Genomic DNA, 57,152 nt, shown 5'->3' on the forward strand with positions numbered 1-57,152 from the left:
GCTGCTGGCGGCCAACAGGCATCACGCGGGCACAGTGACCACGGGAGACCGCCGCCCGGCGCATCAGACCTGGGTCTACGGCAGGGCGGGAAGACCCTGTCGCCGCTGCGGGACCCGCATCAGCCGTGGCGAGATGGGGACAGGACCGCAGGAGCGGCTCATCATGTGGTGCGGCGGCTGTCAGCCGGGCTAGGCAGCCACCATGTCCTTGACTTCGGGGAAGACGGTGTCGGAAATCGATCCTGGGACCGAGTCGGGAACCGCGATGCGCTCGTGCTCGGGCGCATCGGCCAGCACGGGAGCGGCCTGAAGCTCCGCCAGCGCGAACTGATCGGAGACCTCACGCAGGACCTGCGAGAGCGGAACCCCGAGCGCGCCGCAGATCGACGCGAGCAGCTCGGAGGACGCCTCTTTCTGGCCCCGCTCCACCTCGGACAGGTAGCCGAGTGAGACGCGCGCCAGCGTGGACACCTCTCGGAGTGTGCGTCCCTGCCGCACGCGCAACCGCCTCAGCACGTCTCCGAGCAGCTGACGCAGCAAAATCATCTGTCGCTCCCTCCCCGGAGTGGATGGCTTCACCACGCTCCGCGCGATCGAGTCGTGCCGCCCGTCTTTCTTCTTCGCTTCGTACATACTCCTCGCCGTCATTGCCGGGCGTCTCCGCCCCTGGCCCGCCGCTCGTGACTCATCAGGCCCGCCTGCCGGGCGCTCGCTGCTTGCAGTTGGCTCACGGACCTCACTCACAGCTCCACCGTACCCGCATCGACCGACACCGCGTCAGACCGTGCTTCGCATGTTCGCTGGGGACGTAACACGGTAATCATCCGGAATGTTCCCCTTTGTTGTCCTTAAGCACACTTGCTAGTAGATCAATAGCCTCGTCCATCGTCTCTACCCTGATACGTTCACGCGACCCCTTAAGGCTCAACCGTCGGCCCCACACCTGTCCGCCCGGTCCGCTCACCGCCGCGAAGACCGTGCCGACCGGCTGGCCGTCCTGCGGCTCCGGCCCGGCCACTCCCGTGACCGCCACCCCGTACGTGGCCTCGCACAAGCGCGCCACCCCGGCCGCCATCGCCGCGGCGACCTCCGGATGCACCGCCCCCTCGCGGCGCAGCAGGTCCCCCGGCACGCCCAGCAGCCGTTGCTTCAGGTCGGTGGCATAGGAGATCACCCCGCCCTTGAAGACCCGGGACGACCCCGGCACCAGCGTGAACGTCGCCCCGATGAGCCCGCCGGTGAGCGACTCGGCCACGGCGACAGTGGCCTCCTGGCTCGCCAGCGACTCCAGCACCTGCGTGACCTCGGCCATGATCCTCACTCCCCGCGCGCACGCCTCGCCATCCCGCGCAGCCTGATCGCGCGGATGACGTAATCGACCCCCGTCGCCACCGTGACCACGAGCGCCGCCCCCATCACCGTCTCCCGCAGCGCCTCCGGCACCCACGGCACCAGGTAGAGCGCGATGGCGGCGATCTGCAGGACGGTCTTGACCTTCCCGCCGTAGCTCGCCGGGATGACCGCCAGCCTGATCAGCACCAGCCGGAGCAGCGTGATGCCCAGCTCGCGGCCGAGGATCACGATCGTGACCCACCACGGCAGCTCGCCCAGCAGCGACAGGCACACCAGCGCGGCCCCGGTCAGCGCCTTGTCGGCGATCGGGTCGGCGATCTTGCCGAAGTCGGTGATGAGGCCGTAGCGCCTGGCCAGCTCACCGTCGAGATGATCGGTGAACGACGCCACCGCGAAGACCGCCAGCGCGGCCAGCCGCCAGCCCATGCCCGGCAGGAACAGGCAGACGACGAAGAACGGGACGAGCGCCAGCCGCAGGACCGTGAGGACGTTGGCGATGTTCCACGGACTCACCGCGCGGCGCTCGTCTCTGGTCATGGACCGGCGGCCTTGATCCGAGCGATGAGGTCGACGCCCTCGGCGTCGACGACCATGGCGCGGACGAGCTCGCCCGGCACCAGGCCGATGCCCTGGACGGTGACCGATCCGTCGACCTCGGGACCCTGGTGGGCGGCCCGGCCCTCGTAGCCGCCGTCGCCGAGGTCCTCGTCGATGAGCACGTCGACCTCGGTGCCGATCCGGTCTTCGGCGCGCTGCGCCGTCAGCTCCTCGGCCAGCTCGGTGAGCACCCGCACGCGCTCGTCGACGACCTCCTGGGCCAGCTTGCCGTCGAAGCCCGCGGCTTCGGTGCCGTCTTCGTCGGAATAGCCGAACACGCCGATGACGTCGAGCCTGGCTGCCTCCAGGAAGGAGACGAGCTCGCCGAACTCCTCCTCGGTCTCGCCGGGGAAGCCGACGATGAAGTTGGAGCGCACTCCCGCCTCCGGCGCCCGCTCGCGGATGCTCTCCAGCAGGCCGAGGAAGCGCTCGGGATCGCCGAAGCGGCGCATCCGCCGCAGCACCCCGCCGCTGGCGTGCTGGAAGGACAGGTCGAAGTAGGCGGCGACGCCGTCGGTGCCGGCGATCACGTCGATCAGCCCCGGCCGCAGCTCGGCCGGCTGGAGGTAGCTCGCCCGCACCCGGGAGACGCCCTCGACGGCCGCCAGCCTCGGCAGCAGCTTCTCCAGCGCCCGCAGGTCGCCCAGATCCTTGCCGTAGGACGTGGAGTTCTCGCTCACCAGCACGAGCTCGCGCACGCCGCGGTGGGACAGCCAGTCGGCCTCGGCCACCAGCTCGTCGGGGTGGCGGGACACATAGGCGCCGCGGAAGGCAGGGATGGCGCAGAACGTGCAGCGCCGGTCGCAGCCCGAGGCGAGCTTGAGCGAGGCCACCGGGCTCTCGTCGAGCCGCTTGCGCAGCACCCGCGGGCCGCTCGCGGGCGCCAGCCCGTCGGGCAGGTCGCCGTGGCCGGGGATGGCGCCGCGGGGGGCGGCGGCCCGGTCGACCGGCGTGATGGGCAGCAGGAGGCGGCGGTCACGCGGCGTGTGCGGCGTGAGCGCGCGCCCGGCGAGCACGTCGTCGAGACGCCCGCCGATGTCGGTGTAGTCGTCGAAGGAGATGACCGCGCTGGCCTCGGGCAGCGCGTCGGCGAGCTCGTTGCCGTAGCGCTCGGCCATGCAGCCCGCGGCGACCACCTTGGCCCCCGAGTCGGCGGCGGCCAGCAGGGTGTCGATCGAGTCCTTCTTCGCCGACTCGATGAAGCCGCACGTGTTGACCACGACGACATCCGGGTCGTCGTCGTCGAGCTGCCAACCGGCAGCCTCGAGTCGCGCGGCCAGCTCCTCGGAGTCGACCTCGTTGCGGGCGCAGCCCAGCGTGATCAGCGATGCGGTTCGGCGGGATGACATGGTGACACTACGGTATCGGCAGTTGGCCACCACACGATGCAGGGGTTACCGAGCTGGTGGTTTCCCCGGGCCGAACGACCGGCGCACCTTCTCCCCCCGCTCCCCCACAGCTCCCAGGTTCTTGCCGTTGACCTGCACCGACACGGCTCCGGCGTCACCCACCTCGAAGTCGATCCGGCTCTGCGCCCGCCAGGTGGCGCTGCTGCCCGCCTTGAGGCTGCCGTCGAACAGCCGGCGTCCCTTGGCGTCGCGCACCGTCATGCGGGCCCGCCGCTTCGCCTCGACCGTGACCTCGACCGTGTTCTTGCCCGCCATGGCCACGGCGGACGGCCCCTCGGTGAACGGCGAGTTCGGCGGCACGGTGGCCGCCGGCCGCTCCCCGCGGGCGGTGCGGACCTGGTCGGACGCGCCGCCCAGGACCTTGACCACGCCGAACACGACCACCACGGACAGCGCGACCGCCAGCGCCGGGGCCCAGCCCGGCCCCCGCCGCTCGGACATCTTGATGATGCGGTCGGCCTGGAACACCGCCGCCGCCCGCACCGGCTGCGGCGCACCGCCGTGCAGCTGGTCGTAGGCGTGCACCACGGCCTCGGGATCGAGCCCCACGGCAGCCGCGATGGTCTTGACGTGCCCCCTGATGTAGAAATCGCTTCCGGACTCGGCGAACTCGTCACGCTCGAGCGCGTTGATGATCGCCTCTCGAATACGCGTGATCTTGCTCAGCTGCTCGACAGTCAACCCCGAAGACTGCCGAGCCGCCGCCAATATGGCTCCGATGCTCTGCTCCTGCACGACAACCGCCTCCCCACGACGGAGCGTAGTTGCTCCTATTCAAGCAGTAAGTGGCAGGGAAGTGGCCATTGGGGTCATTCGCCACGCAGGTCGGCTAGCAATCCGGGCAGATCATCTGGTTTCACCAGCACCTCGCGAGCCTTGGAACCCTCGCTGGGACCGACCACTTCGCGGCTCTCCAGCAGGTCCATCAGCCGCCCGGCCTTCGCGAAGCCGACGCGCAGCTTGCGCTGCAGCATCGAGGTCGAGCCGAACTGGGTGGTGACGATCAGCTCGGCGGCCTGGATGAGCAGGTCGAGGTCGTCGCCGATGTCCTCGTCGATCTCCTTCTTGGCGCCGGCCGCGACGGTCACGTCATTGCGGTACTCCACCTGCATCTGCTGCTTGCAGTGGTTGACGATCTCGGCGATCTCCTTCTCGGAGACGAACGCGTTCTGGATCCGGATCGGCTTGCTGGCCCCCATCGGCAGGAACAACGCGTCACCCTGGCCGACCAGCTTGTCGGCGCCCGGCTGGTCGAGGATGACCCGCGAGTCGGTCAGCGAGGACACCGCGAACGCCAGCCGGGACGGCACGTTGGCCTTGATCAGGCCGGTGACGACGTCCACGCTCGGCCGCTGGGTGGCGATGACCAGGTGGATGCCCGCCGCGCGGGCGAGCTGGGTGATGCGGACGATGGAGTCCTCCACGTCGCGCGGCGCCACCATCATCAGGTCGGCCAGCTCGTCCACGATCACCAGCAGGTACGGATAGGGCTGGTAGACGCGTTCGCTGCCGGGCTGCGGGACGAGCTTGCCCGCCCGCACCGCCTTGTTGAACTCGTCGATGTGGCGGAACCCGCTGGCCGCCAGGTCGTCGTAGCGGCGGTCCATCTCGCCCACCACCCATTCGAGGGCCTCGGCGGCCTTCTTCGGGTTGGTGATGATCGGGGTGATCAGGTGGGGGATGCCCTCGTACACGCTCAGCTCGACCCGCTTGGGGTCGACGAGCACCATGCGCACCTCGTCGGGGGTGGCGCGCATGAGGATCGAGGTGATCAGCCCGTTGACGCAGACGGACTTGCCCGCGCCCGTGGCGCCGGCGATGAGCAGGTGGGGCATCTTGGCCAGGTTGGCCACGATCGTGCGGCCCTCGACGTCCTTGCCCAGCCCGACGATCATCGGGTGGTGGTCGGCCTGCGCCACCTGGGCGCGGAGCACGTCGCCGAGCGCGACCAGGTCCTTGTCGGCGTTCGGGATCTCCACCCCGATCGCCGACTTGCCGGGGATCGGGGACAGGATCCGAACATCGGCCGATTTAACGGCATAGGCGATGTTCTTGGTCAGCGCGGTGACCTTCTCCACCTTCACCGCGGGCCCCAGCTCGATCTCGTAGCGGGTCACGGTCGGCCCGCGGGTGAACCCGATCACCTGGGCGTCGATGGTGAACTGCTCCAGCACGCTGGTCAGCGCGTTCACCACGACCGTGTTGGCCTTGGTCTGCGGCTTGGGCGCGGTGCCCTGCTTGAGATGCTGCAGGTCAGGCAGTTGGTACGGGCCCGCCTGCGGAGAGAGCACGAGCTGCTCGACCTTGCGCGGCGCCGGGGTGGGCTGCGGCGGCTCCGGCTGCTTGACCGGCGCCGGCGGCGGCTCCTCCTCGTCCATGAGCCCCGGGACGATCTCCGGCGAGTGGTCCTCGCGCTTCTCCTTCTCCGACAGGACGGGCGTGTCGTACGGTTTGACCGACTCCTCGCCCTCGGCGGCGGGCTTCTTCGGCCGCCCGCGCTTCTTCGGCTGCGGCGCGGGCCTGCCCTCCGGCGTCTGGCGCTCGAAGAGCATGTGGCGCAGCTCGGCCAGCCGCTCCGGGATGCGGTGGACGGGCGTGGCCGTGATCACCAGCACGCCGAACCCCGACAGGATCAGCAGCAGCGGGATCGTGATCCACGGCGGCAGGATGCTCATCGGCGGCGCCGACACGATGAACCCGATCATGCCGCCCGCCTGCGACACCTTCTCCATCGTGTTGTTCGCGTCGCCCGCGGGGTAAGGGGTGCCGTTGGCGACGTGGATCACCCCGAGGACGCCGACGAGCAGCGCGCTCCACCCGATCACCATCCGGCCGGTGTCGGCGTTCTGGTCGGGGTGGCGCAGGTAACGCCAGGCCAGCAGGCCGAACAGCAGCGGCAGCGCCCACGCCAGCGAGCCGAACACGGCGTGCACGACAGTGTGGACGACCTCCGAGACGCCGCTCCTGGTGTCGCGCCAGGTCATCGCCGCCAGCACGATGGCGCCGGCGAGGACCGCCAGGCCGACGCCGTCGCGGCGGTGGACCGGGTCGAGCTCTCTGGCGTTCTTGCCCAGGGCGCGGGCGGTGCTGCCGATGCCGTTGGCGAGCAGCATCCACAGGCCGACGACCAGCTTGCCGATCATGGTGAAGACCCAGCTGATCGGGTCCTGGTGGGTCATCGGGGGTTTACGGGCCGGCCCCGCCCCCTTCGCCCTGGGCCGCCCCGTGGACGCGGCGCCCCGTTTCGCGGGGGTCGAGCGAGACGAGGGCGACCGCTTCGCCGGACCCTTCGATGCGCTTTTCGGCGTACGGGTGGCCATGTTGCCAAAGGTACGTCGGATACCCCCGAGAAAGCACCGGGACGCGCCGGGCCACCGCCGGATCGTGTCGAAAGACTTCCCCGGCGCCAGCCGGCTGGTGACCAACCTCGGCCTTCTTCCCAAGTGGAGGGAGCGCGGGCTCCCGGTCTGCCACCCTGAGAGTGACCGAACTGCCACATCGAGTGATGTTCTAGGACGCACAGTGGAGACGACCCGGGTGTCGAGCACCTCCTTCGACGGCACTCCCCATGCCCCGGCGGCGGCGCGACGGTTCGTCCGCCAGGTGCTCGGCGAGTGGAGCCTGAGCCATCTGGCGGAGGACGCCGTGCTGCTGACCAGCGAACTCGTCACCAACGCGGTGGTGCACGCCGGCACCGGCGTCGAGCTGACCTGCCGGTTGGACGCCGAGGCGGTGCCGCCCAAACTCGAGATCGAGGTCGACGACCAGCAGCCCGGCCGGACCGTCCTGGACGTGCCGCCTCCCGCCGAGGAGATGGCCACCTCCGGGCGTGGCCTGGCGCTGGCGGGCATGCTCGCCGACGCCTGGGGCGTCACGTACACCAGGAGCGCGAAGCGGGTCTGGGTGCGGATGGAGCTCGCCGACGCCCAGGAGCCGTGCCCGCCCTCGATCCCGGCGCCGCGCGAGCCCGTGGACGCGCTGCGGGTGGCGGTGCTGGTCGCCGACGCGGGCGGGCGGGTGATCTCGTGGAACGCCGACGCCGAGGCCCTGCTCGGCTGGACGGCGCGGCAGGCGGCGGGCCGGCCGCTGGAGGACCTGGTCGACTGGGACGGTCACGGCCCCGACGCGCCGGCCCTGTCCGACGCGCTCGCGCTGGGCCGCTGGCGCGGGGAGTCGCGGATGCGCCACCGCGACGGGCGGCTGGTCCCCGTCTACGTCTCCCACCTGCGCACCGGGGGCAGGCCGGAGCACCGGAGGGCGATCTGGATGGTGGTGGGCGGCGACCACGGGTTCGTGCTGGCCTCGCCGCCGTCACCCGCCAGGCGGGAGGCCGGCCGGCGTATCAAGGACCTGCTCGACCGCGACCGCCCGTTCGCCGAGCTGCTCGACACGATCGCGCGGATCGTCCAGCTTTCCAGCGCCGGCGACGCCGCGTACGTGCTGCTGCGCGCCGACTCCGGCAACAGGTTCGGGGTGGCGGCGGGGGCGGGTGAGGCGGCGGGGCTGGTGGGCGTGGTCGCGGCGGGCGTGTTCGCCCCCGACCGGCGCGCGCCGGCGGTGGTGGACGACCTGCTCACCGCCGACGTCGAGCTGGCCCAGCGGCTGCGGGCCAGGTCGCTGGCGTGCGCGCCGCTGGTGGTGGCGGGCGAGGTGATCGGCCACCTGGCGGTGACCGCCGCCGAGCCGGGGCGGTTCGACCAGGACCTGGCCGCGAGCCTGCGGCACATCGCCGACCAGGTGGCCGGCACCGTGCAGCGGGAGCGGCTGGCCGAGCAGGACCGGGCGCACCGGGGTCGGCTGTCGTTCCTCGCCGAGGCGGGCGAGCTGCTCGCGGGCGTGCACGACGAGGAGCTGCTCGCGGCGCTGGCCGCGCAGCTCGTGGTGCCCAAGATCGCCACCTGGGCGGCGGTCTACCTGACCGACCTGGCGGGCATGACGCGGCTGGCGCACGTGTGGCACCGGGAGGAGCGGCACAACGCCGAGCTGCGCACGTCGCTGCCCGCCCTCCCGCGCACGCCGCTGAGCGAGGTCACCTGGCCGGTCGGCCGCGGGAACGTGCTGTCGTTCCCGCTGCTGACCCAGGGCAGGGCCCACGGCGCGCTGGTGATCGGCCGGAGCGAGCCGACGCTGCCGCTGGAGCTGGCCGAGCTGCTGGCCGACCTGTGCCGCCTGATCGCGCTCAACCTGCACACCGCGATGCTCTACACCCGCCAGGCCACCACCTCCAAGGCGCTGCAGCGCAACCTGCTGCCGGTGCGGATGGCGCCGATGCCCGGCCTGGAGTCCGCGGTCGTGTACGAGCCGGCCGAGGAGGGCGCGCACGTCGGCGGCGACTTCTACGACCTGTTCACCGTGGCCGACCACTGGTGCTTCGCCCTCGGCGACGTCTGCGGCAGCGGGCCGGAGGCGGCCGCCGTCACCGGGCTCGCCAGGCACGCCGTGCGGCTGCTCGCGAAGGAGAACTACACCGTGGCCGACATCCTGGACCGGCTCAACCGGACGCTGCTGGAGGAGGACGAGGAGGGCCGGTTTCTCAGCCTGCTGTGCGGGGAGCTGACGCCGCTAACGCGGGGCGGGGCGCGGTGCACGATCGCCTCGGCCGGGCACGTGCCGCCGCTGCTGCTGCACACCGACGGCGAGGTGGAGCAGGTGGCCTCGCCGCAGCTGCTGCTCGGCGTCGAGCACGGCGTGCGGTTCTTCGTGGAGTCGTTCGAGCTCGCGCCCGAGGAGGTGCTGCTGTGCGTCACCGACGGGGTGACCGAGCGGCGCGACGGCAAGCGGCTGCTCGACGACGACGACGGGCTGTCCAGGCTGCTGTCGGGCTGCACCGGGCTGAGCGCCCACGCCGTCGCCGAGCGGGTGCGGCAGGCGGTCCACTCCTTCGCCGGCGCCCCGTCGAGGGACGACGTGGCGCTGCTGGTGCTGCGGGCTACGCCGGCTCTCCCCTGATCAACCCGGGAAGCGGTAGGTGGTGGTGGAGGCGCGGACCTCGCCGGGGCGCAGCACGGTCGAGGGGAACGCCGGCTGGTTGGGCGAGTCGGGGAAGTGCTGCGTCTCCAGGCAGAACCCGGCGTGCGGGCCGTACGGGGTGGCGTCGCCGTCGAGCATGCCGCCCGCGTAGAACTGGACGCCGGGCTCGGTGGTGGTGACCTCCATGGTGCGGCCGCTGCCCGGCTCGGTCACGGTGATGTCGCCGTTCAGGACGAAGCAGTGGTCGTAGGCGCCGTCGAAGCGCTCGCCGATCGCGTGGGGGGTGGTGAAGTCGAACACGGTGCCCTTGACCGGGGCCGCCTCGCCGGTGGGGATCTTGTCGCCGTCGACGGGCAGGTAGTGGTCGGCCGCCATGCGGACCACGTGGCCGAGCACGTCGCCGCCGCCGGCCAGGTTGAAGTAGGAGTGGTTGGTCAGGTTGACCACGGTGGGCGCGTCGGTCTCGGTGGTGTAGTCGATGCGCAGCGCGTCGCCGTCGAGCGTGTAGGTGACGGAGGCGGTGAGCGTGCCGGGGTAGCCCTGGTCGCCGTCGGGGCTGACGAGCGCGAGCGTGATGGCCGAGCCGGTGACGTCGCGGATCGTCCAGACCTTGCTGTCGAAGCCCTCGGTGCCGCCGTGGAGGCTGTTGGGCCCGTTGTTGACGGGCAGGTGGTACTCGACGCCGTCGAGCGTGAAGCGGCCGCCCGCGATGCGGTTGCCGTAGCGGCCGACCACGGCGCCGAAGTAGCGGCTGCGGGTCAGGTAGTCGTCCAGGGTCGGCAGGCCGAGCACCACGTTGACGCCGTCGACCTCAAGCGTTTGCAGGATGGCCCCGTACGAGAGCACCGCCGCGCGCAGGCGCCCCGAGGTCAGTTCGTGGCGCTCGACGCGCTCCCCCGAGGGCAGCGTTCCGAAGTTCATGTGTGGGCCTCTCCCGTAGATTCGCGGACGATCAGGCTCGTCTCCAGCACGGTGACGCCGCTGGTGGCCTCGGAGTCGACCGAGCCGAGCAGCAGATCGACGGCGATGCGGCCGGCGGCGGCGGTGGGCATCGCGATGGTGGTCAGCTTGGGGCGGCTCAGGCGGCCAGGCACGATGTCGTCGACGCCGATCACGCTGATCTCCCCGGGCACGTCGACCCCCCGCTCGGCCAGTCCTTCGATCAAGCCTATGGCGACCAGGTCGTTGTAGGCGAGCACCCCGGTGGCGCCGGAGGCGATCACGTCGGTGACGGCGGCCAGGCCGCCGAGCTCGGTGGGCGGGTTGGGGCCGAGGAAGGTGACGTCGGCCTCGCTCATGGCGGCGGCGGCCGCCTGCATCTCCTTGCTGGTCCACGAGCCGCTGGGCCCGGTCACCAGGGCGAGCCTGCGGTGGCCGAGGCCGGTGAGGTGCTCGACGGCGAGCCTGACCCCGCGGCCGACGTCCATGAGCACCGTCGGCATGCCTTTGACCCTGCGGTTCACCACGACGAACGGCACCTCTTCGCGCAGCCGCTCGATCGTCTTGTTGGTCAGCCGGGGGCTGCACAGCAGCACGCCGTCGACCTGCTTGGTGAGGGTCTGGATCAGCTCCTCCTCGACCTGCGGGTCCTCGTCGGTGTCGGCCACGAACACGTGGTAGTCGCGGAGCCTGGCCTGCGCCTGGGCCGCTTTGATGAGCGGCGGGAAGAACGGGTTGGCGATGTCGGCCACGATCAGGCCGATGTTGTGGGTGCGCCCCGTGGTCAGCGCGCGGGCGGCCCGGTTGGGCCGGTAGCCGAGATCCTCGGCGACGGCGAGCACGCGGGTGCGCGTGACCGGGTTGACCAGATGGGGGGCGGAGAAGGCGCGCGACACCGTGGAGACGTGTACGCCTGATGCCTCCGCCACGTCACGAATGGTCACCGCCACGCTGGGCCTCCGAGCATGCCAAGTACATTAATGCAAGCGCTTGTATCGCTGTCAACGGGCCTCTTTCGTGAGGGCCGAGCGCCGAAAACTCATGCTACCGCGCATGAGGCCAGCGGCGACACCGCAGGCTGAGACGAGTCGGCTTGACGTTCTGCCGACGGCACCTCAATACTTTTTGCAACCGGTTGCGGTAATGACCCCTGCGGAAGGGTGAACGAGCGATGACACGAACACTGGTGACGGGCAGCGCCGGAAGGCTGGGGCGAAGCCTGGTCACCTCGCTGGCGCAGGCGGGTCACGAAGTGATCGGCGTCGACGTCACCGCCGGCACCCCGGACGACGCGGCGGCCACCCTCCCGGCCGACCTCACCGACCTGGGCGAGGCGTACGACGTGATGGCGCGGTTCCGGCCCGACGTCGTGGTCCACCTGGCGGCCATCGCGACCCCGTTCAGCCGTACCGAGGGCGTGATCTTCCGCACCAACACGCAGCTGGCGTTCAACGTATGCGAGGCGGCGAGCAACGCGGGCGTGGGCCGGGTGGTGGTGGCCAGCAGTCCCACGGTGATCGGTTACGGGTCGCCGTCCGGCTGGGCGCCGAGCTATCTGCCGATCGACGAGGACCACCCGACGTCGCCGTGGAACGCCTACAACCTGTCCAAAGTAGTCGCCGAGCAGACGATGGCGTCGTTCGCGCGCAGCTCGCGGACGCGGTTCGCGGCGGTGCGGCCGTGTTTCGTGGTGGCGCCCGAGGAGTGGGCGGGCGCGCCCACCCAGTCGGGCCACACGATCCTGGAGCGCCTGGATCTGCCGGAGATCGCCGGTGTCTCGCTGTTCAACTACATCGACGCCAGGGACGCCTCCGACATGATCGCCACCCTCATCGAGCGGCTGCCCGGCCTGCCCAGCGGCGAGGTGTTCTTCGCCGGCGCGGCCGACGCGCTGGCCCGCCGCCCCCTCGCGGAGCTGCTCCCCGCCGTGATGCCCGGCACGAGCGAGCACGCGCCCGCGCTCACCGACACTCTTCCCGCGTTCACCTCGGCCAAGGCCGAGCGCATGCTCGGCTGGACCGCCAAGCGCAGCTGGCGCACCGAACTGGAGATCTGATGAACCTCAGCGGAGTCCTCTTCTTCCCCGTCACCCCCTTCACCCTGTCAGGCAAGCTCGCCGAGGAGGTGCTGGCCGAGCACATCGGACGGGGGCTCGACCATGGACCCGGCGGAGTGTTCGCGGCGTGCGGCACCGGCGAGTTCTCCTCCCTGTCGGAGGCCGAGCACGCCGCCGTCGTCCGGGTCGCCGTCGAGACGGCGGCCGGCCGGGCGCCGGTGTTCGCCGGCGCGGGCGGGCCGCTCGGCGCCGCGCTCGCGCAGGCCGGAGCGGCGCGCGAGGCGGGCGCGGACGGCTTGCTGCTGATGCCGCCCTACCTGGCCAAGGGCACCTCGGACGGGTTCGTGGCGTACGTGCGGGAGATCGCGGCGATCCTGCCGGTGATCATCTACCAGCGCGGCTCGGTGGTGCTCACCCCCGAGCAGGTGGTCGAGCTGGCGCGGGTGCCCGGCGTGGTCGGGCTGAAGGACGGCCTGGGCGACATCGACCTCATCCAGCGCTCGATGCTGGCCGTGCGCAAGGAGGTGGGCGACGGCTTCACGTTCTTCAACGGCCTGCCGACGGCCGAGCTGACCATGGGCGCCTACCGGGGCCTCGGCGTCGAGCTGTACTCCTCGGCGGTCTTCGCCTTCGCGCCCGACATCGCGACCGCGTACCTGAACGGCGAGCACCGGCTGCTGACCGAGTTCTACGAGCCGCTCGTCCGGCTGCGCTCGAAGGTGCCCGGGTACGCGGTCGCGCTGGTCAAGGCCGGGGTGCGGCTGGGCGGCCTGGACGTGGGGCCGGTCCGGCCGCCGCTGGTCGACGCCGCGCCCGAGGACGTGGCGGAGCTGGAGTCGCTGATCAAGCACGGACGCTCGCTGATCGGCACGCCGTGATCCGCGACCTCACGGTCACCCCGCGCACGGTCGCGCTGCGCCGTCCATGGGGGCCCGACGTGCCCGCCAACCACGTCCTGGTCGTCGAGGTGACGCTCGCCGACGGGCGGGTGGGCACCGGGTTCTCCTGGACGCCGCAGATCGGCGCGCACGCGGTGCGGGCGCTGCTGGAACACGACATCCGCGACGCGCTGATCGGCCTGGACCCGCACCCCGAGGTGGTGTGGGACCGGCTCTGGCGGCACCTGCGCGAGGCCGGGCCCGGCGGGATCACCACGATCGCGCTGGCCGGGGTCGACCTGGCGCTGTGGGACCTGCGCTGCGGCGAGCGCGGCCTGGTGGACGTGCTGGGCCGGCGCAGGGAGTCCGTCCCGGTGTACGGGAGCGGGGTGAACCTGCACTACCCGCTGGACGAGCTGGTGGCGCAGGCGGGCCGGTGGAAGGCCGCCGGCTACCCCGCCGTCAAGATCAAAGTGGGCCGGCCGGACGTGCGCGAGGACGTGGCGCGGGTGGCCGCCGTCCGCGAGGTGATCGGCCCGGACACGCTGCTGATGGTGGACGCCAACCAGCGCTGGGACCTGCACACCGCCCGGCGCGCCGCCGACGCGCTGGCCCCGTACGGCCTGCACTGGCTGGAGGAGCCGCTGCCGGCCGACGACGTGGCGGCGCACGTGGAGCTGCGCCGGTCGGCGCACGTGCCGATCGCGGTCGGCGAGAACGTCTACACGGTCTACGGCTTCCGCGACCTGCTGGCCGCCGGGGCCTGCGACGTCGTGCAGCCGAACGTGGTGAGGGTCGGCGGCATCACCCCGTTCCTGCGCATCGCCGAGCTGGCCCGCGCCTTCGACGTGCCGGTCTACCCGCACCTGCTGCCGGACCTGTCGGGGCAGCTGGCGCTCTCGCTGCCGCTGCCGTCCATGGCCGAGGACGTCGAGGACGCCTCGTTCGCCGCGCTGGGGCTGCTCGCCGAGCCGTACCCTGTCCGGGTGGACGGCGCGGAGCTGCGCGCCGGCGAGCACCGGGGCCTCGGCCTCCGCTGGAGGTGACATGCGTGTCGTGCTCGCCGGAGCCCAGGGCTTCGGCTCCAACTATCTCGACCGGCTGCGCCGGCTGACCGGGCTGGTCGAGCTGGCCGGGGTCTGCGACGTGCGGCCGGTCCCGCCGGAGAGCCTGGCGGGTCTCGGCTCCCCCGAGGTCTCCGCCGACCTGCCCGGCCTGATCGAGCGGACCGGCGCCCGGATCGCGATCCTGGCCACGCCCATCCCGACGCACGCCGAGCTGGCGCTGGCCGCGCTGGAGGCGGGCGCGCACGTCCTGGTGGAGAAGCCGACGGCGGCCACGCTGGCGGACTTCGACCGGATGGAGCGGGCCGCCGCCAAGGCGGGGCTGGCCTGCCAGGTCGGGTTCCAGAGCCTCGGTTCCGCGGCGGTGCCCGCGGTGCGCGAGCTGATCGCGGGCGGCGCGATCGGCCGCGTCACCGGCATCGGCGTGGGCGGCTCGTGGCCGCGCCCCGCCGCGTACTTCACCCGCAGCCCGTGGGCGGGCAGGCGGGTGCTCGACGGCGTGGACGTGGTGGACGGCGCGCTGACGAACCCGTTCGCGCACGCGCTGGCCACCGCGCTGGCGGTGGCCGGGGCCGACGAGCGCGGCGCGGTGGCCTCGGTGGAGACCGAGCTCTTCCACGCCAACGGGATCGAGTCCGACGACACCTCCGCCGTCCGCGTCACGCTCGCCGGCGGCACCCCGCTGGTGGCCGCGGTCACGCTCTGCGCGGCCGAGCGTGACGAGCCGTACGTGCTCGTCCACGGCGAGAAGGGGCGGATCCGGTTCGTCTACACGATGGACGAGGTGCAGGTGGACGACGGGCCCGTGCGGCGCTTCGACCGTACCGACCTGCTGGTCAACCTCGTCGAGCACGTGCGGTCCGGCGTCCCGCTGCTGGTGCCGATCCAGCGCACGGGCGGGTTCATGGAGGTGATGGAGGCGATCAGGGTCGCGCCCGACCCGCTGCCGATCGCCGACGACCACCAGGACCTGTCCGGCGAGGGCCGGGTGCTGCCGGGCATCGCGTCCGTCGTCGACAGGTGCGCCTCGGAGCTGGCGCTCTTCTCCGAGCTGGGCCTGAGCTGGGCGACGCCGCTCGTGGTGGGCGGCTCTCCCGTCGCCGAGTACGTGACCAGCCCCGACCTGCCGCTGACCGCGGCGCCCCGCCCCTACCTGCACCCGGTGCGCACGCTCGGCGGCACCGTGGTGACCGAGATCCGTCCGGCCGACCACCCGCACCACCTCGGGGCCGGGCTCGCGGTGACGGACCTGGGCGGCCGCAATTTCTGGGGCGGGCGCACCTACGTCCGCGACCAGGGGCCGGCCTGGCTCGACGACCACGGCGTCCAGCGGCACCTGGCCTTCACCGAGCGCGACGCCGCCGGTTTCACCGAGACGCTCTCGTGGCTGCGGCCGGGGGAAGACGCCCTGGTTCGCGAGGAACGCACCGTACGGGCCCGTCCAGCGGCGCGTGGGTGGGTCCTGGATTTCGGCTTCACCCTGCACAACCTGACCGGGGCGCCGCTGACGGTGCGCAGCTCGGCCACGAAGGGGCGGGCGGGCGCCGGCTACGGCGGGTTCTTCTGGCGCGCGCCGGCGGGCTCGCCCGGGTTGCGCGTGTTCACGGCGGCGGCCGAGGGCGAGGAGCGGGTGCACGGCTCGCGGGCGCCGTGGCTGGCGCTGTCGTCGGAGGCGTGGACGCTGCTGTTCGCGCAGGACGCCGACCCGTGGTTCGTGCGGGTGGCCGAGTATCCGGGCGTCGGCACCGCGCTGGCCTGGGACACCCCGCTGTCGTTCGACGCCCGGCTCGACAGGAAGGTGTCGGTCGTGGTCGTGGACGGGCGCCTGTCGCGCGAGGAGGCGGCCGAGCTGGCCACGGGCCGCTGACCCGCGGGCCCGGCGCGGTGCCACGCCGGGCCCGCGCCGCCGTGCCGTGTCGTGCCTTCAGCGGGACTCGGGGCGCAGTCCGGCGGCCAGCCAGGTGAAGGCGTGCTCCTGCATCGGGACGTCGAAGGCGTGCGGGGCGTCGAAGAACCTGCCCTCGTAGCCGCCGCCGGGGTAGCGGCGGGCGATGGCCTCGTGGGCGCGGCGCATCCCCCGCCCGGGGAACAGCTGGTCGTCGCGCGCGTACAGCGCCAGCAGCGGTCGCGGCGCTCCGGACGCGACCAGCGCGGGCCAGTCGCAGACCCGGGACAGGCCGGGCGGGAAGAGCATCCAGGTGTGCGCGGCCACGTACCCGTCGAGCAGGTCGGCGTAGGACGACGTCATCGCGGCGACCACGACCGCGCGCACGCCCGGGTCGAAGGCGCCCAGCAGGGCGGCCCGCAGGCCGCCGCCCGACAGGCCGGCGCAGCCGACAGGCCCGATGTCCGGCCTGCCGCGCAGGTACGCCGCCGCGGCCAGGTCCTCGCCCGCCACCACGCCCGCGAACGAGGTGCCCAGCAGCCTGCAGTACTTCTCCAGGACGTGCTCGTGGTGGCCCGCCGCCACGTCGTAGCGGTCGGCCTCCGACAGCCCGGCGTCCGGGGCCAGGGCCGTCACCCGGTCCGGCATGTCCGTGAGCGGGAACCGGCGGCTCCCCCACCCGGTCACGTCGTGCGCCAGCACCGCGAAGCCGCGCCTGGCCAGCTCGGAGGCGAACGCCCGGCCGCCGTACAGCTCGCCGCGCAGCCGCCGCACCTCGGGGGCAGGCGGCTCGGGGCCGTCGGCGATCTTCTCCTTGCCCGCCCACTTCATGCCCGCGTGGCAGTGCAGGGCCACCACGCCGGGCAGCGCGCCCCGGTGGCCGTGCGGCCTGAGCAGGTAGGCCCGGGTGCGCGGGCCGTAGCCGACGTCCCAGGACAGCTCCTCGCCGTCCAGCCCGTCCGCCGTCCAGGTGCGCTCCACCCGTACGTCTCCCGCCGTCAGGTCGAGCGTGCCGATGGCTTCGCGCGCGGCGGCCCGCAGCTCCGGCCCGGCGGGCGCGTCCGGGAACAGCTCCCACTGCCTCCCGGCCACGTCGGCGAGCCCCGAGAACTCCCCTAGATGCCGCATCTCGTACGGATCAGGCGCCGGCGAGGCGGGTGCCGTCGGCGGTGAGGTGGACGGGGCGGCCGGTGGCGGCTGAACGGTTGGCCGCGACGCCCACCAGGACGCTGCGGATGCCGTCGCGGTAGCCCGCGGGACGGGCGAGCGGGTCGTCGCCGGGGCCGCGGAAGACGTCGTCGAGCAGCAGCCGGTCACCGCCGCCGTGGCCGCCGGCGCCCTGCTCGATCGGCACCTCCTCGGGCTCCTGCCAGTGCCGGTGCAGGATGAGCCGTTCCCAGGAGCCGGCCGCGTGCTCCTTGCTCGCCGCGCTCGGGTCGACGGCGGCGTGCGGCGGGGTCCAGGACCGTTCGCACACCTCCAGCTCGATCCGCCCCTCGGTGCCGTTGAACGCCACCCGGTACCCCTCGAACGGCGCGTGCGCGGTCAGCGAGTAGGTGAGGATCGCCCGGTTGGCGTAGCGGACGAGCACCGACATGGTGTCGTCGATCGTCACGCCGGGCGCGAACACGTCCTGGTCGCGGATGTAGCCGTCCTCGTGCTCGGCGTCCAGGTAGAGCCGCTTGAGGCGCTCGTCCTGGGAGATGTCCAGGATGTACGGGTCGCTGCCCAGACCGGGGGCGCCCTGCCCGCGTGCCGGGCGCGGCCCGCGCGGCCGGGCCTGGCCGTAGAAGCGCAGGTCTGTCTGCGCGAAGACCAGCTCGGCCGCCGAGCCGAGCCACCAGTTGACCAGGTCGAAGTGGTGGGTGGACTTGTGCACGAGCAGCCCGCCGGAGTGGGCGCGCTCGCGGTGCCAGCGGCGGAAGTAGTCGGCGCCGTGGATGGTGTCGAGCGCCCACTCGAAGTGCACCGAGGTGACGTCGCCGATAGCGCCCTCGCCGATCAGCTTCCGCACCGCCGAGTTGCGCGGCGAGTAGCGGTAGTTGAAGGTGACGACCAGCCGGCCCGGGTTGCGCTCGGCCGCCTCGGCGATGGCCGCGCAGCTCTCGGCGTCGACCGTGAGCGGCTTCTCCACGATGACGTCGAGGCCGGCGTCGAGCGCGGCGACGACGTACTCGGCGTGGGTGGCGTCGACCGTGCACACCACGACGGCGTCGGCCAGCTCCAGCATCTTGCCGTACTCACGGGGCGCGAAGCACGGCACCGGGCGGCCGATCCGTTCGGCGTAGTAGGCCATGCGCGTGGTGTTGACGTCGCACAGGCCGACGATGGTCCCGGTGTCCTGCCAGTCGCCCAGCAGCGCGTCGACGTACATCTGCGCGCGGTGCCCGAGGCCGACGAAGGCGTACCTGGTGCTCAAGTGCTCTCTCCCCGAGTCGCGGTGGGCGGCCGGGGGCGGTGCGCCCCCGGCCGGTCGCCGGCTGGTCAGCCGGCGATGGCGGCGTTGGCCTCCTCCAGGAACTTCGCCGCGGCGGCGTCCGGAGTGGCCCTGCCGAACACGACCTCCTCGCTGGCGCGCTTGAGGATGTCCTCCATCTCCAGCGCGCCCTTCGGCGGCGCCTCGATCGGGCTCAGCTCGCTCTTGACCTCGTCGATGAAGGCCAGGGTCTTCTGGTCGGCGGGCGGGAGCTTGTCCTTGACGGCGGCGAGCACCTTGGAGTTGGTGGGCAGGCCGCGGTCGCTCAGCAGGATGCCGGCCGCGTCGGGGTCGTTGACCAGGAAGTCGATGAACTTGCCTGCGGCGTCCGCCTGCTCGGTCTTGGCCGAGGCGGCGTAGAACATGGCGGGCTGCAGGAACATGCCGCTGGTCGTGGCGCCCTCCAGCTTCGGCATCCGCAGCAGCGTCATCTCCTGGCCGGACGACTTGCTCAAGGCGTTGAGCTGGTTGCTCCACCACATGCCCAGGGCGCCCTCGTTGGTGCCGAGGAGCGACTGCTCGGGGCCGGTGGCGCCGATCTCCGCGCTCTTGGCGGCGTCGGGCGAGCCCTTGGTCTCGATGAGCTTCTGGTGGATTCCCCACCAGGACTTCAGCGTGTCGACGGACATGCCGATCTTGGTGCCGTCGTAGAACTTCTCGCCGCGCTGGGCCGCGTAGATCTGCAGCCAGGCGGGGTTGAAGTTGTACTCGGCGCCGGTGGCGGAGCCCGTGGCCGAGATCTCCTGGGCCAGCGCGGCCCACTGGTCCCAGGTCCAGCTCGTGTCCTCGGGCAGCTCCTTCTTGGCTTTCTCCAGCGCCGCCGGGTTGGCGACCATGGAGAACGCGTTGACGCCGGTCGGGATGGCGTACTGCTTGCCGTCGATCTGGCCGCTCGACAGGACCTGCTGGTCGAGGTCCGCGGTGGGCAGCTTGCCGGCCAGGTCCATCAGCGCGCCGCGGCCGGCGTACTCGCTGAGGCCGCGGATCTCGATGCTCAGCACGTCAGGCGCGTCGTTGGCGGCTACCTTGGTGGCGAGCTTCTCGTAGTAGCTGTCCCAGTTGGAGAAGTCGCCCTCGACGTCGATCGTCGGGTTCTTCTCCTCGAACTTCTGGATGGCCTGGTCGGTCAGCTTCTGCCGGGCGTCGCTGCCCCAGTAGGCGAAGGTGATCGACACCTTGCCGCCGTCGCCACCGCCGCCTCCTCCTTCGCCGCCGTCGCCGCTGCCGCAGGCGGCCGCGGTCAGCATGGCCGCCGACAGCGCGGCGACCCACATCGTCTTACGAGAGCCGAGTTTCACAGCTCTACCTCCTCTTGGGGTTACAGGGGGTGAAGAGGAACTACTTCAGGCCAGTGGTCGCCATCCCGCGGATCAGGTACTTCTGTCCCGCCAGGAAGAACCCGAAGATCGGCCCGAGCGACACGATGGACATCGCGAACATCGGACCCCAGGACGACTCTCCGCTGGAGTCCAGGAACTGCCGCAGCGCCACGGCCACCGTGAGGTTGTCGGAGTTGGTGAGGTACAGGTTCTGGCTGAAGAAGTCGTTCCACGTCCAGATGAAGGTGAAGATGCCGGTCGTCGCCAGCGCCGGCATGCACAGCGGCAGGATGACCTGCAGGAAGATCCGCCAGTAGCCCGCCCCGTCGATGGCCGCGGCCTCGTCCAGCTCCCGTGGCAGCGTCCGGATGAACTGCACCATCAGGAAGATGAAGAACGCGTCCGTGGCCAGGAACTTGGGCACCACCAGCGGCCAGATCGTGTTGATCCAGTCCATGTTGGCGAACACGATGTACTGCGGCACGACGGTCACGTGGTAGGGCAGCATGATCGAGCCCAGCATGATGGCGAACCACACCTTCTTCAGGGGGAAGTTCAGCCGGGCGAAGGCGTAGGCGGCCAGGGAGCAGGCGACCAGGTTGGCCGCCACGGACAGTCCCGTGATGACGGCCGAGTTCCACAGGTAGTAGCCGAAGCTGTGCTTGAGCGCCGTCCAGCCGTCGCTGTAGTTGTCCAGCGTGACCGCGCTGGGCCACAGGCCGGGCTCGCGGAAGATGAGGTCCTCCGGCTTCAGCGAGCTGGAGATCATCCACAGCAGCGGATAGAGCATGATCAGGCCGAAGCCGATCAGCAACGCGTGCTTGAGCAGCCGGCTGCCCCGCGGTAGCGGGCGGAACAGGAACGGCACCCGGTTACTTCGTGTCGCCATAGAAGACCCAATACTTCGACGCGAGGAAGTTCACGCCGGTCAGTCCGGCGATGAGGAGCAGGAGGACCCACGCCATGGCGGCCGCGTAGCCCATCTCGTAGCTCTTGAAGCCCTTCAGGTAGAGGTAGAGCGTGTAGAAGAGCGTGGAGTCGACCGGTCCTCCGCTGCCGCCGCTGACGATGAACGACTGCGTGAACGACTGGAAGGACTTGATGACTTCGAGTACGAGGTTGAAGAAGATGATCGGCGTGAGCAGCGGCAGCGTGATCGAGCGGAACTGGCGGAGCTTGGTTGCCCCGTCGACCGCGGCCGCCTCGTAGTAGCTCTGCGGGATCTGCCGGAGTCCGGCGAGGAAGATCACCATGGGCGCGCCGAACGTCCACACGTGCAGGAGGATCAGCGTGCCGAGGGCGGTGTCCGGGTCGGACACCCAGCCGGGCCCCTCGATGTCGAAGATCGCGAGAACGGCGTTGACCAGGCCGTCGGTGCCGAAGATCTTCCGCCACAGGATGGCGATGGCCACGCTCCCGCCCAGCAGCGAGGGCAGGTAGTAGATGGAGCGGTAGAACGACAGCCCGCGCAGGCCCCGGTCGAGCGCGAGCGCCAGCGCCAGCGCGAAGGCGAGCTGCATGGGCACCGACACGACCACGTAGATGGTGGTGACCTTGAGCGACTGGATGAACCGGGTGTCCTCGAAGAACAGCTTCGAGTAGTTGTCCCAGCCCACCCACTGGGCCTCTTCCAGCAGGCTGTAGTCGGTGAACGACAGGTACAGCGAGGCCAGGATCGGCCCCACGGTGATCAGGAACAGGCCGACGAACCACGGCGCGAGGAAGACGTACGCGGTGCGGGCCTCCCGGCGCCTGTGGACGTTCGCATAGGTCGTCCGGCGGCGACGCCCCGGGGGTCGAGCGGCCTCCCGCGGGGCGGCGGGGGGTCGCTCCGGGGTGACAGAGATTGATTCGGACATACATCCCTCTTCCAGGCCCAGCCCGGCACGGCGGGATCGGATAGCGCATTCCTATAAGGAGGCGAAAAGTTTCGTCAACCCTTTGCAGGTGTTACAAAGCCGTTACCGATATATCGCTAAGTGAATAATGCCTGCTCAGAGGGGAGATGGAGCTGGATACGCGTTCTTAACATTTTCGCTCTGACCCATCTCCACTACAACCGGTTGCACTTAGCGGCGGAAGAGTCCGGGCATGCCAACAGCCGCCCTGACCTGATCGGTCGGGGCGGCTATCGAGCAGAAACGCTCACCAGGAGCCGCCGAGCTCCTTCAAGGTGAAGACTCCGCCGACCCGGTCGTGCAACGGGTCGCTCAGGTCCGGCTCGCCCTGCTCGGCGATGATCTCCGCGGCGTACGACTCGGAGCTGTCGCGCGACTCGTACCCGATGGCCTCCGCCTCCTTCAGCGACCACCACCTGCGGGCGTTGTCGGAGACGCCCCACACGACGTGGAAGCCGGTCGCCGTCAGCGCGGCCTCCACCAGCCGGGCCAGGTCGTCCGGCGAGATCCAGGTGGCCAGGCCGCGGGTGTCGGCGGAGCGCTCGTTGCAGGTGCCGAGCCTGATGGCGGTCACGTGCATGCCGAACCTGTCGTGGTAGAGGCTGCCCAGCCCCTCCATCACGAGCTTGCTCACGCCGTAGTACGTGTCGGGGCGCGGGAAGGCGTAGTCGGCCAGCTCCCCGCCGGAGGGCGGCCGGGTGTGGAAGCCGGCGGCGTGGTGGCTGCTCATCAGCACCACGTGCCCGACCCCCGCCGCGCGGGCGGCCTCCATGAGCACGTAGGTGCCGTCCATGTTGGCCCGCACGATGTCGGCCCACGGGTGCTCGCGGCTCTGGCCGCCGAGGTGGAGCACCGCGTCGACGTCCCGCATCGCGGCGGCCATGGCCAGTTCGTCGGTGAGGTCGGCCACGGCCAGCTCCTCGCCGGGTCCGGTTTCGAGCGGCGCCAGGTCCGACAGGCGCAGCGTCCGGCCGTCACGGGCGAGACGGGGACGGAGCAGCGTGCCGACTTTCCCTGCGGCGCCGGTCATGAGAATGCGCATTCCCCCGTTGTACACAACACTGGCCCAGATTCACATTCTTGAATATTGACCGTGATGTGTGTCACTGGTTACTTTCTTCAAGACTCGCCCACATCCACGACACTTGTCACATATGTGAACAGGAGGCGGTCTTATGTCACGTCGTCTGCTCGGGGTCGCGCTGGCCACGACCCTGGCCGTTACGCTGACAGGCTGCGGCTCCGGGGGAACAAGCTCAAGCACGGACGACGCGCTGGAGATCTGGATCAGGCAGGCGCCCGATTCGGAGTCGGCCAAGACAGCGCAGCGCCTCGCCGAGGCGTTCACCAAGGCCAGCGGGATCCAGACCAAGGTGGTCGCCCTCTTCGACGACTTCGAGACCAAGCTGCAGCAGCAGGCGGCGCAGCGCGATCTGCCCGACATCGTCATCAACGACACCGCCCAGATCGGCAACATGCAGACCCAGGGCTGGCTGACCGAGGTCGACCGGGCTTCCCTGGCGGGCGGCGACAAGGTCTCCGACCTCGCATGGAAGGCCGCCACCGCGAGCGACGGCAAGACCTGGGCGGCCCCGTTCTCCGCGCAGGCCTTCGCCATCATCGCCCGCAAGGACTGGCGCGAGAAGGTCGGCATGGAGATCCCCCAGACCTGGGAGGACCTCGCCGCGCTGGCCACCGCCTTCACCGAGAAGGACCCCGACGGCAACGGCGAGAACGACACCGCCGGCTTCGTCATCCCGGCGAGCACCAAGCGCGGCTACGCGTCCTGGTACGCCTCCTCGTTCATCTACGGCAACGGCGGCGACTTCGTCTCCCCGTCAGGTTCCGGCACGTTCGCCTCCGCCATGAGCGACCCCAAGGCCGTCGAGGCGGTGCAGTTCCTCCAGGACCAGTTCTGCAAGACCAAGACCGTCAACCCGGGCGCGGTCAGCAACGACACCACGGTCACCCACGAGGTGTTCGAGAAGGGCCAGGGCGGCATCTATCTGACCGGCCCGTACGTGCTCGCCCGGTTCGTGGACAGCATCGGCACCGACAAGATCGAGGTCTACCCGGTGCCCAAGGGCCCGTCGGGCGGCCCCGGCACGCTGGGCGAGGGCGAGAACGTCTACCTGATGGCCGGATCGGGCAACACCGAGGGCCAGAAGAAGTTCGCCGAGTTCGCCATCTCCGCCGAAGGCCAGCGGATCGGCATGAACAAGGACGCCAACGGCGCCATCGTCCGCCTGCCGGTCAGCTCCGAGGTCGACATGGCCGCCGAGCGCCAGGACCCGCGCTGGCAGGTGTTCCAGGACGCCTACGCCGACGCCGTCTACGCCCACCCGGTGCCGAACTGGGCGCCGATCCGGCAGACCTCCGCCGACTCGATCAACACGGTGTGGGCCGACTGCGCCAAGGACGTCAAGGCGGAGATGGACGCGCTCAACACCAAGCTGACCCAGGAACTGCAGAGTCAAAAGGCATCATGACCCCGACGCTGACCACGGCGCCGCCACCGCGGGCCGCCGCCCCCGGCCAGCCGCCCCGCCGGGCGCGCTGGCGGGGGCCGCTGGTCGCCTGGGCCTTCCTGGCGCCCGCCCTGCTGCTGTTCCTGTACTTCAAGTTCATCCCGATGTTCACCGGGCTGACGATGAGCCTCCAGGAGATCCGCTACATCGACAGCACCTGGGTCGGGCTGGACAACTACGCGACCATTCTCACCGACGACGCCTTCCGCTCGGCGATCTGGCACAGCCTGGTGCTGGCGCTGGGCACCACGGCCGGCTCGATCGTGTTCGGGCTGGGCCTCGCGCTCCTGATCGAGGGGCCGGCCAGGTATCTGTGGTTCGTCAGGACCGCGGCCTTCCTGCCGGTCGTGGTCACCATGGCGGCCGTCGCCGAGGTGTGGCGGATCATGTACCACCCGGGCGACACCGGCACGCTCAACATGATCCTCGGCTGGGTGGGGATCGCCCCGCAGCCCTTCCTGGCCGACGAGGACTCCTCGCTGCTGTCGATCATGGTCATGAACATCTGGCGCGGCACCCCGTACGACATGATGATCTTCCTGGCCGGGCTGGTCGGCATCGACCGCACGCTGTACGAGGCCGCGGCGGTGGACGGCGCGTCCACCTGGAGACGGCTGCGGCACATCACGCTGCCCGCGCTGCGGCCGGTGTTCTGGATCCTGTTCACGCTCGCCGCCATCCGCGGCCTGCGCGTGTTCGTCGAGGTGTACGTGCTCACCAACGGCGGGCCGAACGGCTCGTCCGAGGTGCTGATGACGCTCATCTACAAGCTCGGCTTCCAGACCGGCGAGCTGGGCATCGCCTCGGCGGGCGGGATCGTGCTGTTCGCGGCCACGCTCGTGCTCACCGTACTGGTCCAGCTCATGCGCAGGAGGCAGGCGGCATGATGAGGTTCGACAGCGCGCTGGGGCTGGAGTCGCGGCGCGGGCCGTTCGCCACCGCGGGCAAGATCCTGCTCTACTCGGGCATGGTGGTGGTGTTCACCGGGCCGCTGCTCGGGCTGCTGATCAGCGCCTTCAACAAGACGCTCGACCCGACCTCCTTCACCTGGTGGCCGGACGAGTTCACGTTCGACAACTTCGTGCACGCCGCCGACCGCAACGTCTATCTCTACCTGTTCAACTCCTTCGTGGTGGTCGGGTTCGGGCTGCTGCTGCAGATGATCGTGAGCGTATTCGCCGCCTACTCGCTGGCGCGCAAGAAGTTCCGCGGCATGGGCGTGGTCATGCTGATCATGCTGGCCACGATGATGATGCCCGAGGAGATCATCGCGATCCCGCTCTCCCTCGTGCTGGCCGACATGCCGCTGCTGAACGTCAACCTGATCGGCACGTACGCGGGCATGATCCTGCCGGTCGGCGCGTGGGGCTTCTCGATCCTGGTCATGACGGAGTTCATGAAGGAGGTGCCGGTCGAGCTGGAGGAGGCCGCGCGCATCGACGGGGCGGGCGAGCTGCGCACGTTCTTCACCGTCATCCTGCCGCTGTGCCGGCCCGCGCTCGGCGTGATCGGCGTCTTCGGCTTCACCATGATCTGGGACCAGTATCTGCTGCCGCTCATCGTGGCGCCCGAGTCGAGCATGTGGACGCTGCCCATCGCGCTGCGCTCGCTCCGCTCCGACGAGGAGGTGGGCATCGGCGTGCTGCTGGCGGCCACGCTGCTGGCGCTGCTGCCGTCGATCATCGCGTTCCTCGCCTTCCAGCGGCAGTTCATGCGCGGTCTGACGAGTGGGGCGGTGAAGGGGTGACCTGTGTCCATGTATCTGGACGACATCCCATATCCTGACACCCATAAGTCGCAGTCGAGATGGGACGATCATGGAGCCGCAGCTGGTCAAGTCCGCCGAGCGGACCGTACGCATCCTGGAGGCCCTCGCCGCCGCCCCGGGCACGCTGACGCTGTCGGAGGTGCAACAGCTCACCGGGTTCCCGCGCAGCAGCCTGCACGCGCTGATGCGCACGCTGGTGGAGCTCAACTGGGTGGAGACCGACGCCGCCCGGTCGGCCTTCGGCATCGGCCCGCACGCGCTGCTGACCGGGACCGCCTATCTGGACAAGGACCCGGCGCTGCCGTTCGCCCAGGCGACGCTGGAGGACCTCAGGGAGGAGACCGGGCAGACCGCCCACTTCGCCCGCAGGGACGAGGCGCACGTCCTCTATCTGGCCACCCGCGAATCCCGCGACGCCCACCACATCATCCCCCGGGTGGGCAGGCGGCTGCCCGCCCACGTGACCGCGCTCGGCCAGGTGCTGCTCGCCCAGCTCACCGACGACGAGGTCAAGGCCCTGCTCCCCGACCCGCTGCCCGGCATCACCGACCACACGATCACCGACCTGGGCAAGCTGACCGGCGAGCTCGACCGGGTCCGCACCCGGGGCTGGGCGTACGAACGCGAGCAGGGCACGTCGGGCGTGGCCTGCGTGGCCGTCACGGTCGACTACCGGATCCCGGCCACCGACGCGATCAGCTGCTCGATGCCGGCAGACCTGCCGCCCGCCCAGATCGAGCGGGTCATCGAAGCGGTGATCACACACACCCACAAGCTGGCTGCCACTCTCCGGCGAGAGGGCATCCGGTAAAAGGAGGCGCTGATGCGGCTAGAAGGCGTTCTGTTCTTCCCGGTGACCCCGTTCGGTCCCGACGGCGAGGTGGCCGGGGAGACGCTCGGCCGGCACGTCGACGCCGGAGTCACGGCGGGAGCGGGAGGGGTGTTCACCGCGTGCGGGACGGGTGAGTTCAACGCCCTCGGCCCCGGCGACTACACCACCACGGTGCGGGCGTCCGTGGCCGCCGCGGGCGGGCGGGTGCCCGTCTTCGCGGGCGCGGGCGGCACACTTCCCGAAGCCAGGACGCTGGCCCGCACGGCCGCCGCGGAGGGCGCCGACGGGCTGCTCATCATGCCCCCGTACCTGGTCAGCGCGCCGCCGGAAGGCCTGGTCGACTACGTTCGGGACGTCGCCCTGGCGGGCGGGCTGCCCGTCATCATCTACCAGCGCAACAACGCCCGCTTCTCCCCCGCCGCCGTCGCCGAGCTGGCGCGGATGCCGGAGGTGATCGGGTTCAAGGACGGGCTGGGCGACCTCGACCTGCTCCAGCGCATCATCCTGACCGTGCGCGAGTCGGCGGGGCCGGACTTCACGTTCTTCAACGGGCTGCCGACGGCCGAGCTGACCGTGCCCGCCTACCGGGGGCTGGGGGTGAACCTCTACTCCAGCGCCGCGTTCGCGTTCGCCCCGGAGGTCGCGCTGGCCTTCTACCGGGCGATCACCTCCGGCGACGAGGAGCTGACCCGCCGCCTCTTGACGGGCTTCTACAAGCCCCTGGTGGAGCTGCGCGACCAGGTCCCGGGGTACGCGGTCTCGCTGGTCAAGGCCGGCGTACGGCTGCGCGGGCTGGACGTGGGCGGGGTACGGCCGCCCCTGGTCGACCCCGCACCGGAGCACGTGGCGGAGCTGGAGAAGATCATCGCCGCCGGCATGGAGATCATCGGCGCCTGACCCGTCCCCCACCGCGTGAGGGTCATGCCCTCCCGCGGTGGGGGTAGCCGGCTCCTGACCGGCGGACACGTCGCACACCCGGGGCCGCCGGGAGGACCGAGCCTCCCTGCGACCGCGGCGCCCACCTGGGCCGCCGTTCTACCGTCCGAGTACGCCGTCCACGCGGCGGGGGATTCCCAGGGGGTTGTCGTCCTTCAGCTCGTCAGGCAGCAGCGCCTCGGGCCAGTCCTGGTAGGCCGTGGGCTCCAGCCAGCGGTCGATGGCCGTGGCGCCGACCGAGGTGGTCGCCGTGGTCGTGGCCGGCCAGGGGCCGCCGTGATGCATGGCCCAGGTGACGGCCACGCCGGTGGGCCAGCCGTTCCAGATCAGCCGCCCGGCCTTCCGGCCGAGCACGTCGACCAGCGGCTCCGCCTCACCGGCGTCGGCGGCGTGCACGGTGGCGGTGAGCGAGCCCTCCAGCCGTTCCAGCACCGGCGGCAGGTCGCCGACCTCCCGGTAGGTGACCACGATCGAGGCCGGCCCGAAGCACTCCTCACCGATGCCGGGCAGCTTCTCGGCGAAGGTGTCGAGATCGGTGGTGAACACCTTGGGCGTCACCGACCAGCCGCCCTCCCCCGGCGAGCCCTCGGCCAGCAGCTCCAGCTGCCCGAGCCGGTCCAGACCGCCCAGGTAGCCCTCGCGGATCCGCTCGGCCAGCATCGGCCCGCCGCTGGTGCCCTCGACGGCCTCGGCCAGCGCCTTGCGCAGCTCGTCGCCCTCGGGGACGAACATCAGCCCCGGGTTGGTGCAGAACTGCCCCACCCCCTGGGTCAGCGAGGCGGCGAAGCCGGTGGCGACCTGCTGCGCGGACGCCGACGGCAGCACCACGACGGGGTTCACGCTGCCCAGCTCGCCGAAGAACGGGATCGGCACCTCGCGCTCGTCGATGAGCCGCTGGATCGCCTTGCCCCCCGCGACGGACCCGGTGAACCCCGCCGCGACCACCGCCGGGTGCCGCACCAGGTCGGCGCCGGCGTCGAGGCCGTGCACCAGACCCAGCAGGTCAGGGTACGGGAGCGCGTCGCGTACCAGCTTGGCCACCCGCTCGGAGGTGCCGGGATGACCGGGATGCGCCTTGACCACCACCGGGCAGCCGGCCGCCAGCGCGGAGGCGGTGTCGCCGCCGGCCACCGAGAACGCGAAGGGGAAGTTGCTGGCCGCGAACACCGCCACCACGCCGGGCAGCGGCCGCTTCACACGCCGCACGTCCGGCCGCGGCGGCTCAGCGTGATCGATGATCGCGTCGAGGTAGCCGCCGTCCCTGATCACCCGGGCGAAGAACCTGAACTGGCCCGTGGTGCGGCCCACCTCGCCGCGCAGCCGTGCCTCGCCGAGCGCCGTCTCCTCGTCGGCGAGCCGCCACAGCTCGTCGGCGTGCGCGTCCAGCGCGTCCGCGACGGCCTCCAGCGCCACCGCGCGGTCTTCCGCCGGGGTCGCCCGCCACGCCTGGCCCGCTGCCACGGCGGCGGAGACCACCAGGTCGACCCCGGCTCGGTCGGTCTCGGCCACACCGGCGCCCACGGGCTCACCGGTCCTGGGGTCGTATCCGTAGATCATCGAATGGCCCTTCGGAGTCTTGACACCTTCTCAGCTCGATTCTTACAGTTGCCGCATTCTGTCCACAAACCTGGCCCCTGTTCACATACATGGACGGCGATCATATGATCATCAGGCAGATCCACGTCACCCCCGTCGCCTTCAAGGATCCGCCCCTCCTGAACGCCGCCGGAGTGCACGAACCCTGGGCGCTGCGCACGATCGTCGAGCTGGTGACCGACGAGGGCCTGACCGGTCTCGGCGAGACGTACGGCGACCTGGGACACCTGTCCAAGGTACGCGAGTGCGCGCAGGCGCTGGTCGGCCTGGACGTGCACCACACCAACCAGATGTACGCGCGCGTCGCGGCCACCGTCGGCGACGCCGTCAGCGACCTGCACGGGCTGACCGGCGTGGCCACCAAGGAGAAGAGCATCGACCGGGTCTTCTCCCCGTTCGAGGTCGCCTGCCTGGACATCCGCGGCAAGGCCGCCGGGGTCCCCGTGGTCGACCTGCTCGGGGGCCGGGTCCGCGACGCCGTCCCGTACAGCGCCTATCTCTTCTACAAGTGGGCGGGTCACCCCGGCCAGGAGCCGGACAGGTTCGGCGAGGCGCTCGACCCGGCCGGGATCGTCGAGCAGGCGGCGCTGTTCATCAAGGAGCACGGCTTCACCTCGATCAAGCTCAAGGGCGGTGTCTTCCCGCCCGACGAGGAGATCGAGGCGATCAGGGCGCTGCACGAGGCGTTCCCCGGCGTGCCGCTGCGCCTGGACCCGAACGCCGCCTGGAGCGTCGACACCTCCGTCCGGGTGGGCCGGGAGCTGGAGGGCGCGCTGGAGTATCTGGAGGACCCCACGCCGGACATCCCCGGCATGGCGGAGGTCGCGGCCAGGGTGCCGATGCCGCTGGCCACCAACATGTGCGTCGTCACCCCGGAGCACCTGCCCGAGGCCATCGCCGCCGGCGCCATCGGCGTGCTCCTGCTCGACCACCATTACTGGGGCGGCCTGCAGCGCTCCGCCCAGGTCGCCGCACTCTGCGGCACCTTCGGGCTCGAACTGTCGATGCACTCCAACTCCCATCTCGGCATCAGTCTCGCCGCCATGACCCACCTGGCCGCCGCCACCCCCAACCTCACCCACGCCTGCGACACGCACACCCCCTGGCAGGACGGCCAGGACGTGGTCGCGCCCGGCGCGCTGCGCTTCGAAGGCGGCGCCGTCCCGGTGCCCTCCGGCACCGGCCTGGGCGTCGAACTCGACCGCGACGCGCTGGCCGTCATGCACGAGCAGTATCGGAAGTGCGGCGTCACCGCCCGCGACGACACCACGTACATGCGGCGCTTCCAGCCCGGCTTCACCGCGAGGAGGCCGCGGTGGTGAACGTCGCCTACGTCTACCCCTGGGACGTCGTCGGGGACCCCGCCGCCGCCGAGCGCATCGCCGCACTCGGCGTGACGACCGTCGCCCTCGCCGCCTCCTACCACTCCACCCGCGCGGCCACCCCCTTCCACCCCGCGCACCGCGTCCTCGACGTCCCCCACTCCGCCTTCTACCTTCCCGTACGTCCCGAAGCCTGGGGCCGGCTCACCCCCGCCACCCCCACCTGGACCACCCCCGACGCGTACCTCCTGGCCCAGTCGGCCCTGCGCGCGGCCGGCCTGCGCGTGCACGCCTGGACCGTGCTCACCCACAACGCCCAACTCGGCACCGCCTTCCCCCACCTCGTCGTACGCAACGCCTTCGGCGACCCCTACCCGTACGCGCTCTGCCCGTCGGCCCCCGACGTCGCCGAGTACTGCGAACGACTGGTGCGCGAGGTGCTGGTGGCGGGCCGCCCCGACGGCCTCATCCTGGAGGGCTGCGGCCCCATGGGCTTCGCCCACCAGGGCGTCCACGAGAAGACCTCGGGCGCCGGCTACGACCCGGACCTGATGTCCCTCTGCTTCTGCGCCTCCTGCGCCCCCCGCTACCCCACCGACACCCGAACCCGAGTCCGCAACGCCATCGACACCGACACATCAACCGAGGTCCGCACCTCCCTCGACACGGACACCCGACCCCACGCCGCCGCCCTCGACACCCAAGCGCACGCCGGCACCGCCCTCCACACGCCCACCGACACCCGAACCCACGCCCGCACCCCCACCGAACCGCCGCCCCACGACGCCCCGAAGAGCCTCGTGGACGCAGCCCTCGGCCCGCTCGCGGACGAGGTACGGGCCGTCCGCGTGGAGCTCTCGGCCTCCCTGCGCCACCGCCTGATCACCGCCGCCCGCGAGATCGCCCCTGACATCCCGATCACCTTGCACGCCAACCCCGACCCTTGGGCGACGGGCCCCTTCGCCGCCCTCCCCACCGGCGACCCGGGCGCCGACGTCCTGGTGGGCAACTGCTGGGGCGACCCTGCCACGGACGCCGCCCGCCTCTCCCGCCTCGCCGAACTGTGCACCCCCGGCCAACGGGTCGGCGCGTACGTCCTGGCCCTCCCTCCGCGCCCCGCCCACCCGGAGACACTGGCCGAACTCCTCACCACCTACGCCAAGGCAGGCGCGTCGGAGTTCCACCTGTACCACGCAGGCTTGGCAAGCCCACAACGTCTGACCGCCATGGCCCAAGCCCTCGAATTGACCCGCCTATAGCCCGACACGCCCAGCATCCACCACACCCGGCAGCGACGACTCGCGACGCGAAGCGCCCGCACCCATCACACCGGAGCAGAGTCCTCGTGGAGCAGGGTCCAACGTGGAGCAGGGTCCAACGTGGAGCACGGTCGGATGTGGACCACGGTCGGATGTGGACCACGGTCGGATGTGGACCACGGTCGGATGTGGACCACGGTCGGATGTGGACCACGGTCGGATGTGGACCACGGTCGGATGTGGACCACGGTCGGATGTGAAGCGCGGCCCCACCCGAAGCAAGGCCCCATTCGGAGCAAGGCCCCATTCGGAGCAGGGTCCCACTCGGAGCAGGGTCCCACTCGGAGCGAGGTCCCACTCGGAGCGAGGTCCCACTCGGAGCGAGGTCCCGCCTGGAGCGAGGTCCCGCCTGGAGGAGGCGCGACACCAAGTGGAGTCACGGCACGGAACGGAGCTGACGCCAGCCGAAGCACGTCACCCAACGGAGCCGACGCCAGCCGAGACACGACACCCAGCGGAACGCGACACCCAGTGAGCACGGCGCCGCTGGGTGTCGCACCTCCACGCCCCACTGCCGCGGCATCCCCCTGCCGACCCGTGAAAGACCATCCCGGGTCTCGTCCGCCCACAGACTGCTTTGGCATCATGAGCACGTAAGCACCAGCAGGCGTCCCGACACCGGCCGCCGCACCCTGCCCATCTCCCCTGGTACGAAAGCCGACACCACCACGAACCCCCTCAAAAACGCCGAATCCGGCGGAAAGGCACGGGCGTTGGGTGACATCGAGATCGTCTACAGGAAGTACGGCGGCGCGTTGCACTGGCATCACCCCGGCACGCTCCTCGGCGAGGACGAACACGGCTCCTGGGTCGCGGTGCCCAGCGGAACAGTCGCCCGCAAAGGCGAAGGCCCGAAGGTCACCTGGCCCCACGACTCCCTGATGCTCTTCCCACGCTCATCCTGGTGGACCGCCACGTTCAACTCACCGCCCCACCGCATCGAGGTGTACGTCGACGTCACCACCGTCCCCGAATGGCGTGACGGCCAGGTCACCATGCTCGACCTGGACCTGGATGTCGTCAGGATGCGCGACGGCCGCCTCTTCCTCGACGACGAGGACGAGTTCGCCGAACACCAGCTGACACTCGGCTACCCGAGCGAGATCATCCGCCAAGCCGAGGACACCGCCCATTGGCTCCTCCAAGCAGTAGCCCATCACCACGGCCCTTTCGGCGGAGCCCATACCCGATGGCAGACCGCTGAGTTCCCAACGCATCCCGACAAGCCTCCACCTCATCCCACTCGTCAAGCTCCATAGCCGACCGTCAGGAACGGACGACATCGCGGCGGCAAGCCCCGCCAAGGCCGACATACGAAGGCCACGGCCGTCACACGGAGGCCACGGCCGTCATCGAGGCACCGAGACCAGCCCGCTTTCGTATGCCACGATCACCAGCTGCGCCCGGTCACGAGCATCGAGTTTGGCCAGTAACCGAGTGATATGGGTTTTGACCGTCGCCAGACTGAGCTGCAAATGCCGAGTGATCTCCACATTGGACAGCCCGCGGGCGATCAGAGTCAGCACCTCCCGTTCCCGCTCGGTCACTCCCTCCAGCCCACGCACCTGAGGCGTCGCAGGCGTCCGCGCGAACTCCTCGATCAGCCGCCGCGTGACCGTCGGAGCCAGCAGCGCCTCTCCTCTGGCCACCACCCTGATCGCGGCGAGCAGGTCAGCCGGTGGCGTGTCCTTGAGCAGGAACCCGCTCGCCCCGGCCCGCAGCGCGTCGTACACGTACGCGTCCAGGTCGAACATGGTCACGATGAGGACCCGTGAGTCCTTCCCGATCAGTCTTGTCGCCTCGATGCCGTCCATCTCGGGCATACGCACGTCCATGAGCACGACGTCGGGCCGCTCCCGCTCGGTCACGGCCACGGCCTCCACCCCCGTCGACGCCTCCCCCACCACCTCCAGATCGGGCTCAGAGTCCACCAGCACCTTGAAGCTGCCCCGGAGCAGCGCCTGATCATCAGCGATCAGCACCCGGATCATGAATCACTCCCGTAGGGGAGGCTGGCCGAGACCCGGAAGCCTTGACCGATCATTCCGCCCGCCTCGAACGTCCCGCCGTACATCATGACCCGCTCCCGCATCCCGATCAGCCCGTGACCAGGCCCCCTGCCGGTCATCGTGCGATGACCGGGCCCGTCGTCGCTGACCTCGATCCGCACCGCCCGCCCGTCGTCGACCACGGACACCCGGCACCGCGCAGGCGCCGCATGCTTGACCACGTTGGTGAGCGCCTCCTGAACGATCCGGTACACGGAAAGCTCCACCCCTTCAGGCAGCCTTCCCCGCACAGGCTGAGCAGGTGCTCCCCCCTCCACAACCCCCACCTTCTCGGCGGACTGCCTGCCCGTCATGGACCTCCTCCCATACACGGACGCCTCCTCCCCAGAAGGCATGTCCCGCGTCGACGCTCCGTCATCTCCTTCCTCCGTCGCGAGACCCGCTCCACTTTCCGTTCTGGCACCTGATCCACTTGCCGCCGCAGGACCCGATTGGCCCTGCGCAGTGATGCGTGATCCGCCCTCCGTAGTGAAACGTGATCCACCCTGCGTGGTGAATCTTGATCCGCTCTCTTTCGTGAAACTTGCTCCATCCTGAGTAGCGAAACTCGAACCATCCCGCGTACCGAAGCTCGAAACACCCTGCGTAGCGAAGCTCGAATCATCCTGCGTACCGAAGCTTGATCCACTTTTCCTCGTGGAGCTTGATCCACTCTGCGTGCTGAGGCCTGTCCCGCTCTCCGCCTGACCCGCCGCCAGACCCGACGTCTCGCCAGCCCTCATCTGCCGCGCCTCGCGGAACATGCCGCCCATTGCGCTCTCCCGCATCTCCAGACCACCTTGACCTCCCGCCATGCTGACGTCGAGCTCCACGTCCACTCCAGCCTGTCGGGCCTGCTCGGCCAGACCAGCCAACCCGCGGAGCCCCGGCGCAGGACCGCGGGCCGGGCTCTCCGAAGAACGCAGCACCCCCAGCAGGTGACGCATCTCGACCAGCGCGTTCCTGCTGGCGGTCTCGATCACCCGCAGCGCGTCGTGAGCCTCCTCCGGCTTCGTGGCGAGGACGTGGTTGGCCACTCCCGCCTTGACCGCGATCAGCCCCACGTTGTGCGTCACCACGTCGTGCAGCTCCCGGGCGATGCGCAGCCGCTCCTCGGCCACGGCCTGCTCGGCCAGGCGCTCGGCATGGCGCGTCGCGTACATCCGCCGTTCGCGCACGGCTCGGCCGACCGTCCAGGCGCCGCCGAGGGCGGCGATGCCGAACAACGCCTCGTCGACGCCCAGCAGCCATGCGGGCCCCTCGGGGTGCGGCACACCGCCCACCATCACCAGCCCGACCCCGGTCAGCAGGGCGAGCACCCCGATCGTCGAGGTGGGCAGCCAGCTGCCGCGGTCTTCCGCCACCGCCACCAGGTAGAGCGCGTAAGCCGGCGACACGTACGCGAAGCTGAACGCCCCGCTCACCACCGCCGTGACGGCCAGCGCAACCGTGAAGAGGAAGACCGGCAGCGGCCACACTCTCCTCAGTGCCAGCGGCAGCCCCAGACCCAGCGGGATGGCCAGCCTGGCCCACGGCGGGATCCCTGCGGCGTTGACCGTCGCCGTCAGGGCGACCAACACGAAGCTCAGCGCGGCGACCAGATCCAGCGCGATCAGCTGGGAGCGCCCCAGCGGCCCGACGAAGAGGCGGTGCGACTCGTTCACGCGAACGACGGTAGCCCCCGACCCCGATTCCGCACGTCAGACCAGGGTCTGACTTTGAGGTTCGGACCGTGGTCCGATGTGACGAAGCCCCTCCGTGCCGCACCCTTTACGGCGTGATCGAACTCAAGCACCTCACGAAACGCTACGGCTCGACGCTCGCCGTCGACGACCTGTCGTTCACCGCGCGCCCAGGGCACGTCACCGGCTTCCTCGGCCCCAACGGCGCGGGCAAGCCTGCTAACGGTCTGGGGCGCTTACGGTTCAATAACGATGCGTGAGATTGGATCCGTGCTGTGACCTGCGATTTTAGCGGGCTGGCGGATAGACGTAAGGGGGCGGACGAATCGTTGCGGTGGTGCTGACCTCATGGGGCAAGATCTCAAAAGGGGGCATTACACTGTCTCGCCAATCCGGGGAGGGGCAGCGCCCCTGCCCCCATACTTCCCTCCCCGCCCCCTTTTGCGATCTTGGAGGGGTCCCCATGAGGTTGGCTCCGAAACGATTCGGTAGCCCCCGCTGTGGCGTGCGATGATCAGCCCGACGACCATCTACGACGAGTACAGCAGGCCGAAGGCTTGCTAACGGCGGCCGACCCGAGGGGTTTCCCAAGAAAGAACTAAGAGGGTGTCGCCTCCGGGGCCAACATCCCTTGTAGGCATTCGCGCGAAAGGCGAATCTCGGGAATGTGGTCCCATGCCTTTGTACGATGAAGGATCTCCCGCGCACGAGAATTGACACGTGCTGAGCTGATAAAGGGAAGTGCTCGTGTGAGAGTACCCATGTATTCAGCCGTAAGACTCGGTCTGCCTGCGCGAATGGCCGTCTGAGTTTGGCGACCTAGATACTGAGCCTGGAAGAGAGGCGAGTATTGCCCCATTGCTTCGGCGGCTGCATGCAGGAGGAGATCCGCCTGGTCATACTCTCCTAGTTGGCTTAGACCGATGGCTACATCACCGCCTAAGGCGGCCTCGGCGAACGGGCTCAGGCCGCGCGTGTCCAGGGCAGTCGCCAGCGCGTCTCTCGCCTCTCGGCTGTGCCCCTTGATACTGATAAGCGCTCGGCCTAGTCGCATGTGAAGACTCGACTCCCTGCTGACCGGAAGATCCGGGACTCGGAGTCCCCGTTGGGCGTACTGAACAGCACGGGATGGGTCGCCTCGGTAGAGAGCTACACGACTCAAGGCGTCATAGGCACGGGCCTGCCCCGGGAAATCTTGGGCATGGTGGGCAAGGTCAAGTGCGATAGAGCCTGCGCGCTCAGACTGGGCCAACTTGCCGGCATCGTAGAGAGTGACGCTGACCTGGTACATCAAGTCTGAGGCGGTTCCCTGCCACCGTCCACTAAGAGATGCGGTTTTCAGTGCAGCTACATGACGCGTGTGTGCCAGGGCGCGGGGTGCGAGAGGCAGTCCGCCAAGTTCGTACCGTCCCCGCGCCAGGCTGTCAGTCAGCGTTCGAACATAGTCAGGGTCCAGATAAGGATCTGAGCTTACGGCAGAAGGCACGAACACCACTGATGCGGCGGCTGCAAGGAAATCCCTGCGCTCCACGGGTTCCTCCACGGATGGCGAGAGACGGACCTCCCAGCCAACTCGCGAGAGAAGCTCTTGTGCTCTGGCCACCCCTGTATCGGCGACGCCTCGGCAGATCTTTGAGATCCAGGCTTGCGATACCCCCAAGTGCTTAGCGAGCTGCGTCTGAGTCCAGCCGCGCTGCTCCATGATCACTTTGAGGGCTTCGGGGAGAGTCCGGACTTCCACTAGCTGAGCGTATAGCGGAGAGGCATTGAGTCCGTAGTGTCTTTTTCCTCAGAGGAATACCCCTCCTGGCCCACTGGAAACAGTCGGGGGAACATGGCTGCCCCAGTGAGAAACGTCGCATCGACAGAGCGTGGTGGGGCACCCGCGCGTGGAGGTCACAGTGGGATCAGCCAGCACAGCAGGCGGAGAGCAGCGGAGTGGCGCAAAGAATCCTGCGCAAAGGGCGGACTCCGGGCATCCCACATCGGAAGGGGTGCGGGAAGGAAAGATAGACGCCGATCTTCTGGGGAATCGTCGGCCGGTGGTTGCGAGGGGTTATGAGTCGGGGCCGATGCCGCTTGCGCCGACGGATTGGGTGCGGCCGAATGTGGCGCGGATGTACGACTTCTTCCTCGGCGGTAAGGACTACGGCGAGGCGGATCGGGTGGCGGCGGCCAAGGCGCTGGAGCTGAACCCGGACGTGCGGCTGATCGCGCGGGCGAACCGTGCGTTCCTCGGGCGGGCGGTGCGGTATCTGGCTGAGCGGGGGGTGCGTCAGTTCCTCGACATCGGCACGGGGTTGCCGTCGATGGGCAACGTTCATGAGGTGGCGCAGTCGGTGCATGCGGATGCGCGGACGGTGTATGTGGACAACGATCGGGTGGTGCTGTCGCATGGGCGGGCTTTGCTGGCCACCGATGATCAGACGGTGATGCTGGATGCGGATCTGCGTGACCCGGGCTGGATCTTGACTCGGGCGTCTGACCTGCTGGATTTCGATCGGCCGGTGGCGGTGCTGCTGGTGGCGATCCTGCATTTCGTGCCGGATGAGGACGGGCCGGGTGAGATCGTCGGGGACCTGATGCGGTTCCTGGTGCCGGGCAGTCATCTGGTGATCTCGCATGTGCTGGAGACAGAGCGGACGGTCGCGGCGACTGCGGCCTATCAGCGGGCGTCTGCCCGGGTGGTGTTGCGCGGTGAGGAGCGGATCGGGGCGTGGTTCACCGATGCGGGTACTGAACTGGTCGCGCCGGGTCTGGTGCGGGTGCCGTTGTGGCGTCCGGAGATGGATGACGGCCTGGCGCGCGATGACGCCTCCCGGGTCGATGTGGCAGGCGGGGTCGGAAGGAAAGAGCGGTGAACGGGCCGGGTGGGGCGAGTCCGGCGGGGCGGCTGGCGCGGGAGCTGGCTGATCATCTGGCCCGGCGTGGGGTGGAGTCGCGGGTGTCGGAGTGCGAGGGGATCGCGCTGGTGGGCCTCGCGGTGGTGGGCCTGAACGTGTGGTGTGAGTTCGGCGGGGCGGAGTGGCGGTTCCGGTGGTCGCTGGACGCTCCTACGGAGCCGGGGCGGTGGCGTTACACCTGCTGCCCTGCCTCGTGTATGGAGACGGCGGCGCGGCGGATCGCGGGGCTGTTCCAGGAGCGGCGCGAAGCGATGTCCGGGCCGGTCACCGCGCGGGCTGGGAGGGCTGCGCGGTGAGGGACGCGAGCAACAACACGAGGAACGACACCAGTCACACGGCGGCGTCGGGGGCGCGGGTCAGCCCAGAGGAACAGGCTCAGACACAAAAGCTTGAGAGCGAGTTCGGCGGGCGATGGCGAGTGTTCCGGGGCGTGTGCGAGTGGTATGTGGTTCGCCGCTGCGGACGCCCGTGTCCCCGGCCTGAGGTGCACGGCTCGCGGCATATCGGGCGGGCGGCGACTTTGGACAAACTCGCGGTGCTGCTCGCGGAGCTGGACAGCCTAGATCAGGCGCAAGGGTCCGGCCAGGTGCGCTGAAGCAAAAGCTCGGTACGGCAGTGACTTCACCTGAGCCGGGGTCTGGAGCACGCTCCGGTGAGGGTGTCGGAAGGTCGCTGCCGTGCCGTTATGCGGGCCGCGTGGGCGGCCCGTGTCCCGTTCCCCGGTGGTCGCCGAGCGGCCCGTGGGCGGTAGTCGGGAGCGGCCGGGTCTGGTCCTGGTCGCTCTGGGCTGTCATGGCTGACCCCCAAGCTCGCGGGCCGGTGGTTGCCTGCTGGAGGTTGGCCGCCGGGGAACGGGAGTCCCCGCCTGGGAAGGGCGGGGCAGGTCTATAGGCCGTGGGGATCGGGAAGGAGGTGCCGGGCTTGAGCGGCGGTGAGGACAAGAGCAGGCGCGAGGAGATCTTGGAGTGTCTGACGGAGTTCCCGGACGGGGCGACGGTGGATGAGGTGAGCACGTTCTTCGATCACGCTCGCACGCTGGATTACTTCCGGTACCGGTTGAACAGGCTGGCCAAAGAGGGCGTCGTGGTGAAGATCGCGCCGACGCAGCGCAAGGCGTTCCAAGGTGACTATGAGCGTGGGCTGGTACGGCGGGTTAAGTATCGGCTGGCCGCTGCGGCGTCCGGCGCGCCAGACGGAGCCTGCGACATCGCGCGCTGATCGGCAGCGTTGAAGAGACTTCGCGGCTGGCCGCTGTTGCCCCTGGGCGGCTGGTCCTTCCCCTCTGGCGTGGCCCGTTACGGGACACGGGCGGTTCGGTACGCCGGAGAAGGTGGCCCCTCGCGAGACCGCTCATCCGGGCAGACGGTCTCGCGGGGGGCCACGTCGCGTTGAGACGGGAGCATACGGCGCAATCGGTAGGGCGGTCGGGGCGTCGGCGGGTTCCGGGTCGGTTCGGCGGTTCCGGCTAGGGGCGGGCCTGCCGGGCGGCGAGGGCGAGCACGGCGCCCTTGGGCGCCGCGCGCAGTCCCGATGACGATCCGGCCGGCGCGTCCCGTTGCCGGGGCCGCCTAGGACCTGTACCGGCTGCGCTGTCGGCGCGTACACACCGCAATCAAGATCGTGTCCGCGGGGGGTTCCCGTCCGGCTTGCCGGGCGGGCTTGATCTATGTAGGGAAACTCATCACACGGCGGCTCCCGGCATCAGACGCGCGGTTCCGGGCCGATAAGCGCGGGTGGCGCGGTAGCCGGTGGCTAGTGGAGTCCTTGGAGGTGACGAGCGTAGTGTGAGAGTGAGGTGTATAAGTCGTCTGTCCGGTTTGGTGATTGGTTATGGCTCTCTCCACGCACATGACGCAGCATCAGAATCTTCTCATCGTGGCCTTGGAAGGCGAGTTGGAGTTCTCCACGGCCCCAAGCCTGGTGGCGGCTGTGGACGCCGTTCTGCCGGTGGAGTCACCCAGTGTGGTCGTGGATACGGCTGGGGTGACCTTCTGCGATTCGCATGGGCTGGAGGCGCTGCTAGAGGTGCAGCGCATGGTTTCCCGGGCGGGCGGCAGCATGGAACTGGTTCATGTGAACGGCAGGCTCCGCCGTCTCCTGCGCCTGTCGGGGCTGGATCGCGCATTCGTGATTGCCTAGCGGAGTCCTGTGCCGGGCATGGGTTCGCGAGTCTGCTGTGCGCTGTCTGGCCCCTGCGGGCGGAGCCAGACAGCGCGTGCGGGGTAGGCCCCCTCCGGTCCTGTCCCACCCCTCCGTCATATCAGTGACAGAGTGAACACACAACGTGAACGGCCGATGTGGTCGGGATTGACAGGCCCATGGGTGCTGCCTGACCCCGTGAGCGAAGCGCGCGGGCCAGACAGCACCGGTGCGGGAATAGCGTTCCCCTGGGCCGCTCCCGCCCCCCCGTCCTATCAGTGACGGCTTGGCTATGTGGATGATCAGCGGGCTTGGGCGATTCCGGGCATACGGGCGGGGTCCGCCGTTTGGAAGGTGCTGCCCGGCTCGCCGCACCGGGGATAGAGCCGGACAGCACCGGCGCGGCAAGGGCACCTCAGCCTCCACCGCCCGAACATCACACTACGTGACAGGCATGCTGCGGAATGCAACCGGGTGGCCAATAGCGGGCACAGCGATGCCGCTCCCGCATGCGCGGCCATGCGACGTGATCGAACTCAGCCCGCGAACATGCCCTTAACATGCGAGGCGCGACAGTGCACGCCTGCATGCCGGACGGGCATCGCGTTGAACGATTCGAACATATGTTCGAGTACTGCTTGCCAGTGTGGGTGTGTCAGCGGGACACACCCCTGAAGGGAGGCAGACGGATGCGCTTTCCGATCGACGCAGGGCGGTTGGCCTTCACGGTAACCGCGCCACCGAATGCGGCCAAGGACTTCACGACCAAGAAAGCGAAGGTCACCGACGACGGCCAGCCGATCATGGTCGTGACGCTGCTGGCCATGGACGGGGCCGACTCGGCAAAGATCAAGTTCAACCTGCCGGGCGAGCAGAGTCACCTGGTGCCGGGCCTGCCGGTGCGGGTGGAAGGGCTGTGCTTCAACACGGCCAAAGAGGGCGAGGTCCGATGGTGGAGCGCTGCCGCCGTGACCGGCGTGCACGCCTCGGCCGCCGCGAACGCGGCCCCCTCGCGTCCGGCGTCGATGGCGGGTGAGGGCGCGGCCGGTGGCACGCGACGTACCCCGCACGCCTCGGCCCCGTCCGCTTCGGCCTCGTCCGCTTCGGCACGGCATGGCGGTAGCCCGATGGCCACCGGTGGCGAGAGCACGTCATGAGCGGGATCGGGGGTCCGCAGGTTCCCGGGCGGCCGTCCGGGCTGCCGCCGATGGTGGAGATGCCCGCCGCGCCGATCCGTGCGCAGAGCACGGCGGCGTCACGGCTGACCATGTACGTGCTGCGGCCGATGTGGCTCCTGCGGCGGGAGCTGGGCCTGATCACGGCCACGGGGCTACTGCTGGGCGGCGGCTGGTCGCTGGGCGGCTGGCCGGTGCTGGCGGGCCTGGCGGTCTGGCTGGTCGCGATGTTCGGCGGGGTCCCGGCTGTGCGCGGCTGGCTGCTGCACCTGCTGTGGTACTCGCGGGTGATCCGCCGCTGGGACCGGGCGGCCCGCTTCGCCGGGCTGGCCACCTACAACGACCGCATCCCGCGCGTGATGCGGGCGGAGCGGACGGCGGCCGGGGAACGGCTGCGGGTGCGGCTGCCCAAGGGCAGCGCGGCGTGTGAGGTGGACGATCGCGCGCCGTGGCTGGCCTCGTCGCTGGCCGCCTCCGGCGTGGTGGTGACGGCCGATGAGGTCAACGCCCGGTACGCGCTGGTGGAGGTGATCCGGCGTGACCCGTTCGCCGCGCTGGGGTCGCTGGTATGGCCGTGGGCCGGTGCGCCGGACGCGGGCTGGATGTCCTGCGCCTGGGAGCCCATCCCGGTCGGCGTGGCCGAGAACGGGGAACTGGTCACGGTCGCTCTGCTGAGCGGCTCCGGTGACGGGCCGCCCGAACTGGAGAAGCCGGACGGGCTGGAGGAGCTGGACGGGGGGCGGCGGCGATGAGCGTGCATCTGCTGATCGGCGGCGCTCCGGAAGCGGGCAAGTCGGTGGCGCTGCACAGTGTGGTGGCCGGGCTGATGCTCGACCCGGGCACGGACGCGGTGATGATCGACGGCAAGGCGGGCGTGGAACTGGCCGTGTGGGAGAAGGTCGCGCACGGCGGCATCCGGTGCGAGATCGACAGCGCCACGGCGGGCCTGGAGTGGGCGTGCAAGCGGATGGATGAGCGGTACGCGCTGCTGTCGGCGTCCGGGGTGCGGAAGATCACGCCGGGTATGGGGCATGGTCCGCTGCTGGTCGTGGTCGATGAGCTGGCCGCGTTCACGCTGCACCCGGACAAGAAGAAGCGGGCGGCGTTCCTGGAAGGGCTGCATGATCTGGGCGCGCGGGGGCGCGCGGCGGCGGTGCGGCTGATCGCGGCCACGCAGAAGCCGGGCAGTGAGGTCATCCCGACCTACATCCGGGATCTGTTCGATACCCGGTGGGCGCTGCGCTGCTCGACGCGGGACGCCTCGGACACGGTGCTGGGCGCGGGCTGGGCGGCGCGGGGCGTGGACGCCTCCACGATCGGCCTGGGTGCGGCGGGGGTCGGTTACCTCCTGGCCGGGCCTGCCGGCCCGACCAAGATCAAGGGGTTTTACCTGAGTGACGCGGACCTGGCGCGGCTGGCGGCGTATGCGGCTGAGCTGCGGCGTCCGGGCTACTAGGGGGAACGCGGCAGGTCCGGGGATCGCATGCGATCACGCGCGACCTGTGCACGACAGCGGGCATCCGGCCCGCTGATCGGCGGGGGCCGACCGGCACCCTGTCACCACCTACTCCACAGGGAGAAGATCATGTCGAAGTTCAAGCCGTCCACCCTGTTCGCCTCCGCGATCATCGCCGCCGGGCTGGCCGTCAGCGCGGTCGCGCTGCCCGCCACCGCGCACACCGGTACGCAGACCAGCACGGCCAGCACGGCCAGCACGGCCAGCAAGGCGCGGAAGGCGGCGTGCCGGAAGATCGTCATCACCGGGGTCCGCGTCGGCGTGCGGGAGTTCGCTTTCACGAACGCGGATGTGCTGCGGGTCCGCGACACCGGTAGGACCCTGACGTCGTGCGGGGTGCTGCGGGGCAACGGCTCGAACGGTTACGCCGACAAGTGCGGTCGCAGCGGCCGTAACTGGTACCTGGTCAAGATCCCCGCGACGCGTAATTGGCTCGGGCAGAGCCTCACGCAGGGGTACGTACCCGCCACATGCGCGCGGGTCGCGGGCTGATCGTCGGGTCGCGGTGACGGCGGCTGACGGGGGGCTGGGAGCCGTCGCGGGGGTCCGAGAGCCGTCCGGGATCGTCACATCCGTCCCGGGCGGCTTTCCGGAAAGGAAGATTATCGCCTACGGATTGTCACCTAAGCCTTGAACCAAGCGATTGCTTGGTTGATAAAGGTAGGTATCTGACAGTCTCAACCGGCACAACAGCACAACGGGGGTGCCGCCTCACCCTTGGGAACGTCGCGGGCGCATCGGGCGCTGTGCGGCACACGCGAACAACGAGAAGGAGGACGAGCGCGTGAAGATGTGGGTGGCAGACGAAGAGTTCCAGCCGAGAGAGATCGGAGACGAGCACGCGGCGGAACGGTTCATCCGGTGGCTGAGCAAGTGCGGACAGCAACGACTGGAAGACGATCTCCGGGCGTTCGTGCACGCACCGTGGCAGTGCGGCGGGCTCGGAGCGGCGCTGCTGGACGCGCCGGAGGACCTGGACGCGCTGCGGCGCACGGTCCTGGAGCACTGGGAGCCGGTGAGGGCGGGCCGCTGATCGTCCGCGCCTAGAACCTCTCGGGAAGTCTGCGCACCGGGGGCGCGTCGCGGGGAACCGCTCCCGGCTGTGGACGGGTCCGGCAAGAGTCCGGAAGAGGATGTCAGATGATGAGAAGCACGTCCGTATTGGGACAGATGATCGCCCGGGTGGCCGATGACGACGACTACCGGCGCTGGGCGGGACAAGTAGAACGCGCCGGGTACTGCGTCCGGCCGATCCGGCTGTCCGGCACGGCGACGACGATCCATCAGGGGACCGGCGAGGTCGCGGCGCGTTATGACAGCTCCGATGAGCCGGGCGGGGTGCTGCTGGTGGCGTGCAAGGACCGCCGCGAAAGCGTGTGCCCGCCGTGCGCGGCCCGCTACCGCGCCGATGCCTGGCACGTGTTCGCCGCTGGGGTGAGGGCTGGCCGGGATGACGCTGCTCACGAGAGCGCTGATGAGAGCGCTGATGGGCTGGATCACGGGGATGAGCCGGGAGGCAACCCGATCGTGCTGGCCACCTTCACCGCGCCGAGCTTCGGCAAGGTGCACGCCTTCCGCGACGGCGGGATCTGCCGTGCCGTGCGGGGCGGACAGGGCGGCGAGCGTGGCAAGCGCGGTAAGGGCATGTGTGAGCACGGCAGGCCGTTAGGGTGCCCTGCGCGCCACGATGGCGCTGACGCGCTGGTCGGGGCTCCGCTGTGCGTGGACTGTGCGGACCTGGCCGGGCAAGTGCTGTGGAACGCGCACGTGGGTGAGCTGTGGCGGCGCACGGTGATCTATGTGTATCGGGCGCTGGCCGCGCTGGCTCCGGCCCTCGGCGGGCAGCCGGTCGGGGTGCGCCAAATCCGGGAACTGCTGCGGGTGTCGTATGTGAAGGTCGCCGAGTTCCAGCGGCGGGGCGTGGTGCACCTGCACGTGCTGGCGCGGCTGGACGGGGTGAACCCGGATGATCCGGATGCGGTGCTGCCCGCTCCGGCGTGGGCGGGCGTGGAACTGCTGACGGCGGCACTGCGACAGGCGGCCGGACGGGTGAACGTGGCCCTGCCCGTGGTGGACGCCCGCACGGCGGCAGTGGCGCGATGGGGCAGGCAACTGGACGTGCGGCTGGTGGCGGCCAGAGACGTGGACGCGGCACGGGTCGCGGGCTACCTGGCCAAGTACGCAACCAAGACCGTGTCCGACAGCGTGAGCGGTCTGCCCGCCTCCCGCCCTGCTGCGGGCGACGGGGGCGACGACGGTAGCGGCGGCAGGCTGGCGGGCCATGTGGCCGCGCTCACGGCGACGGTGCGCAAGCTGGCACGCCTGGCCACCTGCCGGACACTTCGGCTGGCCCGCCACGTGCACACGCTGGGGTTCCGGGGGCATGTCACGTCCAAGAGCCGCCGCTACTCCACCACCTTCACCGCGCTGCGTGAGCGGCGGCGGGCCTGGCGGCGGGCACAAGCCGGGCAGGATCGGGGTCACGACCCGTGGGCGCACGATGGCGGCGGGGCGATGGTCGTGGTCGGCGACTGGAAGATAGCCGGTATCGGGTACCACACGTTCGGGGATCGGGTGCTGGCCGATGTGCTGGGGCGTGAGCATCGCCAAGCGCGTCAGGCGATGCGTCTGGGCCTGACCGAATAGCCAGCGCATACGGCGTGCCGGCGACTGCGGCGCGTGCGCGCACCTGGGAAAACGTGCCGTAGGCACCACTGTGGAAGGTCTTCGCTGTTCGGGGTTGGCCCTTCTTCCCCGGCGTCTCACCTGCGCCTGATCGACGGCGCGCAACCACTCTCGGCAGGGTGGGTGGGTGGGCTGCCTGGCCGCTGTCCGACAGCACTCATTAAACGATCACGGGGCGGCCTGCCCTGATTCCGGGCTGCGCTGATCACTGGCGCGGGAACGGTGCGGGGCCTGGTCTGCCGGTCGAGACAGGCGGCAAGGGGATGGATGGGCGAGACAGGACGGAAGATCAGCGGTTACCCGGACAGGAGCACGCGGCGGACGTGCCGACGGGGCCGACAGACGGCGACGATGACAAGATCACGGCCATGGTGCGGGGCTGGCCTCCGCTGACGGAAAGCCAGCGTGAACGGCTCGCGCTGCTGCTGCGCTAGCTGCCCTGCGATCAGGGCATGCCCCCGCCGGGTGCGATCGTCGGCGGGGGCACGCGCGCGTTACGCGGCCACCGGCATACCGGGCTGGGGAGGGGTCGGCGTGTTCGGGCTGATGGTCACGCATTCCTCCACGGGGACGTTGCGGCGGCGACCGGGCGGGATGACCTTGACCGTGACCAACAGTTTCAGGATCTCCCGCTTGCGGCCCAGTGACAGGCCGTCCCACGTGCGCTGCGCGTCGTCGGAGGTGGCGAACTCGGCCAACGGGCTGTCCGAGGTGACCTGCCTCAAGATCTGCCGGATCTCCTCGATCCGGGCCATGGCGGTAGCGATCGCCTCGTCGGCGGTCTCCTCGTCCCACTTGCGCAGCGTGACCTTACGGGCCGCGTTCTTCTTCGCCTGGTTCAACGTCACGATCTCCTCGCGCAACGCGGCGGCGTCCACGTCCACATTCACCGGGAGGAGATCGTGAACATCCTCGCGCGACAGCCGCTTGATCAATACGCGCGCCAGGTAGGCGTCCAGCTCTTCTGCCTTGGGCAAGCTGTGATCCTTGCTGCGGCACCGGTAAACGGGCTCTCCCCGGCTGTTCCTGCGCACGCTCGCGACCGTGCCGTCATCGCACCGGCCACACAACACGATCAGCGAACCAAGCCACTTGGGCGTGTTGCCAGGGCTGGTCTTCCGCGAAGGGTCGGCGAACAACGTGATCAAAGCCTGTCGCGTGTCCTCCGGGATGATCGCGGGGTAGGCGTCCCGTCGAATGATCTTTCCCTGGTAGACGGCGTGACCCGACGTACGCGGGTGCGTCAAGATCTGCTTGACCGTGCGCGCGGTCCAGCCCTGCGCCTCGATGACCTTGCCGTGACGCTTCAAGGTCCGCCCGTCGGTCTGGCTGACGGTCTGGACGCCCCGCCTGGCCATGTCCCTCAACACTTGATCAGTCGGCACCCCTGCCAACAGATCTTTGGCCCATCGCCTGATCTCGGCTGCCTCATCTTCCCGGTGCCGGGTCATGTCGAGCACGGGCCGGTCCTCGTAACGGCGCTCAGAGATCGGGGCCTTGGGATTGACGCACACCGACCGGACACGACCGGTGTCCACGCCCCAACCGTAGGGACGGACGCCACCGCCGTAGGCACCGTTGCGGGCCTGGCGCTTACGGGCGTCGCTGACGCGCTCGCCCCGGTGGTCGCTCTCGTAGCTGGCGCTCAACGTGTCGGCCACCAGCTCCTTACGCCCGGCGGCCTTCTCCAGGTTGTAGAACGACCCTTTCATGCCGCTGTACAGCTTGACCTTGCAGGCACGCGCGACCTTGATGAACTGCGTCACTTCCTCGACGTCGCGGTGCAACCGGTCCGCGTGCCGAACGATGATCAGCCGGACCTTACCGGCGGCCATGTCCGACAACAGGCGCTGATAGTCGGGCCGCTCCACACCGGAGAACGCAGACAGATCGTTGTCGACGTAGGTCGCCGTGATCTCCTCGCCCAGCTCCTCCGCCGACTCGATGTTCTCCAGGTGCTGAGTCTCGACCCCTTCGGCGTCGCCGCGCTTGTCGTAGGAGATCCGGCAGTAGTCCACGATGGCGGCGGTTGCGGGGGACATGGGCGGAACCTCCTTGATCTGGGGCTTCGTGACCGTTCTATCTCGATTATGTGCCCCAAACCGTTAGTCGTGAAGTCGACGACCATGCGGCTGATCCTCGGCCTCGATGCCCCCACCTCGGGCGAGGTGCTGGTCAACGGCAAGCGCTACACCACTTTCCTCACACCCATGCGCGAGGTCGGCGCCCTGCTCGACGCCGGCGCCGTCCACGGAGGCCGGAGCGCCCGCGACCATCTCCTCTGCCTGGCCCGCACCAACGGCATCGGCCCTCGGCGTGTGACCGAGCTGCTGGAGCGCGTCGGCCTCGACGGCGTCGCCCGCAAGCATGTGGGCGGCTTCTCGCTCGGCATGAAGCAGCGCCTCGGCATCGCCGCGGCACTGCTCGGCGACCCCGGTGTGCTGATCTTCGACGAGCCGGTCAACGGGCTCGATCCCGACGGCGTCCGCTGGATCCGCGACCTGGTGCGCTCGCTGGCCACCCAAGGCAGGACGATCCTGCTCTCCAGCCATCTGATGAGCGAGATGGCGCTGACCGCCGACCGCATCGTCATCGTGAGCAGGGGCAAGCTGATCGCTGAGGCCACGGTCGAGGAGCTCACCGCTCGCCATCCCTCCCTGGAGGACGCCTATCTCGCGCTCACCGCGAGCAGCGCCGGACACCGGGCGGGCAGACCATGAGACACGTCCTGCCGGCCGAGTGGCTCAAGCTCCACTCCGTACGTTCGAGCCGGCTCGCCATCCTGCTGGCCCTCGGCGGGGTCCTGCTCGGTTTCGGCATAGCGCAGATGGCGGTCGGCATGTACGACAGCGCGTCTCCGGCTCAGCAGGCCAGGGCCCGCATCGCGGAGCTGGAGGAGGTCGTGCTGATCGTTCCCCAGCTCAGCCTCGGCATCCTCGGCGTGCTGGCCATGACCTCGGAGTACGCGACCGGGCTGATCAGGACCAGCTTGACCGTGGTCCCCCGGCGCTGGCCGGTGCTGACGGCCAAGGCTGCGGTCGTCGGCGTGATCGGGCTGGTGACAGGGCCGGTGGTGGTCTTCGGCACGCACCTCGTGTGCCGCTGGGTCATCGGCGATCGCTTCTCCGGCCTCTACCAGGCGCCGTTCTCCGGCAAGCTGCCGCTGCTGGTCGCCCTCAGTCTGACCGTGCCGGTGTTCGCGCTACTGGGGCTGGGCCTGGGAACGATCCTGCGCTCCACCGCAGGCGGGATCACCCTGCTGGTAGGGCTCGTCTACGTCATCCCCATGATCGTGGGCAACCTCCCCGGACCGTGGAACGAGTGGCTCGGCTCGGTGATGATCAGCGCCCTTGCCCGCCAGATCAGTGGTGACCTGACCACCCCGGGCCTCTACGGCACCTCGCTGCCGCCGCCGATGGCAGCCGTTCTCCTGGCCTGTTACGCGGTGCTCCCCGTGCTCGCGGGCCTGTGGCTGCTGCAACGGCGAGACGCCTGACGACACGGCGACGCCGTATGCCATACGACGGCAGGCACCGGCCCGATCCACTCGCCGGCAGCGTAGCGATCGTCTGAAGGAGGCCTGCCAGGTGATGATCAGACTGCTGCGGCAGGAGCCCGCCACAGTGCATGGCGAGCGATTCCAGCTCATCGGCACCCGCAGCGGGAGCGCGCCGACGCAACGGCCCCATCCGCCTATCGGCATCGGAAGCAGCGGCGAGAAGCGTACACCGCGGATCACCACGCGCCATGCCCAGCCCTGGACTTCAACATTGTCACCATCGAGCAGTTCCGCCGCGCGAATGACATGCTCCGTCGGCTCCGCACCGACGCGGGACGGGACCTATCAACGCCGCGCGGACGCCGGACAGAACCCATTAACACCGTGCCGACGCGGGACAGGACCCATCGACACCGCGCAGACACCGGACAGAACCCATCAACACCGCGCCGACCCGGGACGGGACCCATCAACACCGTGCCGATACGTAACGGGACCCATCAACACCGTGCCGATGCGTAATGGGACCCATCGACGCCGCGCGAGCTCAGGGCGGGAACCGTCCAACAGCCGGACTTCCTGCCAGGTGCACCATGACGGGGACTCGGCCGCAGCCGCACGCGCGTTCGCCGAGGCCGGAGCGGACCTCATGATTGTCCACTTGCGAACCCGTACCACCCGCTGGCGGCAGCCCTGCAGAGGAGCTTGCCCGGCCACAAGCCCATCCCCTCAAGCTCACCCAACGTGGCGAGACAGGACGTGAAGATCCTTATGTACTTCGGTCAGGGCTGGGAACGCCTTCTCAGCACGAAGATCAACACACCCTTCGTCCCGCCGGTACGGCAGGCGGGTGTGCCTGCCGTACCGGTGCGTTGCTCAGACCTCGACCACCACAGGGATGATCATCGGGCGGCGGCGGTAGGTGTCGCTCACCCAGCGCCCCACCGTGCGGCGCACCACACGACGGATCTCCTGCATGTCGACCACCCCGTCGGCGGCCTTGTCCTGGAGAGCCCTCTCGATCTGCGGGATGAACTCCTCGAACTGCGCCGGGTCGATGCCCGAGCCGCGCGCGTGGATCTCAGGCCCGGCGGTGAGCTTGCCGGTGCTCGAGTCGACCACGACGACGACGGAGATGAACCCCTCGTCGCCCAGGATCCTGCGGTCCTTCAGCGACACGTCCGTGATCTCGCCGACCGACGAGCCGTCCACGTACACGTAACCGGCGTGCACCGCGCCGACGATCTTGGCGCGGCCGTTGACGAGGTCGACGACGACGCCGTCCTCGGCGATCACGATGTGGTCCTCGGGCACGCCGGTGAGCGAGGCCAGCTTGGCGTGCGCCCGCAGGTGCCGCCACTCTCCGTGAACCGGCATGAAGTTGGAGGGCCGGGTCAGGTTCAGCACGTAGAGCAGCTCGCCGGCTGCCGCGTGACCGGAGACGTGCACCTTGGCGTTGCCCTTGTGCACGACGCGGGCGCCCCACCGGGAGAGCCCGTTGATCACCTTGTTGACCGCGGTCTCGTTACCCGGCACCAGCGACGACGCGAGCAGGACCGTGTCGCCCTCGGTGATGCGGATGGGATGGTCGCGGTTCGCCATCCTCGACAGAGCCGCCATCGGCTCGCCCTGAGAGCCGGTGCAGATCAGCACGACGTCCTGCGGCGGCCACTGCTCGATGTCGCGAGAGTCGACGACGAGGTCCGGCGGCACGTTGAGGTAGCCCAGGTCGCGGGCGACCCCCATGTTGCGCACCATCGAGCGGCCGACGAGCGCGACCTTGCGGCCGTGCTTGGCCGCGGCGTCGATGACCTGCTGGATGCGGTGGACGTGCGAGGCGAAGCTCGCCACGATCACACGCTGCTCGGAGGTACGGATGACCTCGTCGATGACCGGGCCGATCTCCCGCTCACTGGTGACGAACCCCGGCACTTCGGCGTTCGTCGAGTCGGACATCAGCAGGTCGACGCCCTCGCTGCCGAGCCGGGCGAACCCGCCCAGGTCGGTGAGCCTGCCGTCGCTCGGCAACTGGTCCATCCGGAAGTCGCCGGTGTGGAGCACGATGCCGGCGGGCGTCCTGATCGCCACCGCCAGAGCATCCGGGATGGAGTGGTTGACCGCCAGGAACTCGCAGTCGAACGGCCCCAGCGTGCGCCGCTCACCCTCCACCACCTGGTTCTTCACCGGCTGGATCCGGTGTTCGGTGAGCTTCGCCTCGATCAGCGCCAAGGTGAGCTTGGAGCCGACGAGGGGAATGTCCCGCCGCTCGCGCAGCAGGTAGGGCACCGCCCCGATGTGATCCTCGTGGGCGTGTGTCAGGACGATGGCCTCGATCTGGTCGAGCCGGTCCCTGATGTAGTCGAAGTCGGGCAGGATCAGGTCGACACCCGGCTGTTCGGGCTCGGGGAAGAGCACCCCGCAGTCGACGATCAGCAGCCGGCCGTCGTACTCGAAGACCGCCATGTTTCTGCCGATCTCACCCAGCCCGCCCAGCGCGACGATACGCAGGCCGCCTTCAGGCAGCGCCGGAGGAGGGCCGAGATCAGGATGCGGATGGCTCATGCCCGGCCCCCATGGTCAAATCGCGTTCTCAAAACTCGCAATTCCTCCCCGTTTCTAGATATCTGCCAACTTCACCCCGCCGGCCACCAGGCAAGCACGCAGCTCGGCGATTTGCTTTTCCGTCGCGGGCACGAGCGGCAGGCGCACGGGCCCGACCGGCATGCCGACCATGTCCAGTGCGGCCTTCGTCATGATCGCGCCGCCCGCGCTCATCATGATCCCTTCGACCACGGGCGCCACCTGGCGGTGGATCGCGCGTGCCTGCTCGACATCGCCGTTGCGATGGAGCTGGATCATGCGGGCGAGCTGGGCGCCCACCACGTGCCCGATCACGCTGACGAAGCCCGCCGCGCCGAGCGAGAGCCAGGCCAGGTTGAGCAGGTCGTCGCCGGAGTAGAAGACGAGATCGGTGGCGATCATCACCTGGCTGCCGCCGAAGAGGTCGCCCTTGGCGTCCTTGACGGCGACGATGCGGTCGTGCTGAGCCAGCCTGATCAGCGTCGTCGTCTTGATCGGCACGCCACTGCGCCCCGGAATGTCATAGAGCATGACCGGGAGTTCCGTCGCGTCGGCCACGGCGGTGAAGTGCCGGTACAAACCCTCCTGGGGAGGCTTGCTGTAGTAAGGGGTCACCACGAGGAGGCCGTGAGCGCCTTCGCGCGCGGCCTGCCGCGCGAGCTCGACGCTGTGGCGGGTGTCATTGGTGCCGGCCCCGGCCACCACGGTCGCCCGGTCGCCGACGGCCTCGAGGACCGTGCTGAGCAGGCGGGCCTTCTCCTCGTCGGAGGTGGTGGGGGATTCGCCGGTCGTCCCGCTGACGATCAGGCCGTCGTTGTGCTGCTCGTCCACCAGATAGGTGGCGAGCCGCCGCGCCGCCTGGTAGTCGACCGCGCCATCAGACGTGAACGGCGTGACCATGGCGGTCAGCATGCGGCCGAAGGGCGCGTCGGAGGTTCCTGTTGGCGATGCCATAGTGCGAACGCTACCCGGATTCCGAAATCCATTGGACGCCGCCACCCCGTTTTGCCTGCCTGGAGCCGCCTTTTGTCACCCCGTCCTCCGGCATTCCCGTGCACACCCCAGCCTCTACGGCCTCACCGTCAACGCTTACTTACCCGCGGCGCGGCGTCTCCAGCCACCCGGGAGCCGGGGATCGGTCGCGGTCACAGGCGAGGTCAACGATCGGATGTTGACCGATCGGCAGTCGGCCAAGACATCCAGCGAGAGATCGTTCGCGCCAGCGCCATTCACCCCGGGCCCGGGCGGGCGGCTTCGCACGGCCCACCGGCTGCGCAAACTCACCCGGACAAGAGGTGGCCCGGAGGGCCACATAGGAAGAGGCCGCCGATATGTGCTCGGGGGTACACACATCGACGACCTCTACCGGAGAATCGGCACCCCTTACACCGGCGTTACAGGGTTTCTCCGATAATTTTCCGCTATCGCAAAGTTGGGGCTCCAGCAGTCATCGATGACGGTCGGTTACCTGCCGAATACGGCAACATGGGGCAACGCCTCACACGAACCTCCAGGGATGGACTAGTGGCCACCTCAGATCCGGTCTACTTGCGTGTCGTCGAAGACATCCGGCGACAGATCCATGACGGCACCCTTCCTCCCGGCGCGCTCATCCCGTCACGGGCCCAGCTGACCCGCAAGTACCAGGTCGGCGAGACCGCCGCCCGCCACGCTCTCCGCGTTCTGGCCAGCGAGGGGCTCATCATCGGCCGCATCGGTTCCGGCCACTATGTGAGAGAACGATCCGAGCTCACCCCACTGCACCGGTGGCGGTTCCTTGATCGCCCCACCCCTTTCGCGGCGGACCTGCAGTCACAGGGCTGGCGGGTGACCTGGGACTGGCACAGCGAGCCGGCAGAAGCAGGCCCCGACCTCGCCAGACGGCTGCGGGTCGACGAATCGACGACCGTGACGCGCACCCACTACGTCTTCCGCGGCGACGGCCGGCCGCTGCAACTGGCGACGGCGTACGAGCCGCTGGAGTTCGCGCCCCACTCGGAGGAGGAGCGGCGCAGCCTGGTCGCGAGGATGTACGCGCACGGCGTGAAGATCACCGAGGTCGTGGAGAGCATCCACACCCGGGCGCCTCGTCCCAGCGAGAGCGAGGCCCTCGACCTGCCGGTCGGTGTGCACGTCCTCCACGTCGAACGCACCCACTGGGCCGGCGACCGTCCGGTGGAGACCAGCGACATCATCCTGCCGGGCGACCGGTTCCGCATGGTCTACAGCATGCCCGTCTGACGCCGGACCTGGAGTCGCCACAAGCTCCGGGGTGCCTCCTCAGTCATCGTCCCTCCGCCCTGGGATCTGGTGACTTCGCCGCACGACCCATGGCCGGCGTCCTCGAAGAGACGCGTGAGAAGGAGCCGGCCCCAGGACCGTCCCCGACGACGTGACTGACGAACCGTGACCGGCGTCCTCGCGGAGACGCGCGAGAAGGAGCCCGCCCAAGAACCCTCCCCGACGACGTGACCTCGGCCGTCGTCGGCAGGACGCCTGACACCGGCCTGCCAAGCGGCAGAACAACCCGTCCATCTCGCCTTCTGCAGGCGCGATGGGGGCCTTTCGGGCATCGGGATGAGCCGTGCAAGCGCAGGTCAAAGGTTGTCGGTAGGCGTTGATACAACCATTCCCGGAGGTGGGGCATGCGGGTCAAAGATCTGCCGAGGCGCGAACGGCCACGGGAGCGGCTGATGGAGAGCGGGGCGGCGGCGCTGGCCGATCGGGAGTTGCTGGCGGTGCTGCTCGGGTCCGGGTTCCGGGGGGCGAGCGCGATGGATCTGGCCGCGCGGGTGATCGCGCACTGCGGAGACCTGGACGCTCTGGTCCGGTCGGAGCCGCATCGGCTGCTCGCCGTGCCGGGGGTGGGGCCGGCCAAGGCGGCGCGCGTGGCGGCGGCGTTCCATCTGATCCGGCGTGCGGACGCGGAGCCGGAGCGGGCCAGGGTCACCTGCACGGCGGATCTGGCGGCGGTGGCCGCACCCCTGCTGCGCGGGCACGCGCACGAGCGGCTGGTGGTGGTCGTGTGCGACGTTCGCGGCGCGGTGCTGCGCCGGACGGTGATGACCGAGGGCGGCACGGACCATACGACGGTCCCGGTCCGTGAGATCGTCGCAGCCGTGCTCAGGTCCGGCGGTGCGCTGTTCGGGTTGGCGCACAACCACCCGAGCGGGTCGCTGGATCCCAGCGAAGCCGACGTGGTGGCGACGCGCCGCCTCGCGGAAGCCGCCGAGACGGTAGGTCTGCGGTTCCTCGATCACCTCATCGTCACGGACTCCGCTTGGCGGCGCGTCCACGTATGAGGCGACATTCGGTTGCGTCCCCACACATTTACCACGGGAAATTCCGCGCACAACGGAGACCAGTCGCTCGCGACCCTAAACCGCATGATCCCTATGAAAGCGCGGAAGCCCAGCCGGGCCAGGGAAAGGCATGGCATCCTCATTCTCGCGGGACGGCCGTTTGGACGTCATCGGCCTTCACCCGTGCGTGGTTCCGTGTCCCCCGGAGGGCGCGGGGCCATGTTCACCGCTGCCGGGCATTCTCACTGCGGTCGAAGGCAATCCGTATCGTGGACGAGAGTGCCGGACGGGCATGTCACCCGGCAGCGAGCCAATCTGTCGGCCGATCACCAGGGTGACCGGCCGGCAGGGCTCAACCCGCGCGGTTTCTGTCCGGTGTCGCGCGGGGCTCCGGTCCCCTCCTCTGGTTCTCGGCGCCGGGTGGCAGCCCGGCGCCGAGAACCGCCACATGCAGGAGGCAGCGCGCCCGATGAAGGAGCAGCGCGCCCGCGCGCTCAACGAGGAGAGCTCGGCGTACACGCCTCGCGCCGACGGGGTTCCCTCACCGCTCAACGAGCAGATCGATCTGTTCTTCGCCGTGGCCCATGAGTTGGACCCGGCAGGTGCAAGGAGCTGGGATGACACCTGCCGGGAGTTCGAGGTCAGCGGGCTTCGCCGCGCAGCAGCTCTCCCCAGAGGGTGTCGATGACCGCCGCGGTGGACCACCGCGACTCCTCCACCACCAGCCGCCCGTTCGGCCTGCTGATCCGCCTGATGAACCGCAGCCCTCCCGCCTGACACAGCTCGTAGACGATGGGCCGGCAGTCGCACGTGTAGTCGCGCACCTTCACCCGCTCGGTGCGCGGCACCGCGGGAAGCCAGTCGATCGAGCCGTAGCCACCCACCACCTGGTAGACGTGCTTGCCCACGCAGTCGACACGCGCCTCGCGAGATTGAGGATCCACCATGTCGGCACTATACGTCTAGTTGTCTCCTTCAGGGAGAGGGACATTTTATTTGGCCTTACTGGGTGGAGCGTTATGTCAGGCCTCGTCCGCCTTCGCCTATCTTTTTGTACGTGCTCGACTACGATGGAGACACCCATCTCTACCTGCAGATCGCGGAGATCCTCCGGCAGCGGGTCTCCGGTCTGACCTCCGGCCATCCGGTGCCGAGCGAGGCCGACATCCAGCACGAGTTCGGCGTCGCCCGTACCACCGCCCGGCGGGCCATCCACATCCTCCGCGAGGAAGGCCTCATCTACACGGTCCAGGGCGAGGGCACATTCGTCGGCGCCCCGGACGAAGCACCACGCAAGCCGCGCAAGGCACCGCTGTACCGCCAGATCGCCGGCGATCTCGTCGACCAGATCAAAGCCGGCCGGTACGCTCCCCGGCGCCCGATCCCAGCTGAGACCACGCTGCTCCAGCAGTACGAGTGCGCCCGCGAGACCGTACGCAGAGCCATGGCGCTCCTGCGTGAGCAAGGATGGATCTACA

The 57,152-nt window shown here is 69.8% G+C and carries 52 protein-coding genes and 1 pseudogene (2 of these 53 running past the window's edge); 31 read left to right on the plus strand and 22 right to left on the minus strand.

The features are described 5' to 3' along the window. Positions 1-193 carry the 3' portion of a DNA-formamidopyrimidine glycosylase family protein gene (locus KME79_RS09925; protein ID WP_219544174.1) on the plus strand. The gene continues 587 nt to the left of window position 1, outside the view, so 193 of the gene's 780 nt are visible here — the last part of the coding sequence; the start codon falls outside the window, past its left edge; its stop codon occupies positions 191-193. On the opposite strand, the gene KME79_RS09930 is transcribed toward KME79_RS09925, so the two are convergent. The 6 genes from KME79_RS09930 to KME79_RS09955 form a co-directional block, all read right to left on the minus strand. Then, positions 190-546 (minus strand): helix-turn-helix domain-containing protein, encoded by a 357-nt coding sequence (locus KME79_RS09930; protein ID WP_148034847.1) that lies wholly within the window; start codon positions 544-546, stop codon positions 190-192. The genes KME79_RS09925 and KME79_RS09930 overlap by 4 nt on opposite strands. Positions 547-820: 274 nt before the next feature. After that, a complete protein-coding gene (locus KME79_RS09935; protein WP_148033560.1) occupies positions 821-1,312 on the minus strand; it encodes a CinA family protein in 492 nt (163 codons plus the stop codon). Positions 1,313-1,317: 5 nt separating this feature from the next. Continuing rightward, a complete protein-coding gene (gene pgsA / locus KME79_RS09940) occupies positions 1,318-1,890 on the minus strand; it encodes a CDP-diacylglycerol--glycerol-3-phosphate 3-phosphatidyltransferase (RefSeq protein ID WP_148033561.1) in 573 nt (190 codons plus the stop codon). Further along, positions 1,887-3,299 carry a 30S ribosomal protein S12 methylthiotransferase RimO gene (gene rimO / locus KME79_RS09945; protein ID WP_148033562.1) on the minus strand — a complete coding sequence of 471 codons (1,413 nt, stop codon included), beginning with the start codon at positions 3,297-3,299 and terminating at the stop codon, positions 1,887-1,889. Before rimO ends, pgsA begins: the two co-directional genes overlap by 4 nt. A gap of 45 nt (positions 3,300-3,344) precedes the next feature. Beyond that, a complete protein-coding gene (locus KME79_RS09950; protein WP_308248856.1) occupies positions 3,345-4,094 on the minus strand; it encodes a helix-turn-helix domain-containing protein in 750 nt (249 codons plus the stop codon). Positions 4,095-4,168: 74 nt separating this feature from the next. After that, on the minus strand, positions 4,169-6,679 hold the full coding sequence (locus KME79_RS09955; protein ID WP_219544176.1) for an FtsK/SpoIIIE family DNA translocase: 2,511 nt from the start codon (positions 6,677-6,679) through the stop codon (positions 4,169-4,171). Positions 6,680-6,881: 202 nt separating this feature from the next. Between KME79_RS09955 and KME79_RS09960 the strand changes: the two genes are divergently transcribed. Beyond that, positions 6,882-9,308: a SpoIIE family protein phosphatase gene (locus KME79_RS09960; RefSeq protein ID WP_219544177.1), complete on the plus strand. Its 2,427-nt coding sequence runs from the start codon at positions 6,882-6,884 to the stop codon at positions 9,306-9,308. Here the strand turns inward: KME79_RS09960 and KME79_RS09965 are convergent, their stop codons facing one another. Together KME79_RS09965 and KME79_RS09970 are read right to left on the minus strand one after the other, a co-directional pair. Further along, positions 9,309-10,250: an aldose epimerase family protein gene (locus KME79_RS09965; protein ID WP_148033566.1), complete on the minus strand. Its 942-nt coding sequence runs from the start codon at positions 10,248-10,250 to the stop codon at positions 9,309-9,311. After that, positions 10,247-11,218, minus strand: a complete 972-nt coding sequence (locus KME79_RS09970; RefSeq protein WP_148033567.1) for a LacI family DNA-binding transcriptional regulator — start codon at positions 11,216-11,218, stop codon at positions 10,247-10,249. Before KME79_RS09970 ends, KME79_RS09965 begins: the two co-directional genes overlap by 4 nt. Before the next feature lie 221 nt (positions 11,219-11,439). On the opposite strand from KME79_RS09970, the gene KME79_RS09975 reads away from it, so the two are divergent. Genes KME79_RS09975 through KME79_RS46880 form a run of 4 tightly spaced genes read left to right on the plus strand, consistent with a single transcriptional unit; the run spans position 11,440 to position 16,133 of the window. Continuing rightward, positions 11,440-12,324: an NAD-dependent epimerase/dehydratase family protein gene (locus KME79_RS09975; protein ID WP_219544178.1), complete on the plus strand. Its 885-nt coding sequence runs from the start codon at positions 11,440-11,442 to the stop codon at positions 12,322-12,324. After that, entirely contained in the window at positions 12,324-13,202 is an 879-nt protein-coding gene (locus tag KME79_RS09980; protein ID WP_219544179.1) for a 5-dehydro-4-deoxyglucarate dehydratase, read from the plus strand. Before KME79_RS09975 ends, KME79_RS09980 begins: the two co-directional genes overlap by 1 nt. Then, a complete protein-coding gene (locus KME79_RS09985) occupies positions 13,202-14,248 on the plus strand; it encodes a mandelate racemase/muconate lactonizing enzyme family protein (protein ID WP_372452413.1) in 1,047 nt (348 codons plus the stop codon). Before KME79_RS09980 ends, KME79_RS09985 begins: the two co-directional genes overlap by 1 nt. A gap of 1 nt (position 14,249) precedes the next feature. Further along, complete coding sequence (locus KME79_RS46880; protein WP_219544180.1) at positions 14,250-16,133, plus strand: DUF6807 family protein; 1,884 nt, start codon at positions 14,250-14,252, stop codon at positions 16,131-16,133. 57 nt (positions 16,134-16,190) lie between these two features. On the opposite strand, the gene KME79_RS09995 is transcribed toward KME79_RS46880, so the two are convergent. The 6 genes from KME79_RS09995 to KME79_RS10020 all read right to left on the minus strand — a co-directional run bounded on the left by KME79_RS09995 (position 16,191) and on the right by KME79_RS10020 (position 22,886). Beyond that, positions 16,191-17,279: a dienelactone hydrolase family protein gene (locus KME79_RS09995; RefSeq protein WP_219544181.1), complete on the minus strand. Its 1,089-nt coding sequence runs from the start codon at positions 17,277-17,279 to the stop codon at positions 16,191-16,193. Between the two features lie 10 nt (positions 17,280-17,289). Further along, on the minus strand, positions 17,290-18,570 hold the full coding sequence (locus KME79_RS10000; RefSeq protein ID WP_281429334.1) for a Gfo/Idh/MocA family protein: 1,281 nt from the start codon (positions 18,568-18,570) through the stop codon (positions 17,290-17,292). A 65-nt stretch (positions 18,571-18,635) separates the two neighbouring features. After that, entirely contained in the window at positions 18,636-19,925 is a 1,290-nt protein-coding gene (locus KME79_RS10005) for an ABC transporter substrate-binding protein (protein ID WP_219544182.1), read from the minus strand. Between the two features lie 40 nt (positions 19,926-19,965). Then, a complete protein-coding gene (locus KME79_RS10010) occupies positions 19,966-20,835 on the minus strand; it encodes a carbohydrate ABC transporter permease (RefSeq protein ID WP_148033574.1) in 870 nt (289 codons plus the stop codon). Beyond that, positions 20,819-21,805, minus strand: a complete 987-nt coding sequence (locus tag KME79_RS10015; protein WP_148033575.1) for a carbohydrate ABC transporter permease — start codon at positions 21,803-21,805, stop codon at positions 20,819-20,821. Before KME79_RS10015 ends, KME79_RS10010 begins: the two co-directional genes overlap by 17 nt. Positions 21,806-22,091: 286 nt before the next feature. Next, positions 22,092-22,886: an NAD-dependent epimerase/dehydratase family protein gene (locus tag KME79_RS10020; protein ID WP_246639590.1), complete on the minus strand. Its 795-nt coding sequence runs from the start codon at positions 22,884-22,886 to the stop codon at positions 22,092-22,094. A gap of 133 nt (positions 22,887-23,019) precedes the next feature. Between KME79_RS10020 and KME79_RS10025 the strand changes: the two genes are divergently transcribed. The 5 genes from KME79_RS10025 (at position 23,020) to KME79_RS10045 (ending at position 27,869) form a co-directional block, all read left to right on the plus strand. Then, on the plus strand, positions 23,020-24,333 hold the full coding sequence (locus KME79_RS10025) for an ABC transporter substrate-binding protein (RefSeq protein WP_219544183.1): 1,314 nt from the start codon (positions 23,020-23,022) through the stop codon (positions 24,331-24,333). Beyond that, entirely contained in the window at positions 24,330-25,259 is a 930-nt protein-coding gene (locus tag KME79_RS10030; RefSeq protein WP_219544184.1) for a carbohydrate ABC transporter permease, read from the plus strand. Before KME79_RS10025 ends, KME79_RS10030 begins: the two co-directional genes overlap by 4 nt. Continuing rightward, positions 25,256-26,119, plus strand: a complete 864-nt coding sequence (locus KME79_RS10035; RefSeq protein ID WP_246639591.1) for a carbohydrate ABC transporter permease — start codon at positions 25,256-25,258, stop codon at positions 26,117-26,119. Before KME79_RS10030 ends, KME79_RS10035 begins: the two co-directional genes overlap by 4 nt. 70 nt (positions 26,120-26,189) lie before the next feature. After that, the gene (locus KME79_RS10040) at positions 26,190-26,951 is read left to right on the plus strand and encodes an IclR family transcriptional regulator (protein WP_219544185.1); all 762 of its coding nucleotides are present in this window, start codon (positions 26,190-26,192) and stop codon (positions 26,949-26,951) included. Between the two features lie 12 nt (positions 26,952-26,963). Further along, positions 26,964-27,869: a 5-dehydro-4-deoxyglucarate dehydratase gene (locus tag KME79_RS10045; RefSeq protein ID WP_219544186.1), complete on the plus strand. Its 906-nt coding sequence runs from the start codon at positions 26,964-26,966 to the stop codon at positions 27,867-27,869. Positions 27,870-28,007: 138 nt separating this feature from the next. On the opposite strand, the gene KME79_RS10050 is transcribed toward KME79_RS10045, so the two are convergent. Beyond that, positions 28,008-29,465, minus strand: a complete 1,458-nt coding sequence (locus tag KME79_RS10050) for an aldehyde dehydrogenase (NADP(+)) (protein ID WP_219544187.1) — start codon at positions 29,463-29,465, stop codon at positions 28,008-28,010. A 104-nt stretch (positions 29,466-29,569) separates the two neighbouring features. Here KME79_RS10050 and KME79_RS10055 point away from each other — a divergent pair, with 104 nt between their 5' ends. From KME79_RS10055 to KME79_RS10065, 3 genes are all read left to right on the plus strand, one after another. Continuing rightward, positions 29,570-30,826, plus strand: a complete 1,257-nt coding sequence (locus KME79_RS10055; protein ID WP_219544188.1) for a glucarate dehydratase family protein — start codon at positions 29,570-29,572, stop codon at positions 30,824-30,826. Further along, positions 30,820-32,085 (plus strand): hypothetical protein, encoded by a 1,266-nt coding sequence (locus KME79_RS10060; protein ID WP_219544189.1) that lies wholly within the window; start codon positions 30,820-30,822, stop codon positions 32,083-32,085. Before KME79_RS10055 ends, KME79_RS10060 begins: the two co-directional genes overlap by 7 nt. A 773-nt stretch (positions 32,086-32,858) precedes the next feature. Continuing rightward, complete coding sequence (locus tag KME79_RS10065; RefSeq protein WP_219544190.1) at positions 32,859-33,404, plus strand: DUF402 domain-containing protein; 546 nt, start codon at positions 32,859-32,861, stop codon at positions 33,402-33,404. A gap of 90 nt (positions 33,405-33,494) precedes the next feature. Here KME79_RS10065 and KME79_RS10070 read toward each other — a convergent pair whose 3' ends face one another. Both KME79_RS10070 and KME79_RS44675 read right to left on the minus strand, forming a co-directional pair. Continuing rightward, on the minus strand, positions 33,495-34,136 hold the full coding sequence (locus tag KME79_RS10070) for a response regulator (RefSeq protein WP_219544191.1): 642 nt from the start codon (positions 34,134-34,136) through the stop codon (positions 33,495-33,497). Beyond that, positions 34,133-35,857 (minus strand): sensor histidine kinase, encoded by a 1,725-nt coding sequence (locus KME79_RS44675; protein ID WP_308248857.1) that lies wholly within the window; start codon positions 35,855-35,857, stop codon positions 34,133-34,135. The genes KME79_RS10070 and KME79_RS44675 overlap by 4 nt, the downstream gene beginning before the upstream one ends. Positions 35,858-35,970: 113 nt before the next feature. On the opposite strand from KME79_RS44675, the pseudogene KME79_RS10080 reads away from it, so the two are divergent. Beyond that, positions 35,971-36,090 (plus strand): annotated as a pseudogene (locus tag KME79_RS10080) (ABC transporter ATP-binding protein); the annotation flags it as partial. 383 nt (positions 36,091-36,473) lie between these two features. Here KME79_RS10080 and KME79_RS47385 read toward each other — a convergent pair. Further along, positions 36,474-37,577: an NsdA family TPR-like regulatory protein gene (locus KME79_RS47385; protein WP_364231452.1), complete on the minus strand. Its 1,104-nt coding sequence runs from the start codon at positions 37,575-37,577 to the stop codon at positions 36,474-36,476. A 370-nt stretch (positions 37,578-37,947) separates the two neighbouring features. Here KME79_RS47385 and KME79_RS10090 point away from each other — a divergent pair, with 370 nt between their 5' ends. The 10 genes from KME79_RS10090 (at position 37,948) to KME79_RS10135 (ending at position 46,254) form a co-directional block, all read left to right on the plus strand. After that, a complete protein-coding gene (locus tag KME79_RS10090) occupies positions 37,948-38,736 on the plus strand; it encodes an SAM-dependent methyltransferase (RefSeq protein WP_219544193.1) in 789 nt (262 codons plus the stop codon). Beyond that, on the plus strand, positions 38,733-39,074 hold the full coding sequence (locus KME79_RS10095; protein ID WP_219544194.1) for a hypothetical protein: 342 nt from the start codon (positions 38,733-38,735) through the stop codon (positions 39,072-39,074). The genes KME79_RS10090 and KME79_RS10095 overlap by 4 nt, the downstream gene beginning before the upstream one ends. 625 nt (positions 39,075-39,699) lie before the next feature. After that, positions 39,700-39,996: a hypothetical protein gene (locus KME79_RS10100; RefSeq protein ID WP_219544195.1), complete on the plus strand. Its 297-nt coding sequence runs from the start codon at positions 39,700-39,702 to the stop codon at positions 39,994-39,996. Positions 39,997-40,608: 612 nt separating this feature from the next. After that, complete coding sequence (locus KME79_RS10105; RefSeq protein ID WP_281429335.1) at positions 40,609-40,917, plus strand: STAS domain-containing protein; 309 nt, start codon at positions 40,609-40,611, stop codon at positions 40,915-40,917. Between the two features lie 689 nt (positions 40,918-41,606). After that, positions 41,607-42,074 (plus strand): hypothetical protein, encoded by a 468-nt coding sequence (locus tag KME79_RS10110; RefSeq protein WP_219544197.1) that lies wholly within the window; start codon positions 41,607-41,609, stop codon positions 42,072-42,074. After that, positions 42,071-42,844: a hypothetical protein gene (locus tag KME79_RS10115; protein WP_219544198.1), complete on the plus strand. Its 774-nt coding sequence runs from the start codon at positions 42,071-42,073 to the stop codon at positions 42,842-42,844. The genes KME79_RS10110 and KME79_RS10115 overlap by 4 nt, the downstream gene beginning before the upstream one ends. Further along, positions 42,841-43,548: an FtsK/SpoIIIE domain-containing protein gene (locus KME79_RS10120; protein WP_219544199.1), complete on the plus strand. Its 708-nt coding sequence runs from the start codon at positions 42,841-42,843 to the stop codon at positions 43,546-43,548. The genes KME79_RS10115 and KME79_RS10120 overlap by 4 nt, the downstream gene beginning before the upstream one ends. Positions 43,549-43,677: 129 nt before the next feature. Further along, positions 43,678-44,100: a hypothetical protein gene (locus KME79_RS10125; protein WP_219544200.1), complete on the plus strand. Its 423-nt coding sequence runs from the start codon at positions 43,678-43,680 to the stop codon at positions 44,098-44,100. Positions 44,101-44,404: 304 nt separating this feature from the next. After that, positions 44,405-44,641: a hypothetical protein gene (locus KME79_RS10130; protein WP_219544201.1), complete on the plus strand. Its 237-nt coding sequence runs from the start codon at positions 44,405-44,407 to the stop codon at positions 44,639-44,641. 107 nt (positions 44,642-44,748) lie between these two features. Then, on the plus strand, positions 44,749-46,254 hold the full coding sequence (locus KME79_RS10135) for a replication initiator (protein WP_219544202.1): 1,506 nt from the start codon (positions 44,749-44,751) through the stop codon (positions 46,252-46,254). 533 nt (positions 46,255-46,787) lie between these two features. Here KME79_RS10135 and KME79_RS10140 read toward each other — a convergent pair. Beyond that, positions 46,788-48,335, minus strand: coding sequence for a recombinase family protein (locus KME79_RS10140; RefSeq protein WP_219544203.1), 1,548 nt, complete (start codon positions 48,333-48,335; stop codon positions 46,788-46,790). 69 nt (positions 48,336-48,404) lie between these two features. On the opposite strand from KME79_RS10140, the gene KME79_RS10145 reads away from it, so the two are divergent. Genes KME79_RS10145 through KME79_RS47390 form a run of 3 tightly spaced genes read left to right on the plus strand, consistent with a single transcriptional unit; the run spans position 48,405 to position 50,555 of the window. Next, entirely contained in the window at positions 48,405-49,013 is a 609-nt protein-coding gene (locus KME79_RS10145; protein WP_372452412.1) for an ABC transporter ATP-binding protein, read from the plus strand. Then, a complete protein-coding gene (locus tag KME79_RS10150) occupies positions 49,010-49,789 on the plus strand; it encodes an ABC transporter permease subunit (RefSeq protein WP_219544205.1) in 780 nt (259 codons plus the stop codon). The genes KME79_RS10145 and KME79_RS10150 overlap by 4 nt, the downstream gene beginning before the upstream one ends. Positions 49,790-49,811: 22 nt before the next feature. Further along, a complete protein-coding gene (locus KME79_RS47390) occupies positions 49,812-50,555 on the plus strand; it encodes an LLM class flavin-dependent oxidoreductase (RefSeq protein WP_372452414.1) in 744 nt (247 codons plus the stop codon). A 113-nt stretch (positions 50,556-50,668) separates the two neighbouring features. Here the strand turns inward: KME79_RS47390 and KME79_RS10160 are convergent, their stop codons facing one another. Then, positions 50,669-52,354 (minus strand): ribonuclease J, encoded by a 1,686-nt coding sequence (locus KME79_RS10160; RefSeq protein WP_219544206.1) that lies wholly within the window; start codon positions 52,352-52,354, stop codon positions 50,669-50,671. A gap of 54 nt (positions 52,355-52,408) precedes the next feature. Beyond that, positions 52,409-53,326 (minus strand): 4-hydroxy-tetrahydrodipicolinate synthase, encoded by a 918-nt coding sequence (gene dapA / locus KME79_RS10165; protein WP_148033589.1) that lies wholly within the window; start codon positions 53,324-53,326, stop codon positions 52,409-52,411. 594 nt (positions 53,327-53,920) lie between these two features. On the opposite strand from dapA, the gene KME79_RS10170 reads away from it, so the two are divergent. Beyond that, positions 53,921-54,613, plus strand: a complete 693-nt coding sequence (locus KME79_RS10170) for a GntR family transcriptional regulator (RefSeq protein ID WP_246639593.1) — start codon at positions 53,921-53,923, stop codon at positions 54,611-54,613. A 404-nt stretch (positions 54,614-55,017) separates the two neighbouring features. Continuing rightward, entirely contained in the window at positions 55,018-55,674 is a 657-nt protein-coding gene (locus KME79_RS10175) for a JAB domain-containing protein (RefSeq protein WP_148033591.1), read from the plus strand. A 641-nt stretch (positions 55,675-56,315) separates the two neighbouring features. Here the strand turns inward: KME79_RS10175 and KME79_RS10180 are convergent. After that, complete coding sequence (locus KME79_RS10180) at positions 56,316-56,621, minus strand: hypothetical protein (RefSeq protein ID WP_219544207.1); 306 nt, start codon at positions 56,619-56,621, stop codon at positions 56,316-56,318. Between the two features lie 110 nt (positions 56,622-56,731). On the opposite strand from KME79_RS10180, the gene KME79_RS10185 reads away from it, so the two are divergent. Continuing rightward, positions 56,732-57,152: the 5' portion of a GntR family transcriptional regulator gene (locus KME79_RS10185; protein ID WP_148033593.1), read on the plus strand. The gene runs 56 nt beyond the window's last position; 421 of the gene's 477 nt are visible here — the first part of the coding sequence; it begins with the start codon at positions 56,732-56,734; its stop codon lies beyond the right edge, outside the window.

Origin of the sequence: Nonomuraea harbinensis, from assembly GCF_019396385.1 — a bacterium.
GTDB classification, from domain to species: Bacteria; Actinomycetota; Actinomycetes; order Streptosporangiales; family Streptosporangiaceae; genus Nonomuraea; species Nonomuraea ferruginea.

Coding starts and splice junctions, on each gene's coding strand:
- KME79_RS09930 (WP_148034847.1), bottom strand. CDS start 546: ATGATTTTGCTGCGTCAGCTGCTCGGAGACGTGCTGAGGCGGTTGCGC.
- KME79_RS09935 (WP_148033560.1), bottom strand. CDS start 1,312: ATGGCCGAGGTCACGCAGGTGCTGGAGTCGCTGGCGAGCCAGGAGGCC.
- pgsA (WP_148033561.1), bottom strand. CDS start 1,890: ATGACCAGAGACGAGCGCCGCGCGGTGAGTCCGTGGAACATCGCCAAC.
- rimO (WP_148033562.1), bottom strand. CDS start 3,299: ATGTCATCCCGCCGAACCGCATCGCTGATCACGCTGGGCTGCGCCCGC.
- KME79_RS09955 (WP_219544176.1), bottom strand. CDS start 6,679: ATGGCCACCCGTACGCCGAAAAGCGCATCGAAGGGTCCGGCGAAGCGG.
- KME79_RS09965 (WP_148033566.1), bottom strand. CDS start 10,250: ATGAACTTCGGAACGCTGCCCTCGGGGGAGCGCGTCGAGCGCCACGAA.
- KME79_RS09975 (WP_219544178.1), top strand. CDS start 11,440: ATGACACGAACACTGGTGACGGGCAGCGCCGGAAGGCTGGGGCGAAGC.
- KME79_RS09980 (WP_219544179.1), top strand. CDS start 12,324: ATGAACCTCAGCGGAGTCCTCTTCTTCCCCGTCACCCCCTTCACCCTG.
- KME79_RS46880 (WP_219544180.1), top strand. CDS start 14,250: ATGCGTGTCGTGCTCGCCGGAGCCCAGGGCTTCGGCTCCAACTATCTC.
- KME79_RS09995 (WP_219544181.1), bottom strand. CDS start 17,279: ATGCGGCATCTAGGGGAGTTCTCGGGGCTCGCCGACGTGGCCGGGAGG.
- KME79_RS10010 (WP_148033574.1), bottom strand. CDS start 20,835: ATGGCGACACGAAGTAACCGGGTGCCGTTCCTGTTCCGCCCGCTACCG.
- KME79_RS10015 (WP_148033575.1), bottom strand. CDS start 21,805: ATGTCCGAATCAATCTCTGTCACCCCGGAGCGACCCCCCGCCGCCCCG.
- KME79_RS10020 (WP_246639590.1), bottom strand. CDS start 22,886: ATGCGCATTCTCATGACCGGCGCCGCAGGGAAAGTCGGCACGCTGCTC.
- KME79_RS10025 (WP_219544183.1), top strand. CDS start 23,020: ATGTCACGTCGTCTGCTCGGGGTCGCGCTGGCCACGACCCTGGCCGTT.
- KME79_RS10030 (WP_219544184.1), top strand. CDS start 24,330: ATGACCCCGACGCTGACCACGGCGCCGCCACCGCGGGCCGCCGCCCCC.
- KME79_RS10035 (WP_246639591.1), top strand. CDS start 25,256: ATGATGAGGTTCGACAGCGCGCTGGGGCTGGAGTCGCGGCGCGGGCCG.
- KME79_RS10040 (WP_219544185.1), top strand. CDS start 26,190: ATGGAGCCGCAGCTGGTCAAGTCCGCCGAGCGGACCGTACGCATCCTG.
- KME79_RS10045 (WP_219544186.1), top strand. CDS start 26,964: ATGCGGCTAGAAGGCGTTCTGTTCTTCCCGGTGACCCCGTTCGGTCCC.
- KME79_RS10050 (WP_219544187.1), bottom strand. CDS start 29,465: ATGATCTACGGATACGACCCCAGGACCGGTGAGCCCGTGGGCGCCGGT.
- KME79_RS10055 (WP_219544188.1), top strand. CDS start 29,570: ATGATCATCAGGCAGATCCACGTCACCCCCGTCGCCTTCAAGGATCCG.
- KME79_RS10070 (WP_219544191.1), bottom strand. CDS start 34,136: ATGATCCGGGTGCTGATCGCTGATGATCAGGCGCTGCTCCGGGGCAGC.
- KME79_RS47385 (WP_364231452.1), bottom strand. CDS start 37,577: ATGGAGCAGCGCGGCTGGACTCAGACGCAGCTCGCTAAGCACTTGGGG.
- KME79_RS10090 (WP_219544193.1), top strand. CDS start 37,948: ATGCCGCTTGCGCCGACGGATTGGGTGCGGCCGAATGTGGCGCGGATG.
- KME79_RS10105 (WP_281429335.1), top strand. CDS start 40,609: ATGGCTCTCTCCACGCACATGACGCAGCATCAGAATCTTCTCATCGTG.
- KME79_RS10110 (WP_219544197.1), top strand. CDS start 41,607: ATGCGCTTTCCGATCGACGCAGGGCGGTTGGCCTTCACGGTAACCGCG.
- KME79_RS10115 (WP_219544198.1), top strand. CDS start 42,071: ATGAGCGGGATCGGGGGTCCGCAGGTTCCCGGGCGGCCGTCCGGGCTG.
- KME79_RS10120 (WP_219544199.1), top strand. CDS start 42,841: ATGAGCGTGCATCTGCTGATCGGCGGCGCTCCGGAAGCGGGCAAGTCG.
- KME79_RS10125 (WP_219544200.1), top strand. CDS start 43,678: ATGTCGAAGTTCAAGCCGTCCACCCTGTTCGCCTCCGCGATCATCGCC.
- KME79_RS10135 (WP_219544202.1), top strand. CDS start 44,749: ATGATGAGAAGCACGTCCGTATTGGGACAGATGATCGCCCGGGTGGCC.
- KME79_RS10140 (WP_219544203.1), bottom strand. CDS start 48,335: ATGTCCCCCGCAACCGCCGCCATCGTGGACTACTGCCGGATCTCCTAC.
- KME79_RS10150 (WP_219544205.1), top strand. CDS start 49,010: ATGAGACACGTCCTGCCGGCCGAGTGGCTCAAGCTCCACTCCGTACGT.
- KME79_RS10160 (WP_219544206.1), bottom strand. CDS start 52,354: ATGAGCCATCCGCATCCTGATCTCGGCCCTCCTCCGGCGCTGCCTGAA.
- dapA (WP_148033589.1), bottom strand. CDS start 53,326: ATGGCATCGCCAACAGGAACCTCCGACGCGCCCTTCGGCCGCATGCTG.
- KME79_RS10175 (WP_148033591.1), top strand. CDS start 55,018: ATGCGGGTCAAAGATCTGCCGAGGCGCGAACGGCCACGGGAGCGGCTG.
- KME79_RS10180 (WP_219544207.1), bottom strand. CDS start 56,621: ATGGTGGATCCTCAATCTCGCGAGGCGCGTGTCGACTGCGTGGGCAAG.